Source organism: Bacillus sp. FSL M8-0071, assembly GCF_037975455.1.
In the GTDB taxonomy this organism is placed as follows: domain Bacteria; phylum Bacillota; class Bacilli; order Bacillales; family Bacillaceae; genus Bacillus; species Bacillus subtilis.
In genome coordinates this window covers 403,186-459,777 of record NZ_CP150256.1, presented here as the reverse complement: position 1 = coordinate 459,777, position 56,592 = coordinate 403,186, and the positions used below count along the sequence as shown (strand labels likewise).

The window sequence follows — 56,592 nt, the reverse complement described above, 5'->3', positions numbered from 1 at the left end:
GTCCTTATCTACTTCTCCCGCAGTGACTTTCAAATTTTTTACGCCGGCCTGCTCATAGATGGCTTTATACCTGTTGACGAAATCTTTTTTGGAGATTTCTTTTTTGACATCTTTAGTCAGGCTTTGATACATGTCATCGAATTGCTGATCGTTCCACTGTTTCACGAATGCTTCCATGCGATCCTCTGGTGAATCTGTTTTGGAGCATCCGATTAACCCAATCAATCCGACGCATAGAAATACTAGTAGAATACACTTTTTTAACATGACTTTCCCCTGCCTTCCACTTGTTATTTTCTCTTAATTGAATTGGTGCGTGCAAGATTTTTTTGAAAATGAAGGAAAAGTTCACCGATTTTGCAGAAATCTCCTATCGTTTGCTGTAGACTATTTGAAAAGACAGAAAGAAGGGATAGCATGGTCAGAGAGGCAGCAATGCTTCACATTAAAGAAGGCCTTGAACAAGAGTTTGAGGATGCATTCCGGCAAGCGGCGCCGATTATTTCCGGCATGAAGGGCTATATCACTCACTCGTTATCAAAATGCATGGAGGAAACGCATAAATATCTGCTTCTTGTGGAGTGGGAAACACTTGAGGACCATACGGAAGGCTTTCGCGGTTCTTCAGAGTATCAAGAGTGGAAAGCCTTGCTTCATCGGTTCTATACCCCGTTCCCGACGGTCGAGCATTTTCAGGATGTGTAATAGATTTATATAATATGAAGTGTAAAACCGATAAGGGAGACAGACCATACAAAAACGGCGGTATAAATATTAAAAGCGCCTGAGCCGTCATTTTCTTTTTTGCGTTCTTCAAGCCCCTGCATAAACATGACCGCACCAAGAAAGACGAGCATGACCGATTGGATAACAGAGGTGTGTTCCGTATAGTTAAAAGCAATAAGCGCCAGTATAATAATGATAACCGCAAAAGACATTTTAAAAATCCGAAACAAAAGGACCATCCTTCCTTATATACGAAATATTGAACGTTATGGCTATATTTGCCTACGTCCTCCATTATTCTAGCGCACTTTGTTTGTCTGTAGAACAGAAGACAGAGAATTTTAAGTTTCTTTTAATATTTCGATCACACATAAAAAACGCGCCTGTCATGAGGCGCGTTTTCTATGAAACTGATAATTCTTTATAGCCTAGCTTGTGAACGGCTTCAGCCATCGCTTGATAGCCTTTGCTGTTCGGATGGACACCGTCAGAGGACAGATATTCCTGTTCTTTGCCTTTGAAGATGCTATAGGCATCCGCGATTTTGACATGGGGTGCTGATGCAAGTGTTTCTAAATGTGAATTAAACGAAGTGATCCATTTGCCGGCGATATCAATTTCGGGAAACGGATTGTATAAGTTGAACACACGAATGGCGTACGGGGAAGGATTTTCTCCTTTAATCTCGGCGATTTTGGCAATCATCTTTTCAAAATTCTCATGGCAATGGGCGGATACACGGCTGAAAATCGTTTCATCCTTAGAGGTTTGGTAGGCTAAGACCGAATCGATGAGATCGTTTCCGCACCCTGTGATCGTTATCATATCGGCATCTCGAATGCATTTTTGCACATAGGGATATGACAGGAGTCCCAAAATCTCTTCTGTATTCAGGCCTGATCTGGCAAATATGTTTATTGCCGTTCTTGTTTTCAAGTCAGCTTCCATCATGTCCCCAAAACGCTGGACGAAGCCGGGTGAAAACAGCCCGGAGCCTCTCCCTGTCGTCAAGGAATCGCCCAGAGCTGTATATCGAAGCACCATGTTCTTTCCTCCACTCTTGAACGTCGATACGTTAATGTACGCAGCAGAGAAAAGATTGGCTACTTATGTATATCCTATTTTTCTTGAAATCTGTAAAGCGGCGTCCTTCACCTTTTCTGTTAAATAGGGCAGCCTGTCTTCTGTAAATCTCGCTTCAAAGCCTGCAATGCTAATGCCGGCTGCCACTTGGCGCTTATGGTTAAAGATCGGGGCGCCGATCGCCGCCGTATAGTTTTCGAGCTCTGAATAGCTGACAGTATAGCCATTTTGCACAGAGGCATCAATCTCCTGAAGCAGTTTTTCGGGATCGGTAATCGTTCCGGAGCCAATCGAAATGAGCTCGGTTTGTTTGATGTATGCTTCGATTTCTTCACGGGGAAGAAAGGACAGAATGCTTCTGGCGCACGCTCCCGCGTATAGGGGGGAACGCCTGCCGATCGCCGTATACAGCCGCACAGTCTGTGTCCCTTCTATTTTCTCAACGTATATCGCTTCATTGCCGTCCCTCATGATCAACTGCACGGCCTCATCCACTTCCCGGCACAGCTCTTCCATCACCGGTTTCGCTATTTTTCTGATATCCAGCCTGTCAGCGACAAGCTGTCCGAATTCCAAAAACACCAATCCCAGCGAATAAGCGCCGGACGCATCCCGACTGAGGAACCCCATTTCCTCCAAGGAGCTGACCATCCGGTGAACAGAGGTCTTCGGCATTCCCGTCAGCGACACCAGTTCACTTAAGGTTAGGCTTGGTTTATGCAAAAACAAATTAAGCAGCGCCATAGATTTGACTACTGTTTTATTTTTATTCTGCATCATTCATCCCCTTTGCTATGTCAGCCATTCCATCTTCATTCTCGTTTTCAGTTCTTTTATATGCTGTTCCCGTTCTACCGCAAGCGCTTCTGCCTCCTGGAGGGACACAGGCTCAAACTGAACGTGCTCGCCCGGCATGATTTGGGAAACAATCGGAAGATCAGCGGATATGATGTGCGCGATCCTCGGATAGCCGCCAGTCGTCTGCCGGTCTGCAAGCAGGATAATCGGGTTGCCGTCAGGCGGCACCTGAACTGTTCCGAATGAAACCGCTTCCGACACCATCTCAAGCGGGGCCTTCAGTTCGAGCGGTTCTCCTTTGAGCCTGTAGCCCATACGGTCGGACTGCGGCGTGACACGAAATGCTTCTTCATAAAAACGCGTTTTTGATTCTTCTGTGAAAAAGGCAAATTGCTTTCCTTCCAGCACCCGAATGACGGGATTCTTCTTCAATGGCAGAAATCTGCCGCGGCTGACTGACCACTTCGGTGCTGCAAATCCCTGTTTTCCAAGCTGCGAACTTAAGCGAGAAAGGATGGTTTGCGAAAGAGCTGACATCTCTCCAATGTTCAGTTCATCTTCTTTTTGAAGCGCTCTGCCATGAAGTCCGCCAATGCTTCCTCTGACGTATGTGCTTTTACTTTCCATGACGGCAGGCACCTCAATGCCGCCAGCTGCCGCCAAATAAGCACGGCTGCCGAGTTTGCAGGGGCCAAAGCTGACCGTGCTGTTTTCCTTGATGAGCACAGGCTTCCATAAAGGCGCTTCCTCGTCATTAATACGCAGCGTGAAGTCCGCCCCTGTCACAGCAATCAGTGTCTGTTTTGAAAAATGAAACGACGGACCGGGCCCCATCATCGTTATTTCGAGACCTGCTTCATTTTCGCCGTTTCCTATCAACAGATTGGCAATGCGCAGTGAAACCGTGTCCATAGCGCCGCTGGCCAGAACGCCGTATTTTTGGTAACCCGTTCTGCCTATATCCTGAACCGTTGTGAGCAGTCCGGGCTTTAATACTTTCATGCTCAATTGGACTCCTCCTTATAGGCGTGATAGTCTTTTTCTGAGATGCGAACGAATTTCACAATATCTCCCGCCCGCAGCAATGTCGGCGGGTTTTCCTGCGGCCGGAAAAGAGCCAGCGGCGTTTTGCCGATCAGCTGCCAGCCGCCCGGCGTTGAAATCGGATAAACGCCTGTCTGCAATCCCGCAATACCGACCGAACCTGCGGGAATCGACGGTCTTGGTGATGATTTTCTCGGAGCTGCAATGCGTTTTGACATCCCGCCTAGAAAAGGAAAACCGGGCGCGAAGCCAAGCATATATACCACATATTCACCGTTTGTATGAATGTCGATTACTTCCTCCGGTGACAGCTGATTGACCTTCGCCACCTCTTCTAAATCCGGACCGAATTCACCGCCATAGCAGACGGGAATTTCTACAATGCGGCGGTTGACCTCATAGTCTTCGGCTATTTCTACCAGCCGCTCTTCGACATCGCGCTTGACCTTCTCAAAAGGTGAGCTTATGCCTTGAGGCAAATGCTTATACACTTCATACATATCATAAAATACGGTTAGACTTGTAAAAGCCGGGATACATTCAATGAATCCCGGAAATGGCTGTTCTTCTATATAAGCGGCCGCGGCATGGACAATGCCGTTAACCTGTTCATTGATTTCTTCTCCGAATCGGATCATCATTGCAGAATCACCGAGCTGTTCGATTTGATATCGTACAGTCATCTTTCTCACCTCTTTTATTTCTGGTTCATCAGGATGACGAGAGGTTACAGCACCGCAAGCGACTCGTCTCGAATATCTGTGATGAGCATATGCCCCGGCGCATGTGTGATGACCATTTCAGGCTTTACATTCATAGCCACGGCTTGCGGGGTCACCCCGCATGCCCAAAAAACAGGAACCTCGCCGTCACGAATGGAAACGGCATCTCCGAAATCCGGTTTCCCGAGATCGCGAATCCCGATTGCTCCCGGATTACCGATATGGATCGGCCCTCCGTGCACAGCCGGAAAACGCGAGGTCACTTGTGCGGCACGTACAGCCAGCCGTTCAGGAACCGGCCTCATGCTGACAACCATCTGTCCGTGAAACGCCCCCGCCGGAACACAATCGATATTCGTTTTATACATCGAGACGTTTGTCCCCTCATCAATATGCCGGACAGCTATCCCATTATTGATTAGTGCCTGTTCAAAGGAGAAACTGCATCCGATCAGAAAGCCGACAAAATCGTCCTCCCAGTATGGCGTAATATCAGATACTTCTTCCGTTAGGATACCGTGCCTGTAAATACGGTATTTCGGAAAGTCCGTTCTGATATCAGCATCCGGCGCAGCCAGAGACGGCACAGGCGAACCTGCTTCAGTCACATCCAGCACGGGGCAGGGCTTTTGATTTCGCTGGCAAAACAGCAGAAAATCAAACGCAAGGTCCTTTTTCAAAACCACAAGATTCGCTTGGGCGTAGCCGCCGGACATGCCTGCGGTCGGCCCGTTTATTTTCCCCTCTCGTATCAGGGCACGTACATCCTTTGGCGCCATTTTGTTTAATTGCTCCACTTATATCAGCTCCACAATTGAGGAAGTTGTGTAATTAACGTGTAGATTCCCATAACTGCCATTACAATCACTACAAGCGCGCCTGTGCTTGTCAGCCAAAGCGGATGCTTATAATCACCGACAATGTTTTTCTTGTAGGCGGCAACAAGCAGCGTTCCGAGCGCAATCGGCAGAATTAAGCCGTTCAGTGAACCGACAAGGACGAGGATCTTCGCAGGCTGGCCGATTGTGACAAAAGCTAACGTAGAAACCACAATAAATCCGATAATAATACCGCGTGAATTCTTTTCAATTTTTGGAGAAAAGGTCTTGAAAAATGAAACAGATGTATAGGCTGCTCCAATAACAGACGTAATCGCCGCAGACCACATGATCAATCCGAAAATTTTATAACCGACATTTCCAGCAGCCAGCTTGAAGACAGAAGCCGCCGGGTTGCTTTCATCGATGTGCAGGCCTTTCGATACAACGCCTAGAACCGCAAGAAAAAGAGCGATACGCATGACAGATGTAATTAAAATGCCGACAACCGAGCTTTTTGTCACCTGCGGAATGGATTCCTTCCCTTTAATTCCGGCATCAAGCAAACGGTGTCCCCCGGCAAATGTGATATAACCGCCGACGGTTCCGCCCACTAGGGTGACAATGGCAAATATGCTGATGTGTTCCGGGACGAATGTATTTGCGACTGCCTGTCCGACTGGAGGAGCTGTCGTCGCCGCAACGTAGACCGTTAAAATAATCATCACGAACCCCGCGATTTGCGTAAAACGGTCCATCGCTTTTCCTGCTTCCTTGATGACAAAAATCAAAATGGCGATAACGGCACTGATTAAAGCGCCTGTTTCAGGTGTAATGCCGAACAGCACCTGAAGTCCCAGCCCGGCCCCTCCGATATTCCCAATATTAAAAGCTAGTCCGCCAAGCACGACGAGAATGGCGATGAAATATCCCAGTCCGGGAAGCACCATATTCGCAATTTCCTGACCTCGTTTTCCAGAAACTGCGATGATGCGCCACACATTGGTTTGGGCGAAAATATCTAAAATAATAGAGATTAAGATGACAAAACCGAAGCTTGCTGCGAGTGTGTTTGTGAATGTTGCGGTTTGGGTGAGGAAACCCGGTCCGATTGCTGATGTCGCCATTAAAAAGGCGGCGCCCATCAGCAATGACCAGCTGCCCGCTTTTTTTCCTGCTGTCTTTTTCTGCTGCTCCATCTATTGTTCCTCCTTTATGTTGACCTCTGTTCTGAAATAGCTGTCACTTCAATTCCAGCCGCTTTGAGCTGTTTTCTGATTTTTTGCGCAAATGTCAGCGCATGGGCTCCATCTCCATGAATGCAGACTGTATCTGCTTTTAATGACACATCATGTCCTTGCTGAGATTTGACCGCCCCTTCTTTCACCATTTTGATGACCTGGGTGACGGCGGCATCATCACTTTCAATGAGTGCGTCCGGCTGGGAGCGCGGTGTCAGCGTGCCGTCCGATTGGTATGTTCTGTCGGCGAACACTTCATTTGCGGTCTGAAGTCCGATCCGTTCTCCCGCTTTTACAAGCTCGCTCTCAGCAAGACCGAAAAGAATCAGGCCGGGATCAACCTTATAGACAGCTTTCGCGATAGCATCCGACAGTTTTTGATCGACTGCCGCCATATTGTATAAAGCGCCATGCGGCTTGACGTGCTGCATGTGAAGTCCCTCTGCTTTTAGAAAGCCAGAGAGCGCGCCAATTTGATAAACGACAAGATCATACGCTTCCTCAGGAGAAATCGCCATATTGCGGCGCCCAAAACCGAGTAAATCCGGCAAGCCCGGATGCGCACCCATTTTCACGCCTCTTTCTGCTGCAAGCGCGACGGTTTTTCGCATAACACTAGGATCTCCTGCATGAAATCCGCATGCGATATTCGCTGATGTCACATACTCTAAAATATCTTGGTCAAGGCCTATCTTGTAGGCTCCGAAGCTTTCTCCTAAATCACAGTTTAAATCAATCTGAAACACAGAATCCCTCCTGCCAAAGCAAACGATATGCTTTATGTCATTTATTGTCCCGAAATTCGGAACGACTATTCCGAATTTTTGAACTTTATTTCATTATAAGTGAATCATATCAGTTTGTGAAATACTTTTGTCAGAAAACCTACCATGGTCCCAGAATAAAACCTGCCAAACTAAAAAAGAGAGTCCATCTTAGGACTCTCTTTTTTTATAGTACCCAATGGCGAATCGCTTTAGCGACACCATCCTCAATATTTGTATCCGTGATATAATCAGCCGTTTCTTTTACGATGTCTTGCGCATTGCCCATTGCGACGCCAAGACCCGCTTCTTTGATCATCGCAATGTCATTAAGGCTGTCGCCCATCGCCATCACATTCTCCATTGTAAAGCCGAGTTTTTCCGTAACCTTGGCAAGGGCTGCAGCTTTGTTGATGCCAAGCGCGTTGACTTCAATGTTTGTCGGACTTGAATTTGTGATTTCGAGCTCTTTGTTTTTTCTCAGCTCCTCAAGCACTTCGTTTCGGATATCGTCATCCTCGATGTCAAAGCCGAATTTGAGCCATTCATGATCCGTAATGTTTTCCGGAAACTCGCCTCTCCATACTTTATTCACCGTAGAAGCCCAGAAATTAGTGTTGTGCTTATTCCGCAAATCCCACATCATTTGAATATGGTCCGTATGAAGCAGCTTCCGTTCCACCAAATTAAAATTCGAATCCCAAATTTCACTGCCGTTTGCCGTGATTAGAAAGGATGACAGCTTTAGCGATTCCGCCAGCTCCCTGCACGTCATCAGCGTCCGGCCCGTGCTGATCACCACATACAAACCTTTATCCTCCGCTTCACGAATGGCTTTGCGGTTTTCATCCGAGATCAGCTGCTCGTCGTTCAGCAGTGTACCATCCATATCAATTGCGATCAGCTTGATATCTACATCTTCTCTTTGAACAGACATATATGTACCTCTCTTTATCTTTTTGTTGTGCTTCTCTCTATTCTAATACATTATACCCAGCGGGACAAAAAAGCGATTTCCTATGTTTGAGGAGAATGGATAAGAGGAAAACAAACGGTGAGGTGATCAAACATGACAGAAAAAAAACAGCAAAACAAACCAAATGAAAACCCCGAGCACAACGACTTAACCGATCCGATTCCTAATGAAGAGCTGAAGGAAAATATGAATGATGAAAAACACAAACGCCAGCAAAGAGATAACTCTCAAAGCGAACGGGATTACGACACAAAATAGAACCCCTCACAAAATGTTGTGAAGGGTTTTTTTCATTTTTCAATATAGATGCCGATTTCAGCTTCAGCAACAGGCTGCTCTCCAACTGATGCCTTGGCATGTCCGAACACAAACCCGCGCCGATTGCGCGTGACTTCAAACGTAAGATCAAGCCGGTCACCGGGCACAGCTTCTCCCAGCTTTTCCGCTTTCTTCACCGAAGACAATAATCCCAAGCTGTTCTTATCTGTAATTCCTGTAAAAGCCGCGGTTTGCGCAAGCGCTTCAATCACAAGTGAAAACGGCATTTCTGTTTGCGTATCAGTGATAAACCAGTCGTTCTCACTAATCAGCTTATAAGCTGCCGCATGTTTGCCGGGCTCGCTATCCGTCACGCCATCAATAAACAAAAATGGATAGCGGTGAGGCAAAGATAATGAGTTCATTTTATATCTCCTTTTTTTGACCATTATATCTCAGCCTAAAGTGAAACGATAGGATATAATGGAAAAAACACAAAAGGAGGCCGTTATGTTCCCAAAACCGCTTGTCATTCTCGTACACGAAATATATGGTGTAAACAGCCATATGAAAAAGATGGGCCGGCTGATCAAAATGGCTGGATATGATGTGTTGACGCCCAACCTGCTCGGCGAGGATGAAGTCTACACACTGAAAGAAGAAAAAACGGCATACGAACAATTTACAAAACACGAAAGGCTGAAAACGGGAGAAACCATCATCCAGAATGTGATCAGGCAAAACGCCGGACGGCACATCTTTGTGATTGGATTCAGCGTGGGGGCTACTATCGCATGGAAATGCAGCAGTATGCCTGAGGTGAGCGGATCGGTTTGTTATTACGGTTCCCGGATACGCGACTCTCTTCATCACGTGCCAGCCTGCCCGGTCCTATTGTTTTTCCCTAATTATGAGCCGTCGTTTGACGTAGCGCTTCTTATCAAAAAACTGCGGGAAAAACAGCATACCCATCTTGAGATTTACCAATTCGATGCGCTTCACGGCTTCGCCAATCCTGATTCTGTTTATTTCAACAGGGCCCTTTTCTTCAAAACGCTTTCTATCATAAAAAACGGGGCGGAAAGCCGGCTCCGCACCGTTTCATCATCATTTTTTTAAACGTGCACGGCGCTTTATTATCGGTGCCGTCATGTTCCATGTTCTTTTTGCATTGCATTTTATTTTGCCTGTCTCATCTCACCGAATGGATAAAAGACGAGAGATTCAGTACCGATGATATCGTCCTCAGAAGGCATGCCCATTCCGTTTCTGCTATCCAGTGAATTGAGACGGTTATCTCCCATCACAAAATATTTACCGGAAGGAACCTCAACCTCGAAGTCACCCGTTAAGGTTACACCCGATTCTTTGACCTCTTGTTTATATTCCTTTAAGTATGGTTCTTCCACCTTTTTATCATTTATGTATAGCTGATCATTTTTCATTTTAATGCTGTCACCAGGCAAACCGATTAAACGTTTGACAAATGAGCGGCCGCTCTTTTTGTCATGAATGACTATGATGTCTCCTCTGTGAAACCCGCCAGTCCATTTGACTGCTTTATCAACCAGAATTCTCTCTGAGTCTTTAAGCGTTGGGGCCATTGATGATCCTTCAATAAGAAAAGGCTTGTAAAACACCAATCTGATCGTAAAAATGAGAGCTGCGATCATAATGATACTGAGTACAACGATCGTTTTGATTTTTCTTTTTTTCTTTAACGTGATTGTTTTTGCATTCAACTTCCTTCACCCGATGCTTTCCTAAGAATTCCAAATTATTATACAGCATTTGGATCTGCTTGGTTAGACTTTCGTGGAAATTTTCGTAAGGAAATGGACAGGCCGGGGCAGCCATCTGCCCCGGCCTGATTCATCAGAGCTTTCTTAAGCGCGAACAGATTTCATCAGTGACCTCAGCCGTTGTGCTTTGTCCCCCAATGTCGCGTGTTTTGATGCCGTCGGCAGTCACTTGCTCCATTACATCCAGAATTTCCGCCCCCAATTCCTCCTCTCCGAAGTGGTCGAGCATCAGCTTCGCTGTCCAAATCTGGCCGATCGGATTGGCAAGGCCCTGTCCGGCAATGTCAGGAGCTGAGCCGTGAACCGGTTCAAACATGGACGGATATTTGCCGGATGGATTGATGTTAGCAGAAGGCGCAATGCCGATGCTTCCCATCAGGCTTGAGCTGATGTCGGTTAAAATATCACCGAACAAGTTGCTCGCCACAATGACATCAAACGTTTCCGGACGCGTCACAAAAAAAGCGGCCAGCGCATCAATATGCTGAGATGATGTTTCGATTTCGCTATAATCAGCTGCTGTCTGCTGAAAGACTTCATCCCAAAACGGCATCGCGTGATAAATGCCGTTAGACTTTGTGGCGCTTGTCACATGGCTGCGCCGTTTTTTTGCCAATTCGAAGGCAAAGCGCATGACACGTTCTGTCGCTTTTCTCGTAAACACGGCATTCTGGATGGCGATTTCATCATCGCCTCTGTGAATGCGCCCGCCGACTTCACTGTATTCACCTTCACTGTTCTCGCGAATCACCACGAAGTCAAAATCATTTGGATGCAGAAGCGGCGACGTAATGCCTGCCATTTGTTTGGCGGGTCTCATATTAATGGAAAGCTCAAGCTCCCTCCGGATTTTCAGCAGCAGTCCCCATAACGATATATGATCGGGAACCAGCTTCGGATTTCCGACGGCTCCCAAAAAAACCGCTTCAAATTGAGTAAGCGTATGTATTCCATCTTCGGGCATCATTTTGCCGTGCTCCAAGTAATAATCACAGCTCCATGGAAAAGCCGTGAATGAGAATGACAAACCTCCGTGTACCTCAGCGGCTGTATGAAGCACTTTCTCAGCAGCCGCTACAACCTCTTTTCCTACTCCGTCTCCCGGTATTGCCGCAATCTCAAATTGTTTCATCGTCATTCTCCTTCCCCTGTTTTCGTAAGCGCTTTCTATTATACTAGATTGCGAGATAGTAAAAAAAGCCCGTGACATTGTGTCACGGGTGATCGGTTATTGATTAAGTTTCTTTAAAATGATGGCGTGCAACGGTTCATGGGACTGAATGCCGCACACCTCTTGAAGTACGCCGCTGTATCCTTTTTCTTCGATCAGCGCTTGCAGTTCAACCGCTTCAGGGTCACCAGTGAAATCGAAGCGCAGTGCTGCGGCAATTCCTTCCGCCAGTGCATTCGGTTCTTTTATTTTCTTTGCCGGGCCTACAAGTCTATCATTTTCTCCCAGTTTTCTGAGAGGTGACCTCGCTACGCGGGTCACATCGTCCGAAATGAAAGGATTTTCAAAGCGACCGATGATTTTTTTGATATATTGCTCGTGTTCAGTTTGCTTAAAGCCATACAATTTGACGAGATAGTCACCAGTTTCAAGCAGCGCCGAATGAACAACACGGCGGATTTCCGGATGATCGATTGCTTCTTTGACCGTCTTGAGTCCGCGCTGATAGCCGACATACGCTGTCACCGCGTGTCCGGTATTGACCGTAAACAGCTTCCGTTCGATGTACGGCGTTAAATCATCAACAAACAGTGCGCCGTTTATGACTGGTGTTTTCCCTTTAAAGCCTGATTCATCAATGACCCATTCGAAAAATGGTTCAACCGATACTTTCAGCGGGTCTTCATGATGCTGAATCGGGACGATCCGGTCAACGGCAGAATTCGGAAAACCTACCGTTTCACTGACGGATTTCTGCTCTGCTTCCGTTAAATGGCTGTATATCTCTTTCTTTAAGAAGCTGCTTCCGCCAATCATATTTTCGCAGGCAATGATATTCAGTGTGTTTCCAGCGTTTCTCCGTCTTAAACCTTCTGCGATAGACGGAGCAATCAGTTTCAGCACGTTCGGGCCGACAGCTGTTGTGATGAGCGCCGCCTCATTCATCAGCCGGTACAGCTCCTCGGTCTGACTGCCGCTGTTAATAGCGCTCACCGGGCCAATGATCTCCGATGAACGTCCCTCTTCTGCCAGTTCTACTGTGTATTCTTTTTTTTCGTTGAGGAGGCTGACCATCGTGTCGTTTACATCCGCAAACACCACATCATAGCCGGAGTGATGAAGCAGCGCGCCGATAAACCCTCTCCCAATATTCCCCGCACCGAAATGTAAGGCGATCATGTCAGTTCACCTCGTTGAAAATGGCGATCAAATCTTCTTCGCTTTTAGCGGAGATCAGGCGTTCAATGTTTTCTTCTTCTGAACAGATAATGGCGATGTTAGACAAAATGTCTAAATGCTCATTATTTTTACCCGCAATGCCGAATACCACTTTTGCCGTGTTGCCTTCTCCGTACTCAACACCATCTGGAATCTGTATAATTGAAATTCCGGAATGAAGCACCTCGCTTTTCGCTTCTTCTGTGCCGTGTGGAATGGCAATGAAATTCCCCATAAACGTAGAAGACGTTTCTTCACGTTCAAACATTTTGCTAATGTAATCCTCTGTCACGTAGCCGTTGTCAATCAGCGTCTGGCCTGCCAATTTGATGGCCTCTTCTTTTGATGATACCGTTTGATTGAGTTTAATATTTTCCTTTGCGAGTACTTGCATGAGTATCACTCTCTTTCTATAAGATTACTTTTTCAGCTTTTCAATCAGCTCGTCGTATTTCGGGCTGTTTAAGAAGTTATCCACTGATATGTGCGTCGCGTTCGGCAGCTTTGCTTTCGCGCGGTCTGTTAAATCTTTGTGGGTGATGACAATATCCGCATCGCTTGGCAGATTGTTAATGGCCGTGTTGGTCACACTGATGTCAAGCTCCGCTTTTTTCACTTTGTTTCTTAAGATGGATGCCCCCATGGCACTTGATCCCATTCCCGCATCACACGCAAAGATAATTTTGTTCACGCTTTCAGGAGACAGCTCAGACGCTTCTTCTGCTTTGGCTTGTTCCGCCTCTAAAGCAGCTGCTGCTTGGCTTTTCTTCCCCTTCATGGACTGCATTTTTTCTGTTGCGGCAGCCAGGTCTTCTTCACTAGCTTTAGAGGATTTCAGGATCACTGCTGAAACGATGAACGATACAGCTGCAGCGACCAATACACCCGCCAATACGCCTAAATAGCCTCCTCTTGGCGTCATTGCCATCAATGCGATAATGCTTCCCGGTGACGCTGCCGCGACAAGTCCGGCATTAAAGATCGTAAACGTTAAGAGTCCGCTTGCTCCGCCGGCAATGGCTGCGAGAATCAGGGCCGGTTTCATCAGAATGTACGGGAAGTAAATCTCGTGAATCCCTCCGAAGAAATGGATGATCGCCGCACCGGGAGCCGTTGATTTTGAAGATCCTTTGCCAAAGAACATGTAGGCCAGCAAAATGCCGAGCCCCGGTCCAGGGTTTGCTTCTACTAAAAACAGAATTGATTTTCCTGTTTGAGATGCTTGCTCGATTCCGATCGGGCTTAAGATTCCATGGTTTATGGCGTTGTTAAGGAACAACACTTTCGCCGGTTCTACAAAAACACTGGCTACCGGCAGTAAATTAGCGTGTACAATGACTTCCACACCAGCCGCCAGCAATTTATTTAGCGTCAAGACAACCGGGCCGATGGCGTAAAACGCGAGAATCGTTAAAGCCGCGCCGACAATCCCTGCCGTAAAGTTGTTGATCAGCATTTCAAAGCCTTGCTTGACTTTATCCTTGAATAATTTATCAGTCTGTTTAATGAGGTATCCGCCAAGCGGACCCATAATCATTGCGCCTAAAAACATTGGAATATCCGATCCTACAATCACCCCAATTGCCGCTGTCGCTCCGACAACTCCGCCGCGGTGGTCGTAGATCATTTTTCCGCCTGTATACGCTATCAAAAGCGGCAATAAATACGTAATCATCGGGCTGACCAGCGTGTTCAGCTGTTCATTCGGAAACCATCCTGCCGGAATAAACAGCGCGGTAATGATACCCCACGCGATAAATGCGCCGATATTCGGCATGATCATTCCGCTCAAATAACTCCCAAAGCGTTGCACTTTCACTTTCATGCCGCCTTGCTGCTGTTCTTGCTGCTGCATATATAAACCCTCCCTGTTTTGTTTGTCGCTGTAAGATACAAAAATATGTTCAGAGAATGATGCTTCCCTTTGACTCTATGTTAAAACGCTTACAGTCCCTATACAATTGAAAGTAAAGAGGACTTTGGCACATGACTGTGACAATTTTTTAAAAATAAAAAGGCTCCTGGTTTCAGGAGCCTTTTCTCTTTCCTCTATAAATGATGTTGCCATTTTGAATCACGTACTTTGCAATCATCCGCTCACTCACAATAAAAACGGGATACGCGCACACAAGCGCAAATACAGCCATCGGCACGTGCTGTACAGCTGGCAGCACTGAGCCTGCCGCATTGCGGAGGAGCAGCAAAAGATAAATAAGCAGCACAATGGCCGCTAATGATACCAGCATAATCGGAGCTGATACTTTATATTCATAAAGCCGTTCCCGGCAGTGGCCGCAGCGAAATTGACAAGGCACATTTGATGATCTGACCATGTCGCCTGTCAAAGGTTTGCCGCAGTTCGGGCATGGTGTTTCTTTCATAGGGTATTCCTCACTTTCTATTCCATCTGTCTATTATACCAGAGTCTCTTCTGTTTCGTTTTGTTGCTGTTCAACATATTTTCACATTTTTTATCATCAGCTTACTTGTCTCTGTCTCTAAAATCCTCTACGCTTAAATAGATCTTAATAAAGAGGGTGTATGAATGCTTCCGATTAATAGACAGCAACACATACTGAAGTGGCTGAAAGAAGAAGGCGCGCTCAGAATTTCTGACATCAGCGCAAGGTTTGGCGTTTCGGAAATGACGGTATACAGAGATGTCAATCAGCTGGTTCAGTCAAATCAAGTCATTAAAACGGCCGGCGGCATCACGCTCCCCGCCCGAACACCTCACACGGATCATATGTGCAGCTATTGCTTGAAGCCCGTCAATCAAGCTCATTCGGTTCAGCTGATTACGGTAAACCAAGACATTGAACAGCTATGCTGCGCACATTGCGCATTTTTGCGTTACGCGGATAAAACGGAAGAGGTTTCACACTTGATTTGCAGAGATTTTCTGTTACAGACAACCGTCAGTGCCGGTTCGGCTTATTTCGTCGTAAATGCTGAATTAAACCTGCACTGCTGCCAGCCGCAGGCCATTCCGTTTGCGACACTTGACCATGCCGAACGATTTCAAAAAGGATTCGGCGGAGCCGTCCGCACTTTCGACCAAGCGCTGGAAGATATGCTTCAAGACCGAAAGAAACGCTGCACCTGCACCAAGAAATAACACAACACATACAGCGGAAGGTGGTGTCTGAGTGATGAAGCGAAACAGATGGTGGATCATCCTTCTGCTTTTTCTTGTTTTCCTGCCGAAAACAAGCTTTGCTCACGCCTATATTGTCAAATCTTCACCTGGGGAAAACAGCGAATTAAAAAGCGCCCCTGCGCAGGTGGAAATCGAATTTAATGAACCGGTTGAAGAAGGGTTTCATTACATTAAAGTCTATAATTCAAACGGCGACCGTGTGGATACGGACAAGACTGAAATCAAAAAAGATAATCATCACATCATGACAGTGAAGCTGAAGAAGAATCTGCCTAAAGATGTGTACAGAGCGGAATGGAATGCCGTATCCGCGGATGGACATCCTGTTTCCGGCGTCATTCCGTTCAGTATCGGGAAAGCGGATGGCGGATTCAGCAGCCAAAAAGCAGCCGATTCAGCGCTGAATCCGGGAACAGCAGCAGATCGCGCGATTCTGTATACAGCCTTATCTCTGTTTATCGGAACGGTTTTCTTCCATCTTTTCTGGTATAAAGGGAAATCAGAACAGCTCGTCAAACGGACGAGACGTATCCTGACCGGCTCGATCGCAGCACTGGGTCTGGCGCTTTTGCTTCAGCTTCCGATTCAGACAAAAGCGAACGCAGGCGGCGGCTGGGGCAGCGCATTCCAGCCGGGCTACATCAGAGAAACACTGTTTGAGACAGCAGGCGGCTCCATTTGGATCATACAGGCTGCGCTGTTCGTGCTGCTCGCACTGTCTGTCATCCCTGCGATACGGAAAAACCGCTTTTCATCCTTTGGCTATTGGACAGCGCCGCTCATTTTCTTTTTCGGTCTCCTGCTCGCCAAGGCGTTTACCGGGCATGCTGCTGTCGTTGAAGAAAAAACGGTCGGCATTTTGATGGATTTTCTTCATTTAACTTCCGCTTCCATCTGGGTTGGCGGAATAGCGGCACTCGTTTTGCTGCTCTCAAAAGAATGGAGGCAGCCTGACAAAACGCTCGCGTGGGAGACGGTCAGACGGTTCTCCCCATGGGCGCTCACTGCAGTCGGCGTCATTTTGTTTTCAGGCTTGCTCAATGGATTTTTCATCATTCGTTCAATGGATTCACTGTTCCATACAGCGTACGGCCAAGCTCTTTTAGTGAAAAGCGGGCTGTTTGTTTTCATGCTGGTCTTAGGTGCGATTCATTTTCTGCTTACCAGAAAGCAGCGCCGCACAGGAATCAGCCGAACGTTGAAAGCGGAGTGGGCAATCGGCATCGCTGTATTGATCACAGCGGCCGTGTTTACAAGCCTGCCAAGCCCGTCTGAGCCGGCGCCGGAACCGTTCTACCAAACCAAAGCGATTGAGAACGGACAAAGCGTTTCTCTCAGCATCAGCCCAAACCAGCCCGGAAAAAATGTTTTTGAGCTGCGTGTCACCGACCATAACGGAGATCCCGTGAAAAACATCCAGCAAATCACGTTAACCGTTTATAAAACAGGCCTGTCAGGCAGCGAAAACAAAAGCACCTTTACATTAAAAGAAAAAACAAAAGGCGTCTTCCAAGATCAAAACCTGTCGATTAATGAAAAAGGAAACTGGAAGATCAAAGTCCACGGCCTGACCGGCGACTTTAACGAAATCAATATCATGTTTACAAAGACCAATTAAGGAGTGTTTACGTTGTTGAAAAAAATCGCATTGACACTATCTCCGGCTATTGTCGGCTCCCTCTTATTCTTTACGGCCCCTGCCAGCGCGCACGTTTCTGTAAAACCGGCTGAGTCTGCTGCAGGCTCTTGGGAAACGTATACAATGAAGGTCCCTTCTGAGAAAAATCTGCCGACAACGAAGGTTGTCCTCAAAATGCCGAAGGATGTTGAATTCCAGCAATATGAGCCAATTCCGGGCTGGAAGGTTTCCACTCAAAAACATGATGACAAATCAGTGTCCGTGACGTGGGAAGCGACTGACGGTGGCATTCAGGAAGGCCAGTTCCAGCAGTTTACCTTTGTTGCCAAAAACCCTGACAAAGCGGAGGAAGCTGCTTGGGACGCATACCAATATTACAAAGACGGCAGCATTGTTGAGTGGACAGGTGACGAGGATGCCGATACACCTCATTCCATTACAAACATCACGTCTGCAAAACAAGTGACAGATGAGCACGGCGCCACGAAAACAGAAGACGATTCCGAAAACTCAGGTTCTTCAGCTCTAGACATTACAGCGATTGTGCTGTCTGCGGCTGCCATTATTTTATCTGTAGCAGCACTTGTTAAGAAAAAGCGTGCGTAATAAAAAAGCGATCCAGATGTGATGTCTGGGTCGCTTTTTTTGTTTAACCGCGTCCTGCCTGGAATGAAGGATATTGTGTCATACCACCGTCCGCGAATAACGTGATGCCTGTGACGTAGCTGGCTTCCTTCGAAGCAAGCCAGGCTGCTACTGCGGCGATCTCCTCCGGTTCGCCGATATATCCCATTGGAATCATGCTTTCTACATCAGCTTTCTGTTTAGGGTCAGCGAATTTTTCAGCATTGATTGGCGTGTTGATCGCACCTGGCCCAATATTATTGACGCGAATGCCCTTCGGCGCGTATTCCAACGCTAATGTTTCTGTCATCAGCTTTATCCCGCCTTTACTTGCCGCATAGTGGACAAATAACGGCCAAGGAATCACTTCGTGCACACTGGACATGTTAATGACATTTCCCTTGATATCGTTTTCTACGAAATATTTAATCGCTTCACGGCTTCCTAAAAAGGCACCCGTTAAGTTCGTGCCGATGACTTTATCCCAATCCTTGAGCGGCATTTCGTGAGATGGTACAGGATTTTCAAGACCGGCATTATTAATCATAATATCGAGTGTGCCGAACTCCTTAATTGCCGTTTGCACGATATTTTTTACATCTTCCTCTTTCGTGACATCTCCTTGGACGACAACAGCTTCACCGCCCGCCTTGATGACCTCTTCTTTTACCTCGTTTGGATCTTGTTTATTACTATAATAGTTGATAACCACTTTTGCCTGCTCCTTGCCGAAGCGAATGGCCATCGCCTTTCCGAGCCCTGAAGCAGCTCCTGTAATAGCGACGACTTTTCCTTTTAAATCCGGATACATATACATCCTCCTCCATTTGTTATGAATTTGTTTTGGCGATTCCTAAGAATACGGCGGCGGCAATAATCAGGATAATCCCGATCGCAATTGCTATTAGCTGGCGTTTCGTTTTCTTTTCACGCAGGATGAAAATACCGCCGAGCGTAGAAATGACAATTCCCATTTGTGAAAGGGAAAAGCTCGTTGCAACGCCGACTCGCGGCTGAGAAATAAACAAAAACATATTTCCGCCTGCCCAGATTAACCCTGGGAGAATATTTCTGATCGCATACTTGTTAAAGGGTTTGTGTCTATAGGTTAAAACTAACCCCCCGACCACCATACCAATTGCCTGTGGCAGCAACGCGGACCAGCCGGACACATTGAATAATCTAGCCACTACTACATAAACCAAATAACCAAGAGTCGAAACAAGGAGAATCAAAATGCCCTTTTTCAAATTGCTTGGCTCGCCCTCTTTTTTATCATTCTTATCTTCCAAGGACGTGAGAATGATTCCCACAATGATAAAGATCAAAGCGAGAACGCCAAGCGTAATCGCAATCGGTGTTGACCATTCGCGGAACACGATCACACCGAACAGCGAGGTGGAAACGAGCTGCATTCCTGTGGAAATCGGCATTGTTTTCGACACGCCCATCAATTGAATGCTTTTCAGCTGGTTGGCCTGTCCAAGTGACCAAAATAAGCCGGATACGATTCCAACAATAAAAATGCGAAGGGACAGAACGGGCTGAACAAAAAAGTAAATAACGATAGAAACAATGAGTGCCCCGATCGTCGTTCCCAGTGTCTGGCTGTACGGCCCGCCGCCTAATTTCACATTGAAGAGAACAATGCTCCCCCAAAACAAAGCCGGGAGAAGAGCCAATAATAAATCCATTGTTGGGGAACCTTCTTTCAAAATGTATTTGCTGTTATTTTGGCTGGAATTGTTGTGATTATTCGCCGGAACACAAAAAGAGCTGCCGGAAAATCCGGCAGCTCTCATGAGCGTGCATTCTTTTATAAACCGATGGACAAATATTTTGTTTCAAGGTACGGCTCGATACCTTCTGAACCGCCTTCACGGCCAATGCCGCTTTCTTTCATTCCGCCGAATGGCGCTTGAACCGCTGACGGTCCGCCGTCATTCCAGCCGATAATGCCATACTCTAGATTCTCGGAAATATAGATGCCGCGGCGGTAGTTTTCTGTGAAGAAGTAAGCAGCCAAGCCATACGGTGTATCGTTGGCAAGCTGAATCGCTTCATCAATATCAGAAAACGTGACGATCGGGGCGACCGGGCCGAATGTTTCCTCATGCATGATGTTCATGGACGTATCGACATCGGTGAGCACTGTCGGATTCACAAAGTAGCACCCTTTGTCATCGTTTCGGTCATATGTGCCCCCAGCAATCACTTTCGCGCCTTTTTCAACCGCATCATCAATTTGGCTGACGATTTTTTCGAAGCCTCGTTTGTTAATGATCGGGCCGACATTGACGCCTTCCTCAAGTCCATTTCCGACTTTCAGCTTAGACACTTGCTCGCTCAGTTTCGCAGCAAATTCATCTTTAATGGATTCATGAACGATCAGGCGGTTGGCACATACGCAGGTTTGGCCGGCGTTTCGGTATTTGGACGCCATCGCCTGTTCAACGGCAAGGTCAATGTCCGCATCTTCATCTACGATCAGCGGGGCATGTCCGCCGAGTTCCATTGAGACGTGCTTCACGGTGTCCGCGCTGTTTTTCATAAGGATTTTCCCTACAGGTGTTGAGCCTGTGAAGGTGATTTTGCGGATTTTCGGACTGCTTGTGAACACATTTCCGATTTCTTCTCCATCGCCGATTACAACCTGAAGAACATCCTTCGGAATGCCCGCTTCATATGCGAGGCGCGCCAGTTCATAAGCAGACAGCGGTGTGTCCGGCGCCGGCTTGATGATAAATGTACAGCCGGCGGCAAGAGCAGGCGCCGCTTTGCGTGTAATCATCGCATTCGGAAAATTCCAGGGCGTGATAGCTGCAACGGGGCCGACCGGCTGGCGTGTGACAACAATTCGTTTACCCGTTGTCGGGGCCGGGACCGTTCTTCCGTACACACGCTTCGCTTCCTCTGCGAACCATTCGATATAGCCTGCGCCGTAAAGTACCTCGCCGACTGCTTCCTGGTATGGTTTTCCGTTTTCCTTTGTAATTAAATCTGCAAGCTCTTCTTTATGTTCAACAATCAGCTCATACCATTTTTTCAAAAGAGACGTTCTTTCGTTCGCTGATGTTTTAGACCACGTTTTAAACGCTTGATGTGAACGTTCAATGGCTTCTTCTACCTCTGTGGCTGATTGCTGAGGAATCGTTTTGATCTCCTCGCCCGTAGCCGGGTTGTAGACCGTTAATTGATCTGGCATATTGAACATTCCTTTCTTTTCATGATTACTTAAAATGATAGCAGACCCGGCCATTTTCTTTCCAATGATTAAGCTCGCAGGCCCGCCTCCAAGATGCTGAGCCCTTCATTTAATAGGCTGTCTGAGATGACGAGCGGTGTCAAAAAGCGGATGATATTACCGTTAATTCCCGCTGTCAGCAAAAGTAATCCGTTTTGATTCGCATAGGCCGCGATCGCTGCTGCTTTTGTCTTATCAGGCTCACGCGTGTCAGGATCCTTGACGATTTCGATTGCGGCCATCGCCCCGAGTCTGCGGATGTCACCGATGAACGGGAATTCTTGTTTCCACTCATACGCCTTGTCTTCAATGATTTTGCCAATTTCTTCAGATCGCTCATTCAGTCCTTCTTCTTCGATAATATCCAAGACTGCCAAAGCCGCCGCGCAGCCGAGCGGGCTGCCGGCATACGTGCCGCCCAGCTCCCCTGGCGCTGCCGCATCAAGCATTTCCGCACGCCCGATCACACCGCTTAATGGCAGGCCTGCCGCAAGCGATTTAGAAACCGTGATCAGATCGGGCACTACATCAAAGTGCTCAATTGCGAAATAAGTGCCAGTTCTGGCAAAGCCGGTTTGGATTTCATCAGCAACAAAAACAATGCCGTGTTCTTTGCAGAATGAAGCGACGTGCTGTACGAACCGTTTCGAAGGAATAATAAATCCGCCTTCTCCCTGCACTGGCTCCATCACGACACACGCCACCGTTTCAGGCGCCACTGAAGCGATAAAGAAATCATTGAATGCTTGAATGACCATATCGTCATAGCTTTCATCACTCATGCCGGCCGGCTTCTGATAATAATAAGGGAACGGCGCTTGATAAACCTCTGGCGCAAAAGGCCCGAAACCGAATTTATAAGGTTTTACCTTGCTTGTCATGCTCATCGTCATATTCGTGCGCCCGTGAAACCCGCGTGTAAACGAGACAACGCCTTGGCGCTTTGTATACTTTCTGGCGATTTTCACAGCGTTTTCGACCGCTTCTGCCCCTGAGTTAAGAAAAATCGCTTTTTTCTCATGGCTGCCCGGCGCGATGCCGCACAGTTTTTCTGCTAATTCGATATAAGTCGGGTACATCATGACATTAAAACCAGGATGAATCAGCTCCTCCGCCTGCCGCTTCACAGCCTCAACCACCTTCGGATGCGAGTGTCCGACATTTAACGTGCCGATGGCGCCTGCAAAATCAATAAATCTCCGGCCATCCAGATCGTACAGCTCGGCCCCTTCTCCTTTGACCGCCAGACTGCGGTTGCCGTTGCTCACACCTTTTGACACAAATTGATCCCGTTTTTGCTGCCATTGTGCAGTTGTGATGCTTGCTGTTGTTTGACTCATGTGAATATCCCCCTGTCGGTATTTTCTTATCATTCTGACTTCTCTTTGGTATGATGAAAAGTACCAATTATAACTTTTTGATGGTATCAGAAGGAGAAACTACAAAATGGATATCACGATTACACTCGATCGTTCAGAACAAGCCGATTATATCTATCAGCAAATTTATCAAAAGCTGAAAAAAGAAATCCTCAGCCGCAATCTGCTGCCTCACTCGAAGGTTCCCTCCAAGCGGGAGCTGGCTGAAAATCTCAAGGTCAGCGTAAATTCAGTGAATTCAGCCTATCAGCAGCTGCTGGCTGAAGGGTATTTGTACGCCATTGAACGAAAGGGTTTCTTCGTGGAGGAACTAGACATGTTTTCCGCCGAGGAGCACCCTCCATTTGCACTGCCGGATGATCTAAAAGAGATTCACATCGACCAGAGCGATTGGATATCGTTTTCACACATGAGTTCCGATACAGACCATTTTTCGATCAAAAGCTGGTTCCGCTGCGAGCAAAAAGCGGCCTCCCGCTCATACCGCACGCTCGGCGATATGTCACATCCGCAAGGGATATATGAAGTGAGAGCGGCCATTACCAGGCTCATTTCCCTGACGAGGGGTGTAAAATGCAGGCCAGAACAAATGATCATAGGGGCAGGCACACAGGTGCTCATGCAGCTGTTGACTGAGCTTTTACCCAAGGAAGCCGTGTATGCGATGGAGGAGCCTGGCTACAGGCGCATGTATCAGCTTTTGAAGAATGCCGGAAAACAAGTCAAGACGATCATGCTGGATGAAAAGGGCATGTCGATTGCTGAAATCACCAGACAGCAGCCAGATGTACTGGTGACCACCCCGTCACATCAGTTTCCGTCCGGAACGATTATGCCTGTATCCAGAAGAATTCAGCTGCTGAACTGGGTAGCCGAGGAGCCGCGCCGATATATCATTGAGGACGATTATGATAGTGAATTCACATATGATGTAGACAGTATTCCGGCGTTGCAAAGCCTCGACCGTTTTCAAAATGTCATCTATATGGGAACCTTTTCAAAGTCCCTTCTCCCCGGCTTGCGGATCAGCTATATGGTGTTGCCGCCTGAGCTGTTGAGGACATACAAACAGCGGGGCTATGATCTGCAGACTTGCTCATCACTTACACAGCTCACCCTGCAGGAATTTATCGAGTCTGGTGAATATCAGAAGCATATAAAAAAAATGAAGCAGCATTATAAAGAAAAGAGAGAACGCCTGATCACCGCTTTAGAAGCAGAGTTCAGCGGAGAGGTTACCGTAAAAGGGGCAAATGCGGGGCTGCATTTTGTTACCGAATTTGATACCAGGCGCACCGAACAAGACATCCTGTCACATGCTGCCGGGCTGCAGCTTGAAATATTCGGAATGAGCCGATTTAACTTGAAGGAAGACAAGCGGCAAACGGGCAGGCCAGCTCTCATTATCGGCTTTGCACGGCTGAAGGAAGAAGATATTCAGGAGGGTGTGCAGCGGCTTTTCAAAGCGGTTAACGGACATAAAAAAATCCCCGTTACAGGGGATTGATTCACCAGCGGTCCTGGTCTACATTCAGCACGGCTTCAAGCAGGCCCGGAAATGCCTTTTCAAGGTCTTCAGCGCGAAGCGAATAATACCGGCGCTTTCCTTCTATCCGAACTTGAGCGATGCCTGATTCTCTCAAAACTTTAAAATGATGCGACAAAGTCGATTTGGCAACCTGCACATCTGCACAGGTGCTGCACGTTTTTTCTTTTGCTTCAGCTAATTGCTTGACGAGCTCTAAACGAAGCGGATCACTAAGTGCATGAAGAACCTTTGTCAGCTGCAATGTTTCTGTTTCTGGATGGTTTGGAATGTTCATGACACAAATGTATCACACAACAATTAGAATGACAATTTTACTATATAAGGGTTTTTCCTTTACCTCATTTAGAATACATGTTACATTTAGTTCGATGAAATTCGAACAATAAATTCGCATAACAACGGAGGAGATTTAAATGATCGTATTACAAGCTTACATCAAAGTAAAACCAGAAAAACGCGAGGAATTTTTGAGCGAGGCTCAATCACTTGTTCAGCATTCAAGAGCTGAGGAAGGCAACGCGCAATACGACCTATTCGAAAAAGTAGGCGAAGAAAATACATTTGTCATGCTTGAAAAATGGAAAGATGAAGCGGCAATGAAATTCCATAACGAAACTGCGCATTTCCAAGGGTTTGTCGCAAAAGGAAAAGAACTGCTGAGCGCCCCTCTTGATGTTGTCCGCACAGAGCTTAGCGAGTAAAGAAAGGGTGTCCCATATGAATGAAGTGATTAAATCTTTAAAAGACCACCGCTCGATTCGCAGCTACACAGATGAGCCTGTAGCTCAGGAGCAATTGGACCAAATCATTGAAGCGGTGCAATCAGCCCCTTCTTCTATCAACGGACAGCAAGTGACTGTGATCACAGTCCAGGATAAAGAGCGCAAAAAGAAAATCTCCGAGCTGGCAGGCGGCCAGCCATGGATCGATCAAGCTCCTGTTTTCCTGCTGTTCTGCGCAGATTTCAACCGGGCCAAAATTGCGCTTGAAGATCTGCATGATTTCAAAATGGAAATCACAAATGGATTGGAATCTGTTCTTGTCGGCGCAGTAGACGCTGGTATTGCCCTCGGCACAGCAACAGCAGCGGCTGAGTCACTCGGACTTGGCACAGTTCCGATCGGTGCGGTTCGCGGAAACCCTCAAGAGCTGATCGAACTGCTTGAGCTTCCAAAATACGTGTTCCCTTTATCCGGCCTTGTCATTGGGCATCCTGCCGACCGTTCAGCGAAAAAACCGCGCTTGCCGCAGGAAGCTGTCAATCATCAGGAAACTTATTTGAATCAGGATGAGCTGACGTCTCACATTCAGGCATACGACGAACAGATGTCTGAATACATGAATAAACGGACAAACGGAAAAGAAACAAGAAATTGGTCACAGAGCATCGCTTCCTACTATGAGCGCCTGTACTATCCGCACATCCGTGAAATGCTTGAAAAACAAGGATTTAAAGTTGAAAAATAAGCTCTTATTCGGCCTGTCGGATTTTCCGGCAGGCCTTTCATTTACCCGGTTAAAATCCATTGACTTCTATTTTGTTTATTTGGTAAAATTTTTTCATAGTTACTCATTGGTTTTCTGTGAACCAATGGGTTTTCTAATGTTCAAGAAAGAAGGAAGCCATGAGATGCTTGATAAAAAAACAGATATCTTGTTAGCCGCGCGAAAGCTTTTATCGGAAAAGGATTTTACGTCGGTTTCCATGCAGGCGATCGCAGAAGAATGTAAGATGTCAAAAGCTTCGATATATAAGCTGTTCCAATCTAAAGAAGATCTGCTTTTGGAGCTGCTGTCATTTAACCAGAAGCAAATGGTGGCCGCAGCCTCAAGACTTCAGGAAAATACCGCACTTACACCGGAGGAGCGTTTGACGCAAAAGGTCAAAATGGAACTGGAGGGCTTCAGGCGGAATCAGCAGTTTTTCAATATGCTGACCTACGGAAACCCCAAGCTGCATAATGACCGGGTCAAACAGCATATCCATCAGACCAGATCGACGATTATCTGCTGGCACCGCGATTCGCTGATCCAGGCGTATGGAGAAACCATTCTCCCGTTTGTGTGGGATTTGGTTATCATTCTTCACGGCATGATGCGTGAGGTTTTAATGCTGATCAAAATCGAGGAAAAACCGCTTGAGCTTGACCCGATCGCAGAGTTTATCATCAGCACCCTCAATCAGATTATCAAAAACAGGGAAACCCGCCAGTCTCTTCTTCCGCCCGAAGCCATCGAGCTTTATATTCATTCAGCATCCTCCTACAAGCCAAAGGATAAATCAGTCCTATTATCGGAAAGCCTGAAGGAATTACATAAAGGCATCTCTTCCCTGTCCGCCGCGGACTATGACGTAAATGAACTGACATCCGCAGCCGCCATGCTGGAGGAAGAAGCGAAGAAGGAAGATCCCCGCGCTTTTTTACTCAAATCACTGATTGGCTATCTGGAACAAACCAGTGTTTTAACACAGCCCGTTTCCATGTTAAAAACACTGTTAATTACTTAGAGAAAAGAAGGGATATGTATTGAACACAAGTATTGAACAAAAACCTTTTAACCGTTCTGTCATTGTCGGCATTTTGTTAGCCGGAGCGTTTGTGGCGATTTTGAACCAGACATTGTTGATTACCGCACTTCCCCATATCATGAGGGATTTCAATGTCGATGCCAACCAAGCACAATGGCTGACAACATCATTTATGTTAACCAACGGGATTTTAATTCCGATTACCGCGTTTTTAATTGAGAAATTCACAAGCCGGGCGCTGCTCATCACAGCAATGAGCATTTTCACTGCCGGAACAGTCGTCGGAGCGTTCGCGCCGAACTTCCCGGTTCTGCTGACAGCGCGTATCATTCAAGCGGCCGGAGCCGGCATTATGATGCCGCTCATGCAGACTGTATTCCTGACAATCTTTCCGATTGAAAAGCGCGGCCAGGCTATGGGTATGGTCGGATTGGTCATCTCATTCGCGCCTGCGATCGGACCGACTCTTTCCGGATGGGCTGTCGAAGCTTTCTCTTGGAGATCATTGTTTTATATTATTCTTCCGTTTGCTGTGATTGATTTGATTCTTGCCAGCATCCTGATGAAAAACGTGACGACTTTAAGAAAAACACAGATTGATATTTTATCAGTCATCCTTTCAACATTTGGGTTCGGCGGCCTTCTGTACGGCTTCTCAAGCGTCGGCTCTTATGGCTGGTCCAGTTCAACCGTCTTGATTTCACTGCTGGTGGGTGTCATCGCGCTGCTCTTGTTTATCACAAGACAAATGAAGCTTGAAAAACCGATGCTGGAATTCCGCGTCTTCACGTTTGGCGTTTTCAGCTTAACAACACTGCTGGGAACCCTCGTCTTTGCATTATTGATCGGTACGGAAACCATCCTGCCGCTTTATACACAAAATGTCAGAGACGTCACAGCTTTTGATACAGGGCTTATGCTCCTTCCGGGAGCCGTTGTGATGGGCTTTATGTCACCGATTATCGGCAGAATTTTTGACCGTGTCGGCGGAAGAGGGCTGGCGATTGCCGGTTTCTGCATCATCTTCCTGACATCTCTGCCGTTTATGCAACTGACTGACCATACGTCACTCGCTTGGATTGTCGTTTTATACACCGTTCGTCTCTTAGGCACCGCCATGATCATGATGCCGGTGACAACAGCCGGAATCAACGCGCTGCCGCGCCACTTGATTCCGCACGGAACTGCGATGAACAACACGATTCGCCAAGTCGGCGGCTCGATCGGAACCGCACTATTGGTTTCCGTGATGAGCAACCAGGCGGCACATGCAGGCACGACAAATGTAAAGCACGCCGCCCTGCACGGCATGAACGCCGCTTTTATTGTGGCTGCCGTCATTGCACTTGTCGGCTTCCTTCTCTCATTCACATTAAAGAAACCCCAGCGCCCTGCCGAACAGCAGCCGGCACGCTGATTAACAAAAAAGAGCCCCGCTATTTAGCGGAGGCTCTTTTTGGTTTTACTTTTCTAAACCGTCTTTCACTTCTTTGATCATTTGTGCCATAGACTCAAGACCGCCTCCTGATAAGTACCAAGTAGCAGAATCAAGGTAGACGACATGATCATTTTTCACTGCGTTTACATTTTTCACATAATCATTTTCAACGACTTGTTTAGTAGATGATGTTTCACCGATCGCTGTACCGCGGTCAATGACAAACAGGTAATCCGGGTTTGTTTTTGAAATGTACTCGTAAGAAACGCTTTGTCCGTGAGTAGACGCTTTGATGTTTTGATCAGCCGGTGTCACGCCGAACACGTCATGGATCAGGCCGTATCTTGATTTAGGACCGAATGCGCTGATCTTCCCGTCGTTCGCCATGATGACGAGACCGTTTTTGTTAAGCTTTTCAGCCGTTTTCTTTACATCTGCGATTGAATGATCGATTTTTGCGAGTTCATCCTTCACTTCATCTTCTTTATCGAAGATCTTACCGATTGTTTCTGCGTCAGACTTAAATGATTCCATATACTTCGCTGTGTCTACGCCAAGGTAAATTGTCGGCGCAATTTCAGAGAATTCTTTGTAAGACTCAGATTGTCTTCCTGAGATAATGATCAAGTCAGGGTCTAAATCTGCCACTTTCTCGAAGTCTGGCTCTTTTAAGCTGCCGACGTCAGCATATTTGTCATCCTTGAATTTGGACAGATATTTAGGAAGGGCTTGTTTCGGCAGTCCCGCTACTTTATCATCAAGTCCAAGTTTATCTAATGTATCTAAGCTTCCAAAGTCAAATACGACAACTTTTTTAGGGCTCTTCGGTACTTTTGTTCCGTTTTTGTCCAGCTGGTGTTTCACCGTGATTTGTTCTTCCTTAGAATCAGAACCTTTGCTGCTTGTGCTTTGGTTTCCGCATGCAGAAATCACAACTGCCGTCACCAAAGCGATGAATAGTAATGCGAACTTTTTCATGCTCTTCACCTCTTCTATATATTAAGAAAAATAGACACCTATTCTTTGATTATCAATCGTCTGAATCGGGATGGTCATATCGTAGATTTCCTCAAGCACTGACGTTTCTATCATTTCTTCAGGCGGTCCTTCTTTAACGATTCGGCCGTTTTTCAAAGCGACGATATAGTCAGAATAGACTGAAGCAAAATTGATATCGTGAATGACGACCACGATCGTTTTTCCAAGCTCCTCTACCAGCCGTTTCAGCAGTTTCATAATTTCAACTGAGTGTTTCATATCCAGATTGTTCAGGGGCTCATCCAGAAAGATATAATCTGTGTCCTGGGCAATGACCATGGCGATAAATGCCCTTTGGCACTGTCCGCCGCTCAGCTGATCCAAGTATTTGTCTTGAATGTCTTCCAGCTTCATATAGCTAAGCGCCTGGTTGATATGAACCCAGTCTTCCTCTGTCAGCCGGCCCTGTGAGTACGGAAACCTGCCAAAACTGACGAGGTCTTTGATCGTGAGCCTGATATTGATTTGGTTCGCCTGCTTCAAAATGCTCATTTTCTTGGCAAGCTCTTTGCTGTCACATGCTCCAATCTCTTGTCCGTCTATGTAAATCTCGCCGGAATCCTTTTTGATCAGGCGGCTCATGATAGACAGCAGCGTACTTTTGCCGGCGCCGTTAGGACCGATAAACGAGGTAATTTTGCCCTTTTGAATCGTGACTGACGTCTCTTCAAGAACAACTTTCCCGCCATATTGTTTGCTTACATTTCTGACCTCTACCATGATTTATTCTCCTTTAACAGCAAGTAGATAAAATAAATCCCGCCGGCAAAATTAATAATGACGCTCAGCGTCGTTGAGAAGGTAAACACTTTCTCAACCACAAACTGCCCTCCGACCAGCGCAATGATGCTGATGAAAACGGAGCCTGCGATTAAGTATGAATGCTTATATGTTTTCAGGAATTCTCTCGCCAGGTTGACGACCAGAAGGCCTAAAAACATAATCGGCCCGACTAGCGCTGTTGAAACAGAAACCAAAATCGCAACCACGATCAGCATCTGCTTCACCACTTTATCGTAGTCAATGCCCAAATTCACGGCGTGCTCGCGTCCGAGCGACAGCACATCGAAAAATTTTGTAAAACGCCAGACATAAACGCCTGTCAGCAGGAAGATGATGAACGCGAGCCATAACAAATCCGTATTGATATTGTTAAAGCTGGCAAACATCTTGTCCTGCACAACTTGGAACTCGTTCGGATCAATCAGCATCTGCATAAAAGAAGACAGGCTGCTGAACAGCGTGCCAAACACGATTCCGATAAGCAGAAGGAAAAAGATATTTCTCCCCTCACCCTTGAACATGATCTGATACAAAACAAGAGAAAACAGTATCATCAGCAGAACAGAGATGATAAAGTTGATGTTTTTATTCATGATGACCATATTCGCAGAACCGAACAAAAAGATAATGCCAGTCTGAATCAGCATGTAGAGAGAATCAAGGCCCAAAATGCTCGGCGTCAGGATGCGGTTGTTCGTAATCGTTTGAAAGATCATGGTCGAAAACGCAATCGCTCCCCCAGTCAGCACAATGGCAGCGACTTTTTTGATTCGTCTCGGCAGGGTGTAATCCCAATTGCCTAAGTCATAAAACAAAAACAAGCCAATACATACAATGGCTAAACCAACGAGCAAAGCTATTTTCATCTGGTTACGCATAGGCTTTTCTCCTTAACAGCATAAACAGGAAAATGCCGCTGCCGATGATTCCGACCATCAGGCCAATCGAGATTTCATAAGGGAAGATAATGATTCTGCCCAGTATATCGCAAAACAGCACAAACACCGCTCCCAACAGCGCAGTATGCGGCAGGCTGCTCTTCAGATTGTCTCCTCTGTAAATCGATACAATATTCGGGATGATTAAACCGAGAAACGGCAGCATACCGACAGTCAAAATGACAAGGGACGTGATCAGGGACACGATAATGAGCCCGATGTTCACAACCCGTTTGTACTTGAGGCCGAGGTTGACAGAAAAGCTTTCACCCATACCGGCCAATGTGAATTTATCCGCATACACATAGGCAATGATGACGAGCGGAATACTCAGATAAAGAAGCTCGTATCTTCCTTTCACGACTAAAGAGAAGTCTCCCTGCAGCCATGATGACACATTCTGGATCAAGTCATATTTATATGCGATAAATGTCGCGATTGAACTGACGATATTCCCGAGCATTAAACCGACAAGCGGAATAAAGATGGTGTCGTTAAACTTGATTCTTTCAAGGATTTTCATAAACAGAAAATTTCCTGCAAGGGCAAAGACAAACGCGACCAGCATTTTGATTAAAGGACTGGCGGATGTAAACAGCAGCAAGGAAATTAAAATGCCGAGCCTCGCCCAATCCATCGTGCCCGCCGTCGTCGGTGACACGAATTTATTTCTGCTGATCTGCTGCATAATCAAACCGCAGATGCTCATGCTTAATCCCGCGATGACAATGCTGATCAATCGCGGCATACGGCTTGCAAACAGCGTTGACGCCTCTTGTTTGCTTAAATCGAAGAGATCAAGCGGCGACAGATCTTCTACACCGATAAATACAGATGTGACTGCTAATATGATAAGTAGAATAAATAAGTAACGTAGCTTCATGCTGCCTCCTTACATCCTTACAGCAAAAAGAACGTATCTCCTACTCCGCAAGGACTCAAAACAATATGGCCATATAGTAATTGATTATCATTATCATTTACATATTACCATTTTTATAGGGTTAGTCAATATTCTTTAAAAATATTAACCTAGTCATTTATCAATTTTACTAATCATTCTAACCATTTTCCATCCCAAAACGTTAGGCTGTTTACCATATTTATCTTTATAACGCAGGCATACGGTCAGCAAACCTAACATTATTCCTCGTGAAAAATACAAATGTTCTCCTGAGAAAGAAATTCCCCCTTGATTTACAGTACTGAAAGAGAGATAATAAATACTAAATTTGTGTGAAAATTTTAAACATTAGGAGATGTAAACATGAAGGTCGTTAAATTCGGAGGCAGCTCACTTGCTTCAGGCGCCCAGCTTGACAAGGTGTTTCACATCGTTACCTCAGATCCGGCACGGAAAGCTGTAGTCGTTTCAGCTCCGGGAAAACGCTATGCCGAGGATACGAAAGTGACTGATCTCTTAATCGCATGTGCAGAACAATATTTGGCAACAGGCAGCGCACCTGAACTGGCGGAAGCTGTTGTGGAACGGTACGCTCTCATCGCCAATGAGCTTCAGCTGGGGCAAAGCATTATCGAAAAAATCAGAGATGATCTGTTTACGCTTTTAGAAGGAGACAAAAGCAATCCCGAACAATACCTTGACGCAGTCAAGGCCAGCGGAGAGGATAACAATGCCAAACTGATCGCCGCTTACTTCCGTTATAAAGGCGTCAAAGCGGAATATGTAAACCCGAAGGATGCCGGCCTCTTTGTGACAAATGAACCCGGCAACGCGCAAGTTCTTCCTGAATCCTATCAAAACCTCTATCGTCTTCGGGAACGTGACGGACTCATCATTTTTCCCGGTTTTTTCGGATTCAGCAAGGATGGCGATGTGATCACATTCTCACGGAGCGGTTCTGATATTACCGGTTCGATTCTTGCCAACGGACTACAAGCCGATTTGTACGAAAACTTTACAGACGTGGACGCTGTGTATTCTGTCAATCCGTCCTTCGTTGAGAATCCAAAGGAAATCAGCGAGCTGACATATAGAGAGATGCGGGAGCTGTCCTACGCGGGCTTTTCAGTGTTTCATGATGAAGCGCTCATTCCGGCATTCAGAGCGGGGATTCCTGTTCAGATCAAAAATACGAACAACCCCTCAGCCAAAGGCACCCGCGTCGTCAGCAAGCGGGATAACACAAACGGGCCTGTCGTCGGCATTGCCAGCGACACCGGTTTTTGCAGCATTTATATCAGCAAGTATCTCATGAACAGAGAAATCGGTTTTGGCCGCAGAGCCCTTCAAATCCTGGAGGAGCATGGTTTGACGTATGAGCATGTTCCATCGGGAATCGATGACATGACAATCATTTTACGGCAGGGGCAAATGGATGCCGCCACTGAACGCAGCGTCATCAAACGGATCGAAGAGGATTTGCATGCCGATGAAGTCATCGTCGAGCATCATCTCGCCCTGATTATGGTTGTAGGGGAAGCGATGCGCCACAATGTCGGTACAACGGCAAGAGCCGCCAAAGCATTATCAGAGGCACAGGTGAATATCGAAATGATCAATCAGGGGTCTTCTGAAGTGAGCATGATGTTTGGCGTAAAAGAAGCCGAAGAAAGAAAAGCCGTTCAAGCGTTATACCAGGAATTTTTCGCGGGCGTGCTGATCTCTTAATCGTACATAAATAGCGGGCGGCAGCGCCCGCTATTTTTTTATATCACCTTCATATAGCCGAATTCTTCATTTTTTCTCTTGTCCACTATTATCCCTGCCAAATGGATCGGTTCAGCATATCTTATAGTATCCTTCATAGGGAGGTGAAACCTTATGTCAGGATACTCTAACGGCGGCGGTTACGGCGGCATCAGTTCTTTCGCTTTAATCGTTGTATTGTTTATTCTATTAATTATCGTAGGGACTGCGTTTGTTGGCGGCTTCTAAGCTGCTGACCGTCTCTGCGGGACCCTGTCCGCCACAGTTTTGCAGCATTTGCTGAAGCAATCTCGCAAGGAGGTGCACAAAATGTCAGGTTACGGAACTTCTTTCGCTTTGATTGTTGTGTTATTTATCCTCTTGATCATTGTGGGAACTGCATTTGTAGGAGGCTACTAAATAAACGTAATCTCCATGAAGGCGGCACCGCAAGACTATGTCTTGCGGTGTTTTTTTGAAAAGAAAAACCCCTTCTCGCTAATGAGAAGGGGCTTGTTCTTACGTCATTCCTCTTTCTGTCACATGAAAGTCGAGTGCTTCCGCATTAGCAGAAACGCCAGCCGCTGTAAAAATCGCGGCTGCGGCCAAACAAATAACAAACAACTTAGATTTCAATTTCATACAAACCTTCACTCCTTTGTATTTGTTTTCTTGCCTCTTCAACTTGTAGAAAGTAGGAAGCAGACAGTTTAAACCACTTCTGTTCATAGTAATATTTTGCTACTTCTAGGGCTAAATCCTCTATATCAGCGTACATATTTTTATTTTTTAAGTACTGGAAACATCGTTCGATTCCTTCTTCATTGGGCTGATCCAGATATAGGGATTGCAAAAACTCGAATTTTACGGCATAGTCTGCATCGTCTGTTTCTTTAGCATATTCATAGCCCCGCTTGTGATATTCCGAAGCTTTATCATGTTTTCCCTGTTTATAATAAATCAGGGTGATTAAAAAATAGGCTTGCGGGAGAGAATTGACGATCCTGCTGCTTTCAAATGTGGAGACCGCTTTTTCAAAGTAATCAATGGCAGGGTCTAGAAGGTCTTGATTGTAATAGCATAACCCGAGATTGTAGTATGCTCTTCCAACCAGCTGGGCTTTTTGTTCTGCTTGGGCCATGTTGAGCGCCAATTTGAAATGGCGTGCGGCTTGTTCGAAATTTCTTTCATCCATCAGGTTGACCCCGAACACGAAATGGCACTGAATGATTCTCACATTATAGGTTTCCTGCTCCACGTAAATTTCATAGGCGTTTTTTATATTAATCAATGAAAAATACGTTTGCTTCATATAATAATAAGCTTCCGCGATTTTAAAATAAAATTCAGCCCGTTCAATATGGTCTGCGACAAAGGAGAGCTTTTTCTCCGCCTGTTTATAGTATGTAATGGCAGAAATAAATTCCCGCTTATCAAATTCATACATCCCGCGAAAAAAATTCACGTAATAGTCGAGCAGCCCTTTGAGATCTGCCTGATTGCTGTCAATGTTTCTTGATAATTCAGACAGGCTTGGCTGGTCTTCGATATTTAATTTCTCTAACGGCTCAAGATAATCCAGCATAAGCTGGTGCCGGAATTCCATTAGTGAATAATAAAGCAGCAAGTTGGAATCATGCTGCATGTGTTTCAGTTCCTGCTGGATTTCAGCTTTTAACACTTCGGCATCCGGCACGCTGAATGTCCGGATATATCTGTACCACTCGTTAATTTTTTGACCGACCGCTGAAGAAGGAATTACCCCACTCTTCATTCCTTCACCCTCTCCCATCAAAAACTGTTTATGTCATATTTTATCATGTTTATAGGCCGTCCCAACCCGAAAAACACGCAATCTTTGTTTTCGGGAGCACGCAATAAACCGAAGCGGTGTGCAAAAAAGGCGGCTGCATCAGTTGATGCGCCGCCCTGTATGCTATTGCTGTTTTGCCGTTAAAGGAAGGCGGATGATGAACTTTGTGCCTTTCCCTTCTTCACTCTTGATTTCTACTGTGCCCTGGTGCATTTCAACGAGCTGCCTGACGATCGAGAGACCGAGTCCGTATTCACCGTATGCTGTGTTCGTTCTTGAAATATCTGCTTTATAGAATCGCTCCCAAATATGCTCAATATCCTCTTTTGGAATGCCGATACCCGTGTCTTCAATTTCAATAATCGTCTCTTTATAACCTTCCATTCCGCGCAGCCAAATGTTACCGTTTTGCGTAAATTGGATGCTGTTTTTCGTAATGTTGACGAGAATTTGAATGAACCGGTCATAATCGGCATGTACGATGACGTGATCCTCTACCTGGATCATCAGCTTGTTTTGTTTTTCTTCCGCCTGCTGCTGCAAGTGCTCTTTCACGATTTCAAACACCTCGATCAGAGGAACGTTTAGCTTGTTCAAGGTAATTTGCTGGGATCTGATTTTTTCATAATCCAGATTTTCTTTTACGAGCCGCAGCATGCGCTTCGTTTCCTCACTGATCAGCGAGAAGCATTTATCCTTCTTATCCTCAGGAATCGTATGGCTGTTCAGCCCTTCAACCAAACCGTTGATCGTCGTCAGCGGTGTTTTTAATTCATGTGACACGTCAGCGATAAACTGCCTTCTCCGCTTCTCAAGGCGATCGATTTCATCCCTTGACTGCTTTAGTTTTTTCGCCATGATATTAAAGTCAGACGCCAGTACGCCGATTTCGTCCCCGTAGCTGTTTTCCAAATGGATGTCATAATCGCCGGAAGCCACTTTATCTGTCGCTTCTCTCAGCTTTTGAATCCGTTTGACATGGAATTTGGACAGAAGCCAGCTCACGAGAATCGTAATCACAAGCGTGCTGATCACAGCGTAAAACATATAGAGGTTGACCTGATTGACCATCTGTTCAACACCGCTGATCGGAGAAATCAGCAGAACAGCGCCTTTAAATTCGTTCTGAACAAATATAGGCTGCGCCACAAGTGACACTTCATCATCAAAACGGCCATCTGCCCTGATCATGACAGTCTGCCCTTTTTTTAGCTTATTCCATTCTGACTTCTTCAGCTGTTCCCTTGGTGGGTGATGAAAGCCTTCAGGAAGAAAATAGGGCTGCTGCTCTTCATTAAAGATGATAAACTGCGTCTTTCTTGTGCTTAAAATGTCCTGATAAGGATAGAGCCTGCGCATGTCCACCTGGCCGGCTTGGAATTCATTTGCAATCTGCACCGCATATGACGTCAATTCCTCTACTTTGTTCTGATAGGCAAATTCCTTCACAAAGTGGGAAAACAGAGAAATGATAATGACAAACGCTAAAATCAAAATGCTGATATGGCTTAGCAGCAGCTGATATAAATATTTAATCTTCATCAAATTTATACCCTACTCCCCACACAGTATACAGGAAAGGCTTGTCCTCGCTGGCAAGCTTTTTCCGCAGCCGTTTGATATGAACGTCAACCGTCCGCTCATCTCCATAAAATTGATAGCCCCATACCTGCTCAAGCAGCTGTTCTCTGGAGAACACCTGCCGCGGATTTTGGACAAGGTAATAAAGCAGATCGAATTCCTTCGGCGTGAGATTTTCTACAGGCTCTCCGTTTAATAATACTTCTCTCGTCTTCTTATTAATGGTAAAGCATTCCGTTTCGATCATATCTTCATCAATAACTGCTTTGCCTGTCGCCTTGTATCTTCTGATGACGGCTTTGATGCGGGCAACCAATGTCAGCGGGCTGAACGGCTTTGTGACATAATCGTCCGCCCCCATCTCAAAGCCAATGACCTGATCTGATTCAGTGTCTTTGGCAGTCAGCATGATAATCGGCACCGTGCTTGTCTCTCTTATTTTTCTGCAGATGGTCACGCCGTCCATAGATGGAAGCATGATATCCAAAATGATCAGATCCCAATTTTCTTCCGTAAAACGCTGGTACCCTTCTAACCCGTCATGAACGAATTCCGCTTCAAAACCTTCTTTAAAAAAGAACATCTCCGTCATCGTACATACACTAACATTATCTTCTATCATTAATATTTTCATTATATCCTCCGGTTGTTTTGATGCTTTTTTATATAATAGCACCATTTTAAACAGAAGGTTTTGCGTTTCACAATTGTTAGTTTTTATTTCATCAACTAGAAATAGATTGTTCATATTTTTTTCATACCTTTGGACTACTATTAATTTATCAGCGGGCGCGCCCCAGAGGCGGTCTTATCCATAAAAAAACCTATACGGAGGAACATAAATGAACTTTATCAAACGGGCCTTTTGGAATATGAAGGCTAAAAAGGGAAAAACGTTATTGCAATTATTTGTGTTTACAGTCATATGTGTCTTTGTTCTATCAGGCCTTACCATCCAGTCGGCAGCACAAAAATCAAGCGAACTGGCCAGACAGGAACTCGGCGGAAGCGTGACACTTCAGGTTGACCGCCAAAAGCAAATGGAAAAACAGCAGGACAGCGGTGAAAAGCGCAGCTTCGAATCCACACCGATCAAAGTGTCTGATGCGAATAAGCTTGCAGCGCTTGATCATGTGAAGAGCTACAATTACACCACATCAGCTTCAGCCAACGCGGGAAACTTTGATGCGATTGAAAGCTCTAGTTCAAGTGATTCCAGCTCCAGCAGTTCAAGCTCAAACGCTAAAAACAGTCAAGGCGGAGGACAAGGCGGACCGCAAATGGTTCAAGCTGATCTTTCTATTGAAGGTGTCATCAGCACAGCATTAGTTGATGATTTCTCTGACGGGGATTCAAAAATCACAGACGGACGCGCGATTACAAAATCAGATGTCGGCAAAAAAGTAACAGTGATCAACGAAACTTTAGCGGAAGAAAATGATTTGAGCGTTGGCGATTCGATCACAATTGAATCAGCAACGGATGAGGATACAACAGTAAAACTGAAGATCGTCGGTATTTATAAAACAACATCTTCAGGAGATGACCAAGCCCAAAATTTCTCTTTCTTAAACCCTTATAACAAGCTTTATACGCCTTACACAGCAACAGCGGCGCTGAAAGGCGACGACTATAAAAATACGATTGACTCAGCTGTTTACTATATGGACGACGCGAAAAATATGGATGCTTTCGTAAAAGCAGCGAAGAAAACATCAATTGACTTCGATACGTACACACTGAATACAAACGATCAGCTTTACCAGCAAATGGTCGGACCGATTGAAAATGTAGCTTCTTTCTCTAAAAACGTGGTGTATCTTGTATCAGTGGCAGGCGCCGTCATTCTTGGCCTGATTGTCATGATGTCAATCAGGGAGCGCAAATACGAAATGGGCGTGTTAATGGCCATCGGTGAAAAACGATGGAAATTGATTGGACAGTTCTTGACTGAGATTCTGATTGTGGCCGTTATCGCTATCGGCCTTGCATCTGTGACGGGAAATCTCGTCGCGAATCAGCTTGGAAATCAGCTTTTATCCCAGCAAATCAGTTCATCAACCGATTCAACGCAAACCGCAAGCGGACAAATGCCCGGCGGCGGTGGCGGCATGGGCGGCGGAGTGTTCGGCCACAGTTCATCAAACGTAGACATTATCGATTCACTGAACGTCGCGGTTTCTATGAACGACATGCTTATTCTTGGCGGGATCGGCATCCTTATCGCAATCATTGCAACATTGCTGCCGTCAATTTCAGTACTGCGGCTTCATCCGAAAACGATATTGACAAAACAGGAATAGAAAGAGGCGGAACCTATGAGCTTATTAGAATTTCAACAAGTCGGCTACTGGTATAAAGACAAAAGCCAGCCATTGTTTCAGGATATTAACATCAGCTTTCAAAAAGGCAAATTCTACACAATCGTCGGCACATCAGGGACGGGGAAAACCACTTTCCTGTCTCTGGCAGGCGGACTTGACGCACCAAAAGAAGGAAACATCCTTTACGACGGAAAAGCGGTTTCTAAAATCGGCTTAACCAATTTCAGAAATCAATATGTATCAATCGTCTTTCAGGCGTACAACCTGCTCCCGTATATGACGGCTTTGCAGAACGTCACAACCGCTATGGAAATCACAGGTTCTAAAGAAAAGAACAAAGAATCATATGCGCTTGACATGCTGCAGAAGGTTGGCATCAACGAAAAACAAGCCCGGCAAAAAGTGCTCACACTGAGCGGCGGACAACAGCAGCGGGTATCAATTACAAGGGCTTTCTGCTGTGACACGGATCTTATCGTAGCCGATGAACCGACCGGAAACCTTGATGAGGACACATCAAAAGAAATTGTACGCCTCTTTCAGGATCTGGCGCACAAGGAAGATAAATGCGTCATTATGGTGACGCACGATGAACAAATTGCAAAAGTGTCAGACATCAATATCAGACTTTCAAGAGGAAGTTTTACTGTGAAGGAAAACGTCGCAGTCGTATAACAAAACGCGCCTCTGCCAGTGCAGACAGGGGCGCACCCTATATCCCCCTTTTATATAGAAGTGAACATAAAAAGAGCGGCGGCCGCATCCCCCCGCTCTTTTTATCATTTTTTTGCTTCCTCCCCTTTTGACTTCTCTCTTCGTTTCTTTTTCCAAACAGCCACAATAAACAGAAAGAGCGGAAACAATAATTGAAAAGGCAAATGAATATACAGCGGCACCACGTTCAGGCCTTCGTTCAAGTGCTCTGAAAAGTTAGTCGCGATCGTTATAGAAAGGATTAAGATGCCCAATCCCATCGGATAAGCCAATTGAGAGGGGTTCTTTTCCTTAAAGAGCGTAGATGTCCCAACCACAGTGGCATATAAGTAGAGGCTGACCTTAAAGAAGCCGCCGATGATCAGCGCCAGCATAAAAAAGACATCGAGCCGGTCTAAAAATTCTTCGACCTTGATTGTCTGGATCGTGCTTAAAAGCGGAAACTGGGATCTGAGTGTAAGATCAACATCAAGCACGCTGATATTAATCGCCACGGTGAGCGCCACAACCAATCCGCTAATAGCCATGGCGATCATCCCCATTTTTTTCACATCTTTTCTATCATTCAGGTTAGGGAAAATCATCACAAATAAAACAACTTCACCAAATGGGACGTACATGGTCTGCGTGAAAACAGAGTGAAGGATAGGAGAGATACCGTTTGCCAAAACCGGCTTTAAATTGTGCGGGTCTATAGTGCCTGAGACAATAATCAGCACGAGGCCGATCGCGCCCAGTAAATACATGGCCCCGAAAAGAAGTTCGGCCGCGCGTGCGAGTACTTCAATTCCTTTTCTTACGGCATATATGCTTACTACCATTAATAAAGCATTTACAATAATGATAGGTGTATCATGATAAGCAAACGTCAGCAGCATTTCTCCAAAGTCACGCAGCACCCTTGCGGCAATATAGGCAAAGTACAAGATATAGAGAAATGAAAACAGCCAGCTCAGCTTGGTTCCCAGCATATCATCCATATATTCTTTCGGAGAAGAATTCGGATAACATTGATAAATGCCTTGATACAAATAGAAAAGAAACAGTCCGATCGCACAGCCTAATAAAACTGCTATCCAAGCATCCCTGCCCGCCATCGAGCCCGGTGTAATCAATAAGGAGCTGCCCAGTTCAAAAATGATAATCATGACAAACAGCTGCCTTATGCTTATTCTGGCTTTTTCCATCTGTCACTTCCCCTTTCTTCAGACCTAATCATCTTTAAACTGGTGTTTGATCGGATTGTTTCGCAATCCCGTCCTTCTGATATACGTCTCGGCCTTCACATCGATGGGCAGTTCCGGCAAATATTCTTTGTCCCAAGTGTCCTTCATTTTCTCCCACTGCTCCGGATACTTTCTATATATCGTGTCACCAAAACCGATAAAATCTATTTTATTCTTCTTAATCTTTTTCACAGTATGGCTGATTTCCTTTTCAAGCTCTTTGTTGAGCGCTTTTTCAATAGCGGCCAGCACCTTGGGATCAGACAATTGGAAAGGGTATTTGACAGCATCTATAATACCTTCAACCGACACTTTCACATGGATGTACGGGCGTCCGTTCCGCATTTTCGGTACCAGCTTTGTATCTTGATGGGTAACCTGCAAGCTGACCGCATCCTTCGTCTTGCCCCAGTCAGCATTAATAAACGTATGCTGGATCTTATTCATAAGCCAGACTGCCCCCACGCTTTCATCATCTTCCAGCCAATACTTTAAATATCCTGCCTTATCAAAAACCGCCAAACCATCTGCCTGAAGAATGGCTTTCGGGTCAGTCGCCTGCGTGTTTTCCATGCTGACTCCTTTTTTATCGTCACCAATCATCATATATCCGGGGATGACCGGTGCCATAGTGTTGGCGGCAAGTGTTTTCAAAACGTCCTGAATATTGATTTTGACCACCCGCCCGTATTGTGCCTCCGTGAAATCGAGTGTTTTATTGACTTTATTTGACGGAATTTTATCAATCGGCGTCAAGATTTTCACAATATTTTCTGCTTTTGTTTTATGGGCAACGACGAATGTTGCTGTTGTCCTGAATTCTGTGTCCCGGTCAAGATTATCTAATACAAAATCCAAACCTTCTTCTTTTGCCAGCTTTTCATTGATCACGACTAGATTGGTATGGGCAAAATAAAGCCGCCGTGATACCTTCATGGAGGCTTTTCTGAGTGCTTCCGTTATATTGTTACCTTCAATCGAATAGACAGATACAGGCGGCCTGTCTCCAGCACCGCCTCCCTGAAGGCCGCCGGCAACATTTCCTGGATTGATAATTTGAAGATGCAGCACGTAGTTGCTGTCGTTTGTCCGATCGATGCCAATCGCCGAGATAATCGCAAGATCCGTCAGCTCTCTCTTATCCCAGCAGCCGGGCAGCACAATGACGCTCAAAAGCATGAGAACGGCTAATAGACATTTACGTACCATTCTGATCCCCTTCTTCCAAATCTTTGTTCACCATTCCTCGTGAAGCGGCCGGCTCTGGGCGTTGATCTTTCCCCTGCCGCACCTTATCTTCCTTGCTGACCGATTCCGGCCTTTTTTCATCGGCCCACCACGGAACCCGGAAAAGCGCGTCCTTTACGCCTTGTGAAGAAAAAGGTGCAAGCGGCGACATATATGGAACGCCGAATGAACGAAGACTGCATAAGTGGACAAACATCATAATGATCCCTAAAATCAGCCCGTAAAAACCCATAACAGCTGAGGCAATAATAAAGATAAACCGAATAAGCCGGGCTGAAATCGCCATTGCAAACGCCGGTGTTGCGAAGCTCGCAATCGCGGTGAGTGCCACGAAAATCACCATTGCCGGAGAGACGATACCAGCCTGTACGGCAGCCTGACCGATTACGAGCGCGCCAACGATTGACACTGCCGAGCCGACAACCCGGGGCAGCCTGACTCCCGCTTCCCTCAGAATCTCAAAAGCAACCTCCATCGTCAGCGCCTCCACAACAGCCGGAAACGGGACAATTTCCCGCTGGGCCGCAATGACCACTAACAGCTGAGTCGGTATCATTTCTTGATGAAACGTCGTGGCTGCCACGTATACAGCCGGAGCCACAAGCGAAATGAAAAAGACTAAAACACGAAGAATTCTTATGCTTGTCGCAATGTCAAAACGCGAATAATAATCCTCAACAGACTGAAAAAACTGGACAAATAAGGCCGGGGCAATAAGCACAAACGGTGTTCCGTCGACAATAATCGCGAATCTTCCTTCTAACAGATTACCCGCTACAACATCAGGGCGTTCTGTATGATACATAGTCGGAAACGTCGTAAAGGTTTCATCTTCAATCAGCTGCTCAATATATCCAGATTCCAAAATACTGTCAATATCTATTTTTTCCAGGCGCTGTTTCACTTCCTTCAGCACCTTTTCATCGCAAATTCCTTGAATGTACATGAGAGCGATATCCGTATTCGTAACAGAACCTTTTTTCATTTTTTCAACCCATAAATTCGGATTTTTAATGTATCGCCGGATCATGGAAATATTGGTTTGCAGAGACTCTGTAAACCCTTGGCGCGGGCCGCGGAATGACACCTGGGTGCTCGGCTCTTGGATGGAGCGCTGCTCTCCCCCTTGAGTGCTGCAAATCAAAGCTTCATCATGGCCATCAGCAAAAATGAGCGCATTGCCGAGCATTAACTCGGAAAAAAGCTTGTCCCAGCTCTTTTCCGCTTTCACCCCGCCCAGCGGGAGCGTTTTTTCAAGAATTTGCTGGATCGCATGAGTATTCTGGATAGACTCATCCTGTACCAATGGGTCAATTAACGACTCATGGATCGTGTTATTATTGACCAGCCCAGCAATATAGATAACAGCTAGGTGGACATGATCCTGCTCCCCGATTTTAATCTCGCGAATGATGACGTCAGAGCTGCTTCCGACTTCCTTTTTCGTTTCCGCTATATTCTTTGCCAAACTTGGAGAAATGAGAACCGGCTTTTCTTTTTCTTGCTGCTGTTCCTGATTCCTTTCGTCTGTATTCTGCTTGTCTTTTGAATCGGTACTGTTCTTTCGCTTAGAAAATAAAGGCATACACAAATACCTTTCCTTGTCGTTTTCTCATATTCTTCCTTTTAAAATTGAGATTATGCATTAGGGTTAGATGCGGTATAACTTCTCCGCCAACGATAGACACTAAAAGCGGAGGATGATGAAGCATGAAGATATTGGGCGTGACCGGAGTCATATTAATTTGTTTATTAGCTATTTCTGTATTGATGGACATGCTTCAAGGGTTCAGTTTAACAAAAGCCGTTTATAACAATATGTCCAGCTTTAAGATGACAACATTTGCTGAATGGGTCGTGATTTTATTTTTTGTGTTAGTACTTGTGAGAGAAATGTACGTGATCTATAAATCGAAAAAAAAGAACCCCTAGAGGGGGCGCTTTTTTCAGACGATAAAATTGCCGTCTATTGTATCACTGCTGTGTTTGTTGATTGTCCCTTTAAAAATGCGGTTGCCGATGATTTTGGAGTTGGTTGAGGTGTTTGTTTGAATAGCTGTCGCAGTGCCCGCGGAGAGGTTATTGATGGTGTTTCCTGAGACGATAGAGCCTGCAGAGCCATTGATATAAATCACAATCGGATTCCCGGCTGTTCTGTTGACTGAAATGGTATTATCAAAAATCTCATGCACACCGGCGCTGATATAGATGGTGACCAAAAGCGGAGATCTCTCTAAGTGGTTGCCGATAATTGAGGTTTTCGCACTTGTGGAGCAATAAATGGGGTAATTTTTGAACTCTTTAAATGTATTGTTTTTGATGATGGCGCCGGCATTGTTTGTGACGGAAACAGAATATGATTCCGGCACTGCTTCAAACGCGTCAGGATTCAGTGTATTCCCTTCAATCACCGCGTTCCCTTGAGCAATCCAAATGCCCCGGCTGAATTTTCTCAGGAGATTATCTTTAATGATCATATTTCCGCCGGAAACGTTCACACCGTCAACGACTTGAATGAGACAGTTATTCAGAAAAGCGATGTCATCTGACAGCACTGCGCGAAGACCGATGCTGCGCCTTGTTTCAGACAGTCCGTTTTGAATTTGGTTTCCGTCTACCTTTACATCGGAAGACTGATAAACCAATATCCCTGTGTTTTCAAAGTTGCTGATTTTGTTGTTCGTCACAAGAACGCTCTTTCCTCTGACATCAATTCCAGTTGAAAATCCGGTAATGAGGTTGCCAGCGATCACTGCATCACTGGTCTCTTTTCCTTGTGATACACCGAGTCCGGTTATCCCGACTCTTGGCGCAGCCGCCGCGTCTTCAGGGCGTCTCAGAATATTGCCCTTGATCACTGTTTGCGTCCCATATCCGTAGCTGATTGTATTGTCAGAGTGATTTCCTTCTATTAAAATGCCATACCCGTTAAAATTGGTCACAGAACTTGAAACGTTTCCAACAAAGTGGTTATTGCGAATTGATACATTAATCGGTTCCTCATAATCAACATCACCTTCGCCATATCCTTCAATGTCAATTCCGAATTTCGGCGCTGTTCCATTCCCCGTTCCGGCATCTTCAATCAAGCATTCCTCCACCGTGACCATGTCACATCCGGTAATGGAAATGTTATTTCTCCTCGACCGCCGAACCTCACAGCGGCGGATGATAATTTGCTCTGACGTTCGATAATCTTGATTGGTCTTTAATCCCCTTGGGCTGACTATGATCCCATCGCCGGTAAAATCAGAAATTTTCACATCATCAATGACAACATTCGAGCATCCTTCAATACATATGCCAAAGCCCCATTCATGGGTTGACCTTATCCCTGCCGAGGCATACGTATGCTCATCCCGTTCGCCGATAATTTGTCCCCCGGAAATGGTTATATTCTCTTGCTTGCCCACATAAAATGCGGAATAACCCCACGAACTATTCGGGATCACTTTCATGATACATTCGGGGTCCATCATAATCTCAAGGTTGCCGGGAACAATGATCCCCGCGTTTCGAAACCTCTGATTAAGATCTCCGCCAAGCGTTGCGTCTATTAAATATGTTCCCTTTGGAAACCAGACAGTATGATAGCCTTTCGATACAGCTGTACTGAGGCACTGATTAATCCGTTCTGTCGAATCCGTTTTACCATCTCCAGGAACACCGAAATCCGCTGCATTTAATATGAATTCAGCCAATTGCGAGCCTCCTTCTCTATGATTACTATCATGTTACTCACAAAGGCCCGATCTGCTTGTACATTTCTCTAAAATTTTATTAAAAAAATATAAAGGAATAGTTGTGTAAGAAAATCTCACGATAAAAAGTTTAAAAATTAGGAGGAAATCACTATTTTTAGGTATTTATAATTTTTCCAATATGGAACTATTTGAAATGAGTATAAATTATATTGACACAAGTATTATATAAGAATATGATTTTTATAATACACTTTTTTTAGAAAGGGTTTGGCTGACATGGCTTCGATTGATAACGAAAGTATCATTAAAAGCGTCCCGCAAAAAGGGTTCTTTGGTCACCCGCGAGGACTATTTACACTATTTTTCACCGAATTTTGGGAGCGTTTCTCTTACTATGGAATGAGAGCAATCTTACTTTACTATTTGTATACAGAGACGGTAAACGGAGGGCTCGGCTTTGACAAGGGCACTGCGGTTGCCATTATGTCGATTTACGGATCACTCGTATACATGTCCACCATTATTGGCGGATGGCTCGCTGACCGGGTATTCGGTACCGCAAACACCGTGTTTTACGGCGGCATATTCATTATGTTCGGCCACATTGCACTCGCCTATCCGGGCAGCGCGATCGCATTCTATATCAGCATGGTGCTTATTATTGTCGGAACAGGCTTATTAAAACCAAACGTTTCAAGCGTGGTTGGGGATCTTTACACGAAAGAAGACCCGCGCCGCGACTCAGGTTTCAGTATTTTCTACATGGGGATTAACCTCGGTGGTTTACTTGCACCGTTAATTGTCGGAACACTCGGACAGAAGTACAACTATCATCTCGGCTTCGGAGCTGCCGCGGTCGGAATGCTTCTCGGACTTATCGTTTTTGCTTTGACAAGAAAGAAAAACCTCGGGCTTGCAGGTTCCAATGTGCCGAATCCGCTGTCTAAAAAATCTGCAATTGGCACCGGAATCGGTGTTATCATTGTGGCGATCGCAGTGATTATCTCTGTACAAACAGGCGTGCTGACGATCAATCGTTTTATCGACCTTGTAAGTATTCTCGGTATTTTGATTCCTGTGATTTATTTCATCATCATGTTTACAAGCAAAAAAGCGGACAAAACAGAAAAATCCCGTCTTGCCGCTTACGTTCCTTTGTTTATCGGTGCTGTCATGTTTTGGGCCATTCAGGAACAGGGAGCGACCATTCTTGCGGTATACGCTGATGAACGCATAAGACTTTCATTGGGCGGATTCGAACTTCAGTCATCTTGGTTCCAATCATTAAATCCATTGTTTGTTGTCATTTTTGCGCCAATATTCGCATGGCTCTGGATGAAGCTTGGCAAACGCCAGCCGTCTACACCAGTTAAATTCTCAATCGGAATTATTTTAGCCGGATTGTCATTTATCATTATGGTATTCCCTGCTATGCAAGGAAAAGAAGCACTCGTAAGCCCGCTTTGGCTCGTTCTCAGCTTCCTGCTTGTCGTGCTTGGAGAGCTGTGCCTGTCTCCAGTCGGTTTATCCGTGACAACGAAACTGGCACCAGCTGCCTTCTCTGCACAGACAATGAGTATGTGGTTTCTGACTAACGCAGCAGCCCAAGCGATCAATGCCCAAGTAGCCGGATTGTTTGATAAAATTCCTGAAACAATGTACTTCGGCACCATCGGTTTGATTTCTATCGTTCTTGGCGGTATTCTCCTGCTGCTCTCGCCGGTAATCAAACGCGCGATGAAAGGGGTCTTATAATCAGAAACAGCCCGCGGATGTTGATCTGCGGGCTGTTTTTTATTGATCAAGCCATTTCCTGAAGCTTTGATCAAAGGCTTCTGGTTCTTCCAGCATCGGCTGATGGCCGCTCTTTTCAAAAATAACCTTATCAACATGGGGATATAAACCGTCAACAGCATCCCATAGCGAAACGGGTGCAACCAAATAATCATATCTCCCTAATCCGATATACACCGGCATACGAACATCAGCTAACCGCTGAAGAAGATCAATCCGGGCAAATGTATTGCCCCATAATTCATCAATGATCGGCATATTCGTGAATACGCCATCCCATAAGGCAGCTGCATGCGGCCGCTCTTGATAAAAGCTTTTCGCTTCAGCGCGAATACACATATGCACGAAGCGTCTTTCAGGATCTTTTTCAATGTCCTGCGGCAAATTCGCGATATCTTTTTCAAAGCGTTTCTTTCTCTCAAGGCTGGCTGTTTCCATGAAAAATGATTCACTTTTTCGCTGTCTTTCTTCACTGTTATCAGGCGCAGTATTGAAGAGCGCCACCTTCCGGACATGTTCAGGATATGTCCTGGCATATTCCAAAGCCATAAAAGCATGCCCGGAATGCCCCAGGATAATAATATCCTCAAACTGAAGAAATGTTCTCATCCTTTCGATATCAGCCAAGACGGCATCAAGCCTCGAATCCTCCGCACGAAGCCCTCGCTTAAGCTTAGCAAATCCCCTATGGTCGATAAAGACCCATTGATATTTCTGTTTGATATCTGAGGAAAAAAGGCGCGGATAGTAAACCGCACTCCCGATCACAAGGATGGGTGCGCCCTCGCCCTCAATTCGATAAGCTAAATCAAAGCCGTCCGAGTGACAGATCCCCGCACGTTCCATTTCTCACGCCCCCTTTGTTTTCATTATATAAAAAAAGCCTGACGCATGGCGTCAGGCTATCGATATTACCGTTTTAAATCTTCCAGGGTCTTTTCCCATCTGCCCAGCACCTCTTCAGGGCTGTGAAGCTGTATACGGACACCTGAAGTCAAATCAGCGTATTTCGCAACGTCCTCCTTCACTGAAACGATGCGGCAGGAAAAACGGTCTCTATCATATTCGGCATCTTTCAAAGGCGGTAAAGGCGCGCATTCAAGCTTTACATAATAGGCCGCTCCCTTCCACCACGCCGTGAACTGTGCTTTTCCTGTGCGAAGGATGTTGGCCGAAGTCATCGTGTTTTTCCACAGAGCGATTCGGATATCAGTTCGGCTCAGCGCGATAATTTCACCCGCACTGATCATAGCGGCATGCGGCCAGCCATCCTCTGATACTGTTTGCAGAACGAAGGCCTCATGCTGCTTCTCATTCAGGCATCTCCCGTCAAGCAGCTCAAAGAGACGGTCTGACATACTGTTCACGCCGATCAAGCCTTTCGTTCCGGCACCGCCGGAACTTCAATTGCTGTTTCTATTTCCTTTGGATCAATTTTAAACGCTGGATTGTATTTTTTGGGATTTGTAATGCTTTCCGGTTCACAGGATCTCCATGTAAAAAAGCATGTTTGGCACTGATAAACTTCCCATGCGCCTTCTACAGGCGATTTGCTCATGACTTCTCCCTTTTTTGAGTCGCATCGAGGACATGTATGCATTTCGAACATCCTTTCCTTATTTATTCATTAAGTCCATTAGTTTTTGTTCCCATTCTTTCGTTGTTAGCGGAGAATCAAGCGGCTGTGAATAATGGCCTCTTATTTCCGGCGCAACCGGTGTAGTGGCGTCAAGAATCATTTTGTGAGTGATTCCTGATGGATTGGATCCCGGATCAAGCGGCAGGACAGATAAGTCCGGAATGATGACCGCATCATGTTTCGGATGCATTTTGGTCGAAAGCGCCCACATGACCTGCGGAAGGTTGAATGGATCGACATCCTCATCAACGACAATGACCATTTTGCAGTAGCCGAGTCCGTGCGGCGTTGTGAGTGCGCGCATGCCGACCGCTTTCGCAAATCCGCCATAGCGGGTTTTTGTGGAAACAATCGCGATTAAACCGTGTGTGTACATGGCGTTCACTGCCACAATTTCGTTCGGGTACGCTTCTTTTAACTGCTGATAAAGCGGCACGCATGTGTTAATTCCGATCATGTAATCGCATTCTGTCCAAGGCATGCCTAAGTATAAATGTTCAAAGATCGGATTGTTTCTGTGATAGACGCGTTTAATTTTGATAATCGGCATGCTGCGTCCGCCGGAATAATGGCCTGTGAATTCACCGAACGGCCCTTCATATTCGCGCTCTCCGGCAATAATCTCACCTTCAAGCACCACTTCAGCGCCCCACGGAACATCCAGATCAGACAGCTTTGATTTGACGATGCGATATGGTTCGCCTTGAATCGCACCTGCCATTTCGTATTCTGATTGATCATAGAGAAGCGGAGTCGATGCCGCCGTTGTAATGACCGGCTCACAGCCGAGCGCAATAGTCACCGGAAGATTGATGCCGCGTTCTTCAGCTTGGCGCAGATGGATTGCAATATCGTGCTGCGGGACAGGCTGAATGCCGAGGCGGTCTTTTCCTTTGACCTGCATTCTGTAAATGCCGACGTTTTGTTTGCCGAAGTTGTCAGGGTCTTCAAGATCGCGGGAAATGACACATGCTTTGTCTAAATAGTAACCGCCGTCTCCTTGGTTAATTCTGAAAAGAGGCAGTATATCGAACAAATTGATGTCTTCTGTGATTTCATTTTCATGAAATGGCGCTGTTTCCTCACGTTTGACCGGCATCGGAAACTGGTCATAACGCTTTGCGAATTCAAAAAACTGTTCTTTTACCGGTGTGTCTTTCGGCATGCCCAGCATCATGGCATGGTTTGGCCAAGAGCCGATGACATTCATCGCAATTCGCGCGTTATGATAGCCGTAAATGTTGTTAAATAAGAGCGCAGGGCTTTTATCGCCAAGATTGCTGGCTGCCCGTGCGGCGGCCCCTAAATCCGGTTCCGGCTTTACCTCTTCATTCACTGTAAGCAGCTGTCCTTCTTTTTCAAGGGCAGTGAGAAATTCTCTGAAATCTTGATAAGCCATGATCAAGCTCCTCCTTTTTGTTTTTCAATCCCATTCCAGCGCTTCGCTTCAGGAAGCCGAATGCCGAATTGGTCCAACGTTCTAAAAACAATATGGTCAACCATTTCCTCTAAGCTGCTCGGCTGATTATAAAATGCCGGCATCGGAGGAAGAATGATGGTACCCATTTTCGTAAGCGCTAGCATATTTTCGAGATGAATTTGGTTCAAAGGCGTCTCTCTCGTTAAGAGGACGAGTTTTTTTCTCTCCTTGAGCATGACATCCGCCGCACGTGTCAGCAGATTATCCGCCATTCCGGTGCGAATGCTTGCGAGAGACTTCATGCTGCACGGCGCAACAATCATTCCATCGGTATCAAACGACCCGCTTGAAATGGCTGCCGCCTGATCCTTATGTGAGTAAGTGTATGTGGCCAGTTGTTCTACTTCTTGTAAGGTATAGCCTGTTTCGTGTTTGATCGTGACGTTTGCCCAAGGAGACACAACGAGATGGGTTTCCACTCCGGCGGCCTTCAGCCACTGCAGCAGCCTGACCCCGAAAATGGCCCCTGTTGCCCCTGTCATTCCGACAACGAGTTTCACTTTGCCCCCTCCTTTACGCTTGAATTCTGCTTTCATTTCAATCATACTCCTGATATATCCATATGAAAAATATCTATTAAATCTATATTTAATACCTAAAAGGTATGATAAGGAGGCGCTTTCTTTTGGACATTCGCCAGCTTCGATACTTCATTACCATTGCCCAAGAACAGAAAATCACGTCAGCAGCCAAAAAGCTTCACATGGCGCAGCCGCCTTTAAGCAGGCAGCTCAAACAGCTGGAGGACGAACTTGGTGTTGTCCTGTTTGACCGGAACAAGAAAAAACAAATGACTCTTACATATGAAGGAGCTGTTTTTCTAAAAAGAGCAAAAGAGATTCTGCATAGGTTTGAAGATGCAGTCATTGAGGTACAGGAGCTGAAGGAGGAAGTAGCCGGCACACTTGCCGTGGGATCAACGATTTATTGCGCGGCTCTGATGCTTGAAAAAGTAACACAGATCAAAGAGAGATACCCCCATCTCACCTTTAATATTTGGGAAAATGAACCCGCGACACTGTTGGAACTGCTGGAAAGCCGGCAAATCGATGCGGCGGTCACGACAACACTGATCAAAAGTGACACCGTCCAATTCAAACAGCTTGATGACATTCCATGTGTGCTCGTGCTTTCAGATGAAGCCGGATATCCGTGCGGAGACACCATTAAGATGGAGGACATTCCTTCATTTCCGCTGATCCTGCTGCGGCCTGTCAACGGAAAAGGCGTTTATAATCAGGTCATGAATGAATTTCATCGTTTGAACCTGGAGCCGCGCATTGTTTGTGAATGCCACGACTCTGCAACTTTGCTCAGCCTCGTGTCATCCGGATTTGGCGCGTCTATTTTGCCTGTCACAATGATTCCCGTTCATATGAGAAATCACGTTCACACCGTCCATATCGAAAATAATCCCTTCATTATGACACCGGCTGTCATGTGGAGAACGGACAGTTATTTGCCTAAACCGGCACAGCAATTTTTGGATTTATTTTAAAAGATTTGTCTTATGAAAACCAAATACTTGACTCATACTAAAAAAAAGTTATCCTTTAGATTTGTAAGCTAATTTTTTATTTCAATAAAATCAACCAGAAAAGTGGGGAATAAGATGAAAAAAGCATTATTGGCTTTATTCATGGTCGTAAGTATTGCAGCTCTTGCAGCTTGCGGAGCAGGAAATGACAATCAGTCAAAAGATAATGCCAAAGATGGCGATCTTTGGGCTTCAATTAAGAAAAAAGGTGTGCTCACAGTCGGAACGGAAGGAACATATGAGCCGTTCACTTACCACGACAAAGACACTGATAAACTGACTGGCTATGATGTCGAAGTTATCACAGAAGTCGCAAAACGCCTCGGGCTTAAAGTCGACTTTAAGGAAACACAGTGGGACAGTATGTTTGCCGGCCTGAATTCCAAACGGTTTGACGTTGTTGCCAACCAAGTCGGAAAAACAGATCGTGAAAATCAATATGATTTCTCAGATAAATACACAACATCAAGTGCCGTTGTCGTAACGAAAAAAGACAACAACGATATTAAGTCTGAAGCAGATGTAAAAGGAAAAACGTCAGCTCAATCACTGACAAGCAACTACAACAAATTAGCTACAAATGCCGGCGCTAAAGTAGAAGGCGTTGAAGGCATGGCGCAGGCCCTTCAAATGATCCAGCAAGGCCGCGTCGATATGACATACAACGATAAGCTTGCCGTATTGAACTACTTAAAAACATCTGGCAATAAAAACGTGAAAATCGCGTTTGAAACAGGTGAGCCTCAGTCAACATATTTCACGTTCCGTAAAGGAAGCGGCGAGGTTGTTGATCAAGTCAACAAAGCATTAAAAGAAATGAAAGAGGACGGGACTCTTTCTAAAATTTCTAAAAAATGGTTCGGCGAAGATGTTTCTAAATAATCTGCCGGCATTGACGCTTGGCACGGCGATCCCGTGGGATCTGGTGCAGCAGTCATTCTGGCCGATACTTTCAGGGGGAATCTACTATACGATTCCCCTTACGATTCTTTCCTTTATATTCGGAATGATCCTGGCGCTGATTACGGCGCTTGCCAGAATGTCGAAAGTGAGACCTTTGAGATGGGTGTTCAGCGTATACGTATCCGCAATACGCGGCACTCCTCTTCTCGTTCAATTGTTCATCATTTTCTACCTGTTCCCGGCCTTTAACGTCACATTAGATCCATTTCCAAGCGCAGTTATCGCCTTTTCTTTAAACGTCGGCGCCTATGCATCTGAAATCATTCGGGCATCTATTTTATCCGTGCCGAAAGGGCAATGGGAAGCTGGCTACACAATTGGCATGACACATCAAAAAACGCTGTTCCGCGTCATTTTGCCGCAGGCGTTTCGTGTGTCGATCCCGCCATTATCCAATACCTTTATCAGCCTGATTAAAGATACATCCCTCGCCTCTCAAATTCTGGTCGCTGAGCTGTTCAGAAAAGCCCAGGAAATCGGCGCGCGGAATCTTGATCAAATTTTAGTGATCTATATTGAAGCAGCCTTTATTTATTGGATTATCTGCTTCCTGCTCTCACTCGTCCAGCATGTCATCGAACGGCGTCTTGACCGCTACGTGGCCAAATAAGGAGGTTCCGAGTATGCTTACCGTTAAAGGATTAAACAAATCATTCGGTGAAAATGAAATTTTAAAAAAGATAGATATGAAGATTGAAAAAGGAAAAGTCATCGCCATACTTGGGCCTTCAGGTTCAGGAAAAACGACGCTGCTCCGCTGCCTGAACGCTCTGGAGATCCCGAATCGCGGAGAGCTTGCATTTGATGATTTCTCCATCGATTTCTCCAAAAAGGTGAAACAGGCGGATATCCTAAAGCTTCGCCGAAAATCCGGAATGGTGTTTCAGGCGTATCACCTATTCCCGCACCGCACAGCCCTCGAAAACGTGATGGAGGGCCCTATTCGGGTGCAAAAACGGAACAAAGAGGAAGTCAGAAAAGAAGCGATTCAGCTTCTTGATAAAGTCGGATTGAAGGACAAAATGGATTTATATCCGTTCCAGCTTTCCGGCGGCCAGCAGCAGCGCGTCGGCATCGCCCGCGCACTGGCGATTCAGCCTGAGCTCATGCTGTTTGACGAACCGACCTCAGCGCTTGATCCCGAGCTTGTCGGAGAGGTGCTGAAGGTTATCAAGGACTTAGCCAATGAAGGCTGGACCATGGTCGTCGTGACCCACGAAATCAAGTTCGCGCAGGAGGTTGCGGATGAAGTCATCTTCATCGACGGCGGCGTTATCGTGGAGCAAGGACCGCCGGAGCAAATTTTCTCCGCACCAAAAGAAGAACGGACACAGCGGTTCTTGAACCGGATTTTGAACCCGCTGTAATAAGAAAAACAGGGCGCCAGCGCCCTGTTTCAGATTATTGACAAAATCCTAAAACGATTTTCGTTTTAGGATTTTGTGATTTTCAGCGTGATTGAAAACCTTTGAAGTCTAGGAAGGGCGAGCATTGGAGCACAGCGAATGTTAAATTCGTGAGCACCGAAGCACAGGCCTGACAACGAATGCAAGGGTTTTCCAACACGCTGAAACAGGGCGCCTACGGCGGCCCTGTTTTTTTGTTGAGCCCCTTTCGCCTATTCCGCCCTTCTGTCAGATGTGCTACAATGACAATCGACTGATTTTTACGAAAGAAGGGACCTCACGTGAAGCAAGAACTTGTTCTGCGCTGGACATTTTATTTTGCCGGTTTGATCATTTTGGCTTTTGGTGTATCCCTGACGATAGAAGGAAAAGCACTCGGCATTAGTCCGTGGGATGCATTTCATTACAGCCTGTTTCAGCACTTCGGGCTTACCGTCGGCCAGTGGTCCATCATTATTGGAGCGCTCATCGTCGGATTCACGTCATTGTTTACGAGAGCTTGGCCGAAAATTGGGGCCCTCCTGAATATGGTGCTCATTGGTGTATTTATAGATTTTTTCAATTTCATTCTGCCTGCCCCCTCGACCTACACAGGCTCGATCATCGTCTTCTCTCTAGGCGTGGTGCTGATTGGTTACGGCGTCGGTGTTTATGTATCAGCAGGCCTTGGCGCGGGGCCGCGTGATTCACTGATGATGCTGATTACAGAAAAAACCGGCTGGAATGTGCAATGGGTGCGGAACGGCATGGAATTAACCATTTTGTTTGCGGCATGGGGCATGGGCGGACCGATCGGTTTTGGCACCATTTTGACCGCCATCCTCACCGGACTTATTTTGCGTTTTTCATTGCCCCAGTCAATCCAGTTGCTGAATTATGCTGTGGCAAGGCGGACAGCCGCTGTGAAAGCATCTCCGCCTGTACACTAAAGCAAAGCCGCCTTGGCTTTGTTTTTTTATTTTCTCCTCTATATGAGTCTTGTGGAAGTATGATAGGATGGTTTTGACAATCTTTTGCAGACGGAGGATCTAGAATGAAGATTTACGGAATTTATATGGACCGCCCGCTTTCACAAGAAGAAAATGAACGGTTCATGTCTTTCATATCACCTGAAAAACGGGAGAAATGCCGGAGATTTTATCATAAAGAAGATGCTCACCGCACCCTGCTGGGAGATGTGCTCGTTCGCTCAGTCATAAGCAGGCAGTATCAGTTGGACAAATCCGATATCCGCTTTAGCACGCAGGAATACGGGAAGCCGTGCATCCCTGATCTTCCCGACGCTCATTTCAACATTTCTCACTCCGGCCGCTGGGTCATTTGCGCGTTTGATTCACAGCCGATCGGCATAGATATCGAAAAAACGAAACCGATCAGTCTTGAGATCGCCAAGCGCTTCTTTTCAAAAACAGAGTACAGCGACCTTTTAGCAAAAGACAAGGACGAGCAGACAGACTATTTTTATCATCTATGGTCAATGAAAGAAAGCTTTATCAAACAGGAAGGCAAAGGCTTATCGCTTCCGCTTGATTCCTTTTCAGTGCGCCTGCATCAGGACGGACAAGTATCC

At 45.9% G+C, this 56,592-nt stretch carries 63 protein-coding genes (2 of these 63 cut by a window edge); 24 read left to right on the top strand and 39 right to left on the bottom strand.

All coding sequences use genetic code 11. The annotated features are described in order from the left end of the window. Positions 1-267, bottom strand: the start of a protein-coding gene (pbpC, locus tag MKX71_RS02335; RefSeq protein ID WP_339231697.1) for a penicillin-binding protein 3. Its footprint begins 1,740 nt before the window's first position; the window shows 267 of its 2,007 coding nt (coding positions 1-267); the start codon lies at positions 265-267; its stop codon lies beyond the left edge, outside the window. Positions 268-417: 150 nt separating this feature from the next. Between pbpC and MKX71_RS02330 the strand changes: the two genes are divergently transcribed. After that, positions 418-705: an antibiotic biosynthesis monooxygenase gene (locus MKX71_RS02330; protein ID WP_003234413.1), complete on the top strand. Its 288-nt coding sequence runs from the start codon at positions 418-420 to the stop codon at positions 703-705. Positions 706-710: 5 nt separating this feature from the next. Here MKX71_RS02330 and MKX71_RS02325 read toward each other — a convergent pair whose 3' ends face one another. The 9 genes from MKX71_RS02325 to MKX71_RS02285 all read right to left on the bottom strand — a co-directional run bounded on the left by MKX71_RS02325 (position 711) and on the right by MKX71_RS02285 (position 8,133). Then, positions 711-956 (bottom strand): YczI family protein, encoded by a 246-nt coding sequence (locus MKX71_RS02325; protein WP_003240256.1) that lies wholly within the window; start codon positions 954-956, stop codon positions 711-713. Positions 957-1,128: 172 nt separating this feature from the next. Then, a complete protein-coding gene (gene lipC / locus MKX71_RS02320; RefSeq protein ID WP_339231695.1) occupies positions 1,129-1,770 on the bottom strand; it encodes a spore germination lipase LipC in 642 nt (213 codons plus the stop codon). Between the two features lie 63 nt (positions 1,771-1,833). Next, complete coding sequence (locus MKX71_RS02315) at positions 1,834-2,586, bottom strand: IclR family transcriptional regulator (protein ID WP_014478857.1); 753 nt, start codon at positions 2,584-2,586, stop codon at positions 1,834-1,836. A 15-nt stretch (positions 2,587-2,601) separates the two neighbouring features. Next, positions 2,602-3,609 carry a 5-oxoprolinase subunit PxpC gene (gene pxpC / locus MKX71_RS02310; RefSeq protein ID WP_003234419.1) on the bottom strand — a complete coding sequence of 336 codons (1,008 nt, stop codon included), beginning with the start codon at positions 3,607-3,609 and terminating at the stop codon, positions 2,602-2,604. Between the two features lie 2 nt (positions 3,610-3,611). Next, positions 3,612-4,334, bottom strand: a complete 723-nt coding sequence (pxpB, locus tag MKX71_RS02305) for a 5-oxoprolinase subunit B (RefSeq protein WP_041351806.1) — start codon at positions 4,332-4,334, stop codon at positions 3,612-3,614. 44 nt (positions 4,335-4,378) lie between these two features. Continuing rightward, positions 4,379-5,152: a putative hydro-lyase gene (locus MKX71_RS02300; RefSeq protein WP_010886407.1), complete on the bottom strand. Its 774-nt coding sequence runs from the start codon at positions 5,150-5,152 to the stop codon at positions 4,379-4,381. Between the two features lie 23 nt (positions 5,153-5,175). Beyond that, positions 5,176-6,390, bottom strand: a complete 1,215-nt coding sequence (locus tag MKX71_RS02295; RefSeq protein ID WP_014478854.1) for an NRAMP family divalent metal transporter — start codon at positions 6,388-6,390, stop codon at positions 5,176-5,178. 14 nt (positions 6,391-6,404) lie between these two features. Then, positions 6,405-7,178, bottom strand: coding sequence for a 5-oxoprolinase subunit PpxA (pxpA, locus tag MKX71_RS02290; RefSeq protein ID WP_003234423.1), 774 nt, complete (start codon positions 7,176-7,178; stop codon positions 6,405-6,407). Positions 7,179-7,383: 205 nt separating this feature from the next. Then, positions 7,384-8,133 (bottom strand): phosphoglycolate phosphatase, encoded by a 750-nt coding sequence (locus MKX71_RS02285; protein ID WP_339231693.1) that lies wholly within the window; start codon positions 8,131-8,133, stop codon positions 7,384-7,386. A gap of 132 nt (positions 8,134-8,265) precedes the next feature. Here MKX71_RS02285 and MKX71_RS02280 point away from each other — a divergent pair, with 132 nt between their 5' ends. After that, positions 8,266-8,430 carry a hypothetical protein gene (locus tag MKX71_RS02280; protein WP_003234425.1) on the top strand — a complete coding sequence of 55 codons (165 nt, stop codon included), beginning with the start codon at positions 8,266-8,268 and terminating at the stop codon, positions 8,428-8,430. A gap of 32 nt (positions 8,431-8,462) precedes the next feature. Here MKX71_RS02280 and MKX71_RS02275 read toward each other — a convergent pair whose 3' ends face one another. Beyond that, on the bottom strand, positions 8,463-8,855 hold the full coding sequence (locus tag MKX71_RS02275; protein WP_122895042.1) for a 3-hydroxyacyl-ACP dehydratase FabZ family protein: 393 nt from the start codon (positions 8,853-8,855) through the stop codon (positions 8,463-8,465). A gap of 85 nt (positions 8,856-8,940) precedes the next feature. Between MKX71_RS02275 and MKX71_RS02270 the strand changes: the two genes are divergently transcribed. After that, the gene (locus MKX71_RS02270) at positions 8,941-9,549 is read left to right on the top strand and encodes a dienelactone hydrolase family protein (protein ID WP_116316421.1); all 609 of its coding nucleotides are present in this window, start codon (positions 8,941-8,943) and stop codon (positions 9,547-9,549) included. A gap of 59 nt (positions 9,550-9,608) precedes the next feature. Here the strand turns inward: MKX71_RS02270 and lepB are convergent, their stop codons facing one another. From lepB to MKX71_RS02240, 6 genes are all read right to left on the bottom strand, one after another. Continuing rightward, positions 9,609-10,172, bottom strand: coding sequence for a signal peptidase I (gene lepB, locus MKX71_RS02265; RefSeq protein ID WP_003234434.1), 564 nt, complete (start codon positions 10,170-10,172; stop codon positions 9,609-9,611). A gap of 133 nt (positions 10,173-10,305) precedes the next feature. Then, positions 10,306-11,370, bottom strand: a complete 1,065-nt coding sequence (locus MKX71_RS02260; protein WP_230488155.1) for a tartrate dehydrogenase — start codon at positions 11,368-11,370, stop codon at positions 10,306-10,308. Positions 11,371-11,460: 90 nt separating this feature from the next. Beyond that, positions 11,461-12,582 carry a mannitol-1-phosphate 5-dehydrogenase gene (locus MKX71_RS02255; RefSeq protein WP_327842225.1) on the bottom strand — a complete coding sequence of 374 codons (1,122 nt, stop codon included), beginning with the start codon at positions 12,580-12,582 and terminating at the stop codon, positions 11,461-11,463. 1 nt (position 12,583) lies between these two features. Beyond that, positions 12,584-13,015, bottom strand: a complete 432-nt coding sequence (locus MKX71_RS02250) for a PTS sugar transporter subunit IIA (protein ID WP_003234440.1) — start codon at positions 13,013-13,015, stop codon at positions 12,584-12,586. A gap of 24 nt (positions 13,016-13,039) precedes the next feature. Further along, entirely contained in the window at positions 13,040-14,476 is a 1,437-nt protein-coding gene (locus MKX71_RS02245) for a PTS mannitol transporter subunit IICB (RefSeq protein WP_339231691.1), read from the bottom strand. A 172-nt stretch (positions 14,477-14,648) separates the two neighbouring features. Further along, positions 14,649-15,002 (bottom strand): hypothetical protein, encoded by a 354-nt coding sequence (locus MKX71_RS02240; RefSeq protein ID WP_017696160.1) that lies wholly within the window; start codon positions 15,000-15,002, stop codon positions 14,649-14,651. Positions 15,003-15,166: 164 nt separating this feature from the next. Here MKX71_RS02240 and ycnK point away from each other — a divergent pair, with 164 nt between their 5' ends. From ycnK to MKX71_RS02225, 3 genes are read left to right on the top strand one after another with little or no spacing between them, the layout of a single operon-like run. Beyond that, a complete protein-coding gene (ycnK, locus tag MKX71_RS02235; protein WP_339231690.1) occupies positions 15,167-15,739 on the top strand; it encodes a copper uptake transcriptional regulator YcnK in 573 nt (190 codons plus the stop codon). A gap of 34 nt (positions 15,740-15,773) precedes the next feature. Then, a complete protein-coding gene (gene ycnJ / locus MKX71_RS02230; RefSeq protein WP_339232029.1) occupies positions 15,774-17,399 on the top strand; it encodes a copper transporter YcnJ in 1,626 nt (541 codons plus the stop codon). Between the two features lie 12 nt (positions 17,400-17,411). Next, entirely contained in the window at positions 17,412-18,026 is a 615-nt protein-coding gene (locus MKX71_RS02225) for a DUF1775 domain-containing protein (RefSeq protein ID WP_144500876.1), read from the top strand. Positions 18,027-18,069: 43 nt separating this feature from the next. On the opposite strand, the gene gdh is transcribed toward MKX71_RS02225, so the two are convergent. From gdh to gabT, 4 genes are all read right to left on the bottom strand, one after another. Further along, the gene (gene gdh / locus MKX71_RS02220) at positions 18,070-18,855 is read right to left on the bottom strand and encodes a glucose 1-dehydrogenase (protein ID WP_003246720.1); all 786 of its coding nucleotides are present in this window, start codon (positions 18,853-18,855) and stop codon (positions 18,070-18,072) included. Between the two features lie 19 nt (positions 18,856-18,874). Continuing rightward, positions 18,875-19,738, bottom strand: a complete 864-nt coding sequence (gene glcU / locus MKX71_RS02215; protein ID WP_003234455.1) for a glucose uptake protein GlcU — start codon at positions 19,736-19,738, stop codon at positions 18,875-18,877. A 122-nt stretch (positions 19,739-19,860) separates the two neighbouring features. Beyond that, on the bottom strand, positions 19,861-21,249 hold the full coding sequence (gabD, locus tag MKX71_RS02210; RefSeq protein ID WP_003246615.1) for a succinate-semialdehyde dehydrogenase: 1,389 nt from the start codon (positions 21,247-21,249) through the stop codon (positions 19,861-19,863). A 68-nt stretch (positions 21,250-21,317) separates the two neighbouring features. Next, positions 21,318-22,628: a 4-aminobutyrate--2-oxoglutarate transaminase gene (gene gabT / locus MKX71_RS02205; protein WP_003234459.1), complete on the bottom strand. Its 1,311-nt coding sequence runs from the start codon at positions 22,626-22,628 to the stop codon at positions 21,318-21,320. Between the two features lie 106 nt (positions 22,629-22,734). Here gabT and gabR point away from each other — a divergent pair, with 106 nt between their 5' ends. Continuing rightward, positions 22,735-24,174: a PLP-dependent aminotransferase family protein gene (gene gabR, locus MKX71_RS02200; protein ID WP_212059771.1), complete on the top strand. Its 1,440-nt coding sequence runs from the start codon at positions 22,735-22,737 to the stop codon at positions 24,172-24,174. 1 nt (position 24,175) lies between these two features. Here gabR and MKX71_RS02195 read toward each other — a convergent pair whose 3' ends face one another. Further along, positions 24,176-24,490: a metalloregulator ArsR/SmtB family transcription factor gene (locus MKX71_RS02195; protein WP_003234476.1), complete on the bottom strand. Its 315-nt coding sequence runs from the start codon at positions 24,488-24,490 to the stop codon at positions 24,176-24,178. A 139-nt stretch (positions 24,491-24,629) separates the two neighbouring features. On the opposite strand from MKX71_RS02195, the gene MKX71_RS02190 reads away from it, so the two are divergent. The 4 genes from MKX71_RS02190 to MKX71_RS02175 all read left to right on the top strand — a co-directional run bounded on the left by MKX71_RS02190 (position 24,630) and on the right by MKX71_RS02175 (position 28,163). Beyond that, positions 24,630-24,917 (top strand): putative quinol monooxygenase, encoded by a 288-nt coding sequence (locus MKX71_RS02190; protein WP_003234477.1) that lies wholly within the window; start codon positions 24,630-24,632, stop codon positions 24,915-24,917. Between the two features lie 16 nt (positions 24,918-24,933). Further along, positions 24,934-25,683 carry an oxygen-insensitive NADPH nitroreductase gene (nfsA, locus tag MKX71_RS02185; protein ID WP_014475811.1) on the top strand — a complete coding sequence of 250 codons (750 nt, stop codon included), beginning with the start codon at positions 24,934-24,936 and terminating at the stop codon, positions 25,681-25,683. 163 nt (positions 25,684-25,846) lie between these two features. Beyond that, positions 25,847-26,725, top strand: coding sequence for a helix-turn-helix domain-containing protein (locus tag MKX71_RS02180; RefSeq protein WP_339231688.1), 879 nt, complete (start codon positions 25,847-25,849; stop codon positions 26,723-26,725). 19 nt (positions 26,726-26,744) lie between these two features. Beyond that, entirely contained in the window at positions 26,745-28,163 is a 1,419-nt protein-coding gene (locus MKX71_RS02175; protein ID WP_014478836.1) for an MDR family MFS transporter, read from the top strand. A gap of 45 nt (positions 28,164-28,208) precedes the next feature. Here MKX71_RS02175 and yclQ read toward each other — a convergent pair whose 3' ends face one another. Genes yclQ through yclN form a run of 4 tightly spaced genes read right to left on the bottom strand, consistent with a single transcriptional unit; the run spans position 28,209 to position 31,826 of the window. Continuing rightward, the gene (yclQ, locus tag MKX71_RS02170) at positions 28,209-29,162 is read right to left on the bottom strand and encodes a siderophore ABC transporter substrate-binding protein (protein WP_212059769.1); all 954 of its coding nucleotides are present in this window, start codon (positions 29,160-29,162) and stop codon (positions 28,209-28,211) included. A 21-nt stretch (positions 29,163-29,183) separates the two neighbouring features. Further along, positions 29,184-29,942: an ABC transporter ATP-binding protein gene (yclP, locus tag MKX71_RS02165; protein WP_212059767.1), complete on the bottom strand. Its 759-nt coding sequence runs from the start codon at positions 29,940-29,942 to the stop codon at positions 29,184-29,186. Continuing rightward, on the bottom strand, positions 29,936-30,883 hold the full coding sequence (gene yclO / locus MKX71_RS02160) for a petrobactin ABC transporter permease YclO (RefSeq protein ID WP_003246705.1): 948 nt from the start codon (positions 30,881-30,883) through the stop codon (positions 29,936-29,938). The genes yclP and yclO overlap by 7 nt, the downstream gene beginning before the upstream one ends. Continuing rightward, entirely contained in the window at positions 30,876-31,826 is a 951-nt protein-coding gene (gene yclN, locus MKX71_RS02155; RefSeq protein ID WP_087960839.1) for a petrobactin ABC transporter permease YclN, read from the bottom strand. Before yclN ends, yclO begins: the two co-directional genes overlap by 8 nt. Before the next feature lie 384 nt (positions 31,827-32,210). On the opposite strand from yclN, the gene MKX71_RS02150 reads away from it, so the two are divergent. The 3 genes from MKX71_RS02150 (at position 32,211) to MKX71_RS02140 (ending at position 34,013) form a co-directional block, all read left to right on the top strand. Beyond that, on the top strand, positions 32,211-33,575 hold the full coding sequence (locus MKX71_RS02150) for an aspartate kinase (RefSeq protein ID WP_212059765.1): 1,365 nt from the start codon (positions 32,211-32,213) through the stop codon (positions 33,573-33,575). A gap of 153 nt (positions 33,576-33,728) precedes the next feature. Further along, positions 33,729-33,842: a YjcZ family sporulation protein gene (locus MKX71_RS02145; RefSeq protein ID WP_003234495.1), complete on the top strand. Its 114-nt coding sequence runs from the start codon at positions 33,729-33,731 to the stop codon at positions 33,840-33,842. Between the two features lie 81 nt (positions 33,843-33,923). After that, the gene (locus MKX71_RS02140) at positions 33,924-34,013 is read left to right on the top strand and encodes a YjcZ family sporulation protein (RefSeq protein ID WP_015482794.1); all 90 of its coding nucleotides are present in this window, start codon (positions 33,924-33,926) and stop codon (positions 34,011-34,013) included. Between the two features lie 99 nt (positions 34,014-34,112). On the opposite strand, the gene phrC is transcribed toward MKX71_RS02140, so the two are convergent. The 4 genes from phrC to yclJ all read right to left on the bottom strand — a co-directional run bounded on the left by phrC (position 34,113) and on the right by yclJ (position 37,621). After that, on the bottom strand, positions 34,113-34,235 hold the full coding sequence (gene phrC, locus MKX71_RS02135) for a phosphatase RapC inhibitor PhrC (protein ID WP_003224994.1): 123 nt from the start codon (positions 34,233-34,235) through the stop codon (positions 34,113-34,115). Continuing rightward, positions 34,219-35,367, bottom strand: a complete 1,149-nt coding sequence (gene rapC, locus MKX71_RS02130) for a response regulator aspartate phosphatase RapC (RefSeq protein WP_003246686.1) — start codon at positions 35,365-35,367, stop codon at positions 34,219-34,221. The genes phrC and rapC overlap by 17 nt, the downstream gene beginning before the upstream one ends. 162 nt (positions 35,368-35,529) lie before the next feature. Continuing rightward, positions 35,530-36,951, bottom strand: coding sequence for a two-component system sensor histidine kinase YclK (gene yclK, locus MKX71_RS02125; RefSeq protein WP_327842792.1), 1,422 nt, complete (start codon positions 36,949-36,951; stop codon positions 35,530-35,532). Further along, on the bottom strand, positions 36,938-37,621 hold the full coding sequence (gene yclJ, locus MKX71_RS02120) for a two-component system response regulator YclJ (RefSeq protein WP_003246532.1): 684 nt from the start codon (positions 37,619-37,621) through the stop codon (positions 36,938-36,940). The genes yclK and yclJ overlap by 14 nt, the downstream gene beginning before the upstream one ends. A gap of 208 nt (positions 37,622-37,829) precedes the next feature. Between yclJ and MKX71_RS02115 the strand changes: the two genes are divergently transcribed. Beyond that, the gene (locus tag MKX71_RS02115) at positions 37,830-39,290 is read left to right on the top strand and encodes an ABC transporter permease (protein WP_088325303.1); all 1,461 of its coding nucleotides are present in this window, start codon (positions 37,830-37,832) and stop codon (positions 39,288-39,290) included. A gap of 15 nt (positions 39,291-39,305) precedes the next feature. Beyond that, positions 39,306-39,986 (top strand): ABC transporter ATP-binding protein, encoded by a 681-nt coding sequence (locus MKX71_RS02110; protein ID WP_014662766.1) that lies wholly within the window; start codon positions 39,306-39,308, stop codon positions 39,984-39,986. A 104-nt stretch (positions 39,987-40,090) separates the two neighbouring features. On the opposite strand, the gene gerKB is transcribed toward MKX71_RS02110, so the two are convergent. The 3 genes from gerKB to gerKA are packed head-to-tail and all read right to left on the bottom strand — an operon-like array spanning position 40,091 to position 44,084. Continuing rightward, positions 40,091-41,212 carry a spore germination protein GerKB gene (gene gerKB, locus MKX71_RS02105; RefSeq protein WP_015715242.1) on the bottom strand — a complete coding sequence of 374 codons (1,122 nt, stop codon included), beginning with the start codon at positions 41,210-41,212 and terminating at the stop codon, positions 40,091-40,093. Between the two features lie 24 nt (positions 41,213-41,236). Continuing rightward, the gene (gerKC, locus tag MKX71_RS02100; protein ID WP_003246578.1) at positions 41,237-42,460 is read right to left on the bottom strand and encodes a spore germination protein GerKC; all 1,224 of its coding nucleotides are present in this window, start codon (positions 42,458-42,460) and stop codon (positions 41,237-41,239) included. Continuing rightward, a complete protein-coding gene (gene gerKA, locus MKX71_RS02095) occupies positions 42,450-44,084 on the bottom strand; it encodes a spore germination protein GerKA (protein WP_181216784.1) in 1,635 nt (544 codons plus the stop codon). The genes gerKC and gerKA overlap by 11 nt, the downstream gene beginning before the upstream one ends. Positions 44,085-44,209: 125 nt before the next feature. Here gerKA and MKX71_RS02090 point away from each other — a divergent pair, with 125 nt between their 5' ends. Then, positions 44,210-44,431 (top strand): hypothetical protein, encoded by a 222-nt coding sequence (locus MKX71_RS02090; RefSeq protein ID WP_015252828.1) that lies wholly within the window; start codon positions 44,210-44,212, stop codon positions 44,429-44,431. A 14-nt stretch (positions 44,432-44,445) separates the two neighbouring features. Here the strand turns inward: MKX71_RS02090 and MKX71_RS02085 are convergent, their stop codons facing one another. After that, on the bottom strand, positions 44,446-46,200 hold the full coding sequence (locus tag MKX71_RS02085; RefSeq protein WP_032722911.1) for a right-handed parallel beta-helix repeat-containing protein: 1,755 nt from the start codon (positions 46,198-46,200) through the stop codon (positions 44,446-44,448). A gap of 279 nt (positions 46,201-46,479) precedes the next feature. On the opposite strand from MKX71_RS02085, the gene MKX71_RS02080 reads away from it, so the two are divergent. Next, the gene (locus MKX71_RS02080) at positions 46,480-47,958 is read left to right on the top strand and encodes a peptide MFS transporter (protein ID WP_029726571.1); all 1,479 of its coding nucleotides are present in this window, start codon (positions 46,480-46,482) and stop codon (positions 47,956-47,958) included. A 39-nt stretch (positions 47,959-47,997) separates the two neighbouring features. On the opposite strand, the gene MKX71_RS02075 is transcribed toward MKX71_RS02080, so the two are convergent. The 5 genes from MKX71_RS02075 to MKX71_RS02055 form a co-directional block, all read right to left on the bottom strand. Next, positions 47,998-48,843, bottom strand: coding sequence for an alpha/beta hydrolase (locus MKX71_RS02075; RefSeq protein ID WP_339231687.1), 846 nt, complete (start codon positions 48,841-48,843; stop codon positions 47,998-48,000). Positions 48,844-48,908: 65 nt separating this feature from the next. Further along, positions 48,909-49,373 (bottom strand): pyridoxamine 5'-phosphate oxidase family protein, encoded by a 465-nt coding sequence (locus tag MKX71_RS02070; protein ID WP_015715237.1) that lies wholly within the window; start codon positions 49,371-49,373, stop codon positions 48,909-48,911. After that, the gene (gene bsdD / locus MKX71_RS02065) at positions 49,370-49,597 is read right to left on the bottom strand and encodes a phenolic acid decarboxylase subunit BsdD (RefSeq protein ID WP_069322374.1); all 228 of its coding nucleotides are present in this window, start codon (positions 49,595-49,597) and stop codon (positions 49,370-49,372) included. Before bsdD ends, MKX71_RS02070 begins: the two co-directional genes overlap by 4 nt. 16 nt (positions 49,598-49,613) lie before the next feature. After that, positions 49,614-51,035, bottom strand: coding sequence for a phenolic acid decarboxylase BsdC (gene bsdC, locus MKX71_RS02060; RefSeq protein WP_339231686.1), 1,422 nt, complete (start codon positions 51,033-51,035; stop codon positions 49,614-49,616). Positions 51,036-51,037: 2 nt separating this feature from the next. Further along, positions 51,038-51,652: a non-oxidative hydroxyarylic acid decarboxylases subunit B gene (locus MKX71_RS02055; RefSeq protein ID WP_014478815.1), complete on the bottom strand. Its 615-nt coding sequence runs from the start codon at positions 51,650-51,652 to the stop codon at positions 51,038-51,040. Between the two features lie 89 nt (positions 51,653-51,741). Here MKX71_RS02055 and bsdA point away from each other — a divergent pair, with 89 nt between their 5' ends. The 6 genes from bsdA to MKX71_RS02025 form a co-directional block, all read left to right on the top strand. Next, positions 51,742-52,614 (top strand): transcriptional regulator BsdA, encoded by an 873-nt coding sequence (gene bsdA, locus MKX71_RS02050; RefSeq protein WP_003234533.1) that lies wholly within the window; start codon positions 51,742-51,744, stop codon positions 52,612-52,614. Positions 52,615-52,728: 114 nt separating this feature from the next. After that, the gene (gene tcyA, locus MKX71_RS02045; protein WP_192858194.1) at positions 52,729-53,535 is read left to right on the top strand and encodes a cystine ABC transporter substrate-binding lipoprotein TcyA; all 807 of its coding nucleotides are present in this window, start codon (positions 52,729-52,731) and stop codon (positions 53,533-53,535) included. Continuing rightward, entirely contained in the window at positions 53,522-54,226 is a 705-nt protein-coding gene (tcyB, locus tag MKX71_RS02040; RefSeq protein ID WP_003234541.1) for a cystine ABC transporter permease TcyB, read from the top strand. Before tcyA ends, tcyB begins: the two co-directional genes overlap by 14 nt. 13 nt (positions 54,227-54,239) lie before the next feature. Then, positions 54,240-54,983, top strand: coding sequence for a cystine ABC transporter ATP-binding protein TcyC (gene tcyC / locus MKX71_RS02035; RefSeq protein WP_339231684.1), 744 nt, complete (start codon positions 54,240-54,242; stop codon positions 54,981-54,983). A gap of 320 nt (positions 54,984-55,303) precedes the next feature. Continuing rightward, entirely contained in the window at positions 55,304-55,951 is a 648-nt protein-coding gene (locus MKX71_RS02030) for a YitT family protein (protein ID WP_003234545.1), read from the top strand. A gap of 104 nt (positions 55,952-56,055) precedes the next feature. Continuing rightward, positions 56,056-56,592: the 5' portion of a 4'-phosphopantetheinyl transferase gene (locus MKX71_RS02025; protein ID WP_003234549.1), read on the top strand. It continues 138 nt past the right edge of the window; only the first 537 of its 675 coding nucleotides appear in the window; it begins with the start codon at positions 56,056-56,058; the stop codon falls past the right edge of the window.

Bases quoted from the DNA above. Each gene is read 5' to 3' on its own strand.
- MKX71_RS02330 (WP_003234413.1), top strand. From the start codon at position 418: ATGGTCAGAGAGGCAGCAATGCTTCACATTAAAGAAGGCCTTGAACAA.
- lipC (WP_339231695.1), bottom strand. From the start codon at position 1,770: ATGGTGCTTCGATATACAGCTCTGGGCGATTCCTTGACGACAGGGAGA.
- MKX71_RS02315 (WP_014478857.1), bottom strand. From the start codon at position 2,586: ATGCAGAATAAAAATAAAACAGTAGTCAAATCTATGGCGCTGCTTAAT.
- pxpC (WP_003234419.1), bottom strand. From the start codon at position 3,609: ATGAAAGTATTAAAGCCCGGACTGCTCACAACGGTTCAGGATATAGGC.
- pxpB (WP_041351806.1), bottom strand. From the start codon at position 4,334: ATGACTGTACGATATCAAATCGAACAGCTCGGTGATTCTGCAATGATG.
- MKX71_RS02300 (WP_010886407.1), bottom strand. From the start codon at position 5,152: ATGGCGCCAAAGGATGTACGTGCCCTGATACGAGAGGGGAAAATAAAC.
- MKX71_RS02295 (WP_014478854.1), bottom strand. From the start codon at position 6,390: ATGGAGCAGCAGAAAAAGACAGCAGGAAAAAAAGCGGGCAGCTGGTCA.
- MKX71_RS02285 (WP_339231693.1), bottom strand. From the start codon at position 8,133: ATGTCTGTTCAAAGAGAAGATGTAGATATCAAGCTGATCGCAATTGAT.
- MKX71_RS02280 (WP_003234425.1), top strand. From the start codon at position 8,266: ATGACAGAAAAAAAACAGCAAAACAAACCAAATGAAAACCCCGAGCAC.
- MKX71_RS02275 (WP_122895042.1), bottom strand. From the start codon at position 8,855: ATGAACTCATTATCTTTGCCTCACCGCTATCCATTTTTGTTTATTGAT.
- MKX71_RS02270 (WP_116316421.1), top strand. From the start codon at position 8,941: ATGTTCCCAAAACCGCTTGTCATTCTCGTACACGAAATATATGGTGTA.
- MKX71_RS02260 (WP_230488155.1), bottom strand. From the start codon at position 11,370: ATGACGATGAAACAATTTGAGATTGCGGCAATACCGGGAGACGGAGTA.
- MKX71_RS02255 (WP_327842225.1), bottom strand. From the start codon at position 12,582: ATGATCGCCTTACATTTCGGTGCGGGGAATATTGGGAGAGGGTTTATC.
- MKX71_RS02250 (WP_003234440.1), bottom strand. From the start codon at position 13,015: ATGCAAGTACTCGCAAAGGAAAATATTAAACTCAATCAAACGGTATCA.
- MKX71_RS02245 (WP_339231691.1), bottom strand. From the start codon at position 14,476: ATGCAGCAGCAAGAACAGCAGCAAGGCGGCATGAAAGTGAAAGTGCAA.
- MKX71_RS02240 (WP_017696160.1), bottom strand. From the start codon at position 15,002: ATGAAAGAAACACCATGCCCGAACTGCGGCAAACCTTTGACAGGCGAC.
- ycnK (WP_339231690.1), top strand. From the start codon at position 15,167: ATGCTTCCGATTAATAGACAGCAACACATACTGAAGTGGCTGAAAGAA.
- ycnJ (WP_339232029.1), top strand. From the start codon at position 15,774: ATGAAGCGAAACAGATGGTGGATCATCCTTCTGCTTTTTCTTGTTTTC.
- gdh (WP_003246720.1), bottom strand. From the start codon at position 18,855: ATGTATCCGGATTTAAAAGGAAAAGTCGTCGCTATTACAGGAGCTGCT.
- glcU (WP_003234455.1), bottom strand. From the start codon at position 19,738: ATGGATTTATTATTGGCTCTTCTCCCGGCTTTGTTTTGGGGGAGCATT.
- gabD (WP_003246615.1), bottom strand. From the start codon at position 21,249: ATGCCAGATCAATTAACGGTCTACAACCCGGCTACGGGCGAGGAGATC.
- gabT (WP_003234459.1), bottom strand. From the start codon at position 22,628: ATGAGTCAAACAACAGCAAGCATCACAACTGCACAATGGCAGCAAAAA.
- gabR (WP_212059771.1), top strand. From the start codon at position 22,735: ATGGATATCACGATTACACTCGATCGTTCAGAACAAGCCGATTATATC.
- MKX71_RS02195 (WP_003234476.1), bottom strand. From the start codon at position 24,490: ATGAACATTCCAAACCATCCAGAAACAGAAACATTGCAGCTGACAAAG.
- MKX71_RS02190 (WP_003234477.1), top strand. From the start codon at position 24,630: ATGATCGTATTACAAGCTTACATCAAAGTAAAACCAGAAAAACGCGAG.
- nfsA (WP_014475811.1), top strand. From the start codon at position 24,934: ATGAATGAAGTGATTAAATCTTTAAAAGACCACCGCTCGATTCGCAGC.
- MKX71_RS02180 (WP_339231688.1), top strand. From the start codon at position 25,847: ATGCTTGATAAAAAAACAGATATCTTGTTAGCCGCGCGAAAGCTTTTA.
- yclQ (WP_212059769.1), bottom strand. From the start codon at position 29,162: ATGAAAAAGTTCGCATTACTATTCATCGCTTTGGTGACGGCAGTTGTG.
- yclP (WP_212059767.1), bottom strand. From the start codon at position 29,942: ATGGTAGAGGTCAGAAATGTAAGCAAACAATATGGCGGGAAAGTTGTT.
- yclO (WP_003246705.1), bottom strand. From the start codon at position 30,883: ATGCGTAACCAGATGAAAATAGCTTTGCTCGTTGGTTTAGCCATTGTA.
- yclN (WP_087960839.1), bottom strand. From the start codon at position 31,826: ATGAAGCTACGTTACTTATTTATTCTACTTATCATATTAGCAGTCACA.
- MKX71_RS02150 (WP_212059765.1), top strand. From the start codon at position 32,211: ATGAAGGTCGTTAAATTCGGAGGCAGCTCACTTGCTTCAGGCGCCCAG.
- MKX71_RS02145 (WP_003234495.1), top strand. From the start codon at position 33,729: ATGTCAGGATACTCTAACGGCGGCGGTTACGGCGGCATCAGTTCTTTC.
- MKX71_RS02140 (WP_015482794.1), top strand. From the start codon at position 33,924: ATGTCAGGTTACGGAACTTCTTTCGCTTTGATTGTTGTGTTATTTATC.
- phrC (WP_003224994.1), bottom strand. From the start codon at position 34,235: ATGAAATTGAAATCTAAGTTGTTTGTTATTTGTTTGGCCGCAGCCGCG.
- rapC (WP_003246686.1), bottom strand. From the start codon at position 35,367: ATGAAGAGTGGGGTAATTCCTTCTTCAGCGGTCGGTCAAAAAATTAAC.
- yclJ (WP_003246532.1), bottom strand. From the start codon at position 37,621: ATGAAAATATTAATGATAGAAGATAATGTTAGTGTATGTACGATGACG.
- MKX71_RS02115 (WP_088325303.1), top strand. From the start codon at position 37,830: ATGAACTTTATCAAACGGGCCTTTTGGAATATGAAGGCTAAAAAGGGA.
- MKX71_RS02110 (WP_014662766.1), top strand. From the start codon at position 39,306: ATGAGCTTATTAGAATTTCAACAAGTCGGCTACTGGTATAAAGACAAA.
- gerKB (WP_015715242.1), bottom strand. From the start codon at position 41,212: ATGGAAAAAGCCAGAATAAGCATAAGGCAGCTGTTTGTCATGATTATC.
- gerKC (WP_003246578.1), bottom strand. From the start codon at position 42,460: ATGGTACGTAAATGTCTATTAGCCGTTCTCATGCTTTTGAGCGTCATT.
- gerKA (WP_181216784.1), bottom strand. From the start codon at position 44,084: ATGCCTTTATTTTCTAAGCGAAAGAACAGTACCGATTCAAAAGACAAG.
- MKX71_RS02090 (WP_015252828.1), top strand. From the start codon at position 44,210: ATGAAGATATTGGGCGTGACCGGAGTCATATTAATTTGTTTATTAGCT.
- MKX71_RS02080 (WP_029726571.1), top strand. From the start codon at position 46,480: ATGGCTTCGATTGATAACGAAAGTATCATTAAAAGCGTCCCGCAAAAA.
- MKX71_RS02075 (WP_339231687.1), bottom strand. From the start codon at position 48,843: ATGGAACGTGCGGGGATCTGTCACTCGGACGGCTTTGATTTAGCTTAT.
- bsdD (WP_069322374.1), bottom strand. From the start codon at position 49,597: ATGCATACATGTCCTCGATGCGACTCAAAAAAGGGAGAAGTCATGAGC.
- bsdC (WP_339231686.1), bottom strand. From the start codon at position 51,035: ATGGCTTATCAAGATTTCAGAGAATTTCTCACTGCCCTTGAAAAAGAA.
- MKX71_RS02055 (WP_014478815.1), bottom strand. From the start codon at position 51,652: ATGAAAGCAGAATTCAAGCGTAAAGGAGGGGGCAAAGTGAAACTCGTT.
- tcyA (WP_192858194.1), top strand. From the start codon at position 52,729: ATGAAAAAAGCATTATTGGCTTTATTCATGGTCGTAAGTATTGCAGCT.
- tcyB (WP_003234541.1), top strand. From the start codon at position 53,522: ATGTTTCTAAATAATCTGCCGGCATTGACGCTTGGCACGGCGATCCCG.
- tcyC (WP_339231684.1), top strand. From the start codon at position 54,240: ATGCTTACCGTTAAAGGATTAAACAAATCATTCGGTGAAAATGAAATT.